Annotated in this window: 49 protein-coding genes (2 of these 49 cut by a window edge); 10 read left to right on the top strand and 39 right to left on the bottom strand. The window is 50.3% G+C overall.

The annotated features are described in order from the left end of the window. Window positions 1-816, bottom strand: partial view of a LysR family transcriptional regulator gene (locus tag M3630_RS18060; protein ID WP_251252971.1) — the 5' portion only. It extends 72 nt beyond the left edge of the window; 816 of the gene's 888 nt are visible here — the first part of the coding sequence; it begins with the start codon at window positions 814-816; its stop codon lies off the left edge, out of view. Between the two features lie 118 nt (window positions 817-934). Here M3630_RS18060 and M3630_RS18055 point away from each other — a divergent pair, with 118 nt between their 5' ends. After that, window positions 935-1,321: a rhodanese-like domain-containing protein gene (locus M3630_RS18055; RefSeq protein WP_251252970.1), complete on the top strand. Its 387-nt coding sequence runs from the start codon at window positions 935-937 to the stop codon at window positions 1,319-1,321. Between the two features lie 53 nt (window positions 1,322-1,374). On the opposite strand, the gene M3630_RS18050 is transcribed toward M3630_RS18055, so the two are convergent. The 5 genes from M3630_RS18050 to M3630_RS18030 form a co-directional block, all read right to left on the bottom strand. Then, on the bottom strand, window positions 1,375-1,788 hold the full coding sequence (locus M3630_RS18050) for a S1 RNA-binding domain-containing protein (RefSeq protein ID WP_173609935.1): 414 nt from the start codon (window positions 1,786-1,788) through the stop codon (window positions 1,375-1,377). A 127-nt stretch (window positions 1,789-1,915) separates the two neighbouring features. Continuing rightward, window positions 1,916-3,034 carry an acetate/propionate family kinase gene (locus tag M3630_RS18045; protein ID WP_353057245.1) on the bottom strand — a complete coding sequence of 373 codons (1,119 nt, stop codon included), beginning with the start codon at window positions 3,032-3,034 and terminating at the stop codon, window positions 1,916-1,918. Window positions 3,035-3,095: 61 nt separating this feature from the next. Next, window positions 3,096-3,599: a VanZ family protein gene (locus M3630_RS18040; RefSeq protein ID WP_251252969.1), complete on the bottom strand. Its 504-nt coding sequence runs from the start codon at window positions 3,597-3,599 to the stop codon at window positions 3,096-3,098. A gap of 110 nt (window positions 3,600-3,709) precedes the next feature. Then, entirely contained in the window at window positions 3,710-6,958 is a 3,249-nt protein-coding gene (locus M3630_RS18035) for an efflux RND transporter permease subunit (RefSeq protein WP_251252968.1), read from the bottom strand. Next, entirely contained in the window at window positions 6,951-8,198 is a 1,248-nt protein-coding gene (locus M3630_RS18030) for an efflux RND transporter periplasmic adaptor subunit (protein ID WP_251252967.1), read from the bottom strand. Before M3630_RS18030 ends, M3630_RS18035 begins: the two co-directional genes overlap by 8 nt. A gap of 264 nt (window positions 8,199-8,462) precedes the next feature. Here M3630_RS18030 and M3630_RS18025 point away from each other — a divergent pair, with 264 nt between their 5' ends. From M3630_RS18025 to M3630_RS18015, 3 genes are all read left to right on the top strand, one after another. Further along, on the top strand, window positions 8,463-9,155 hold the full coding sequence (locus tag M3630_RS18025) for a CoA transferase subunit A (RefSeq protein ID WP_015893185.1): 693 nt from the start codon (window positions 8,463-8,465) through the stop codon (window positions 9,153-9,155). Between the two features lie 46 nt (window positions 9,156-9,201). Beyond that, window positions 9,202-9,858: a CoA transferase subunit B gene (locus M3630_RS18020; protein WP_173609931.1), complete on the top strand. Its 657-nt coding sequence runs from the start codon at window positions 9,202-9,204 to the stop codon at window positions 9,856-9,858. A gap of 101 nt (window positions 9,859-9,959) precedes the next feature. After that, window positions 9,960-10,724: an alpha/beta hydrolase gene (locus M3630_RS18015; RefSeq protein ID WP_173609930.1), complete on the top strand. Its 765-nt coding sequence runs from the start codon at window positions 9,960-9,962 to the stop codon at window positions 10,722-10,724. Here M3630_RS18015 and M3630_RS18010 read toward each other — a convergent pair. Beyond that, window positions 10,702-11,916: an MFS transporter gene (locus M3630_RS18010; RefSeq protein WP_251252966.1), complete on the bottom strand. Its 1,215-nt coding sequence runs from the start codon at window positions 11,914-11,916 to the stop codon at window positions 10,702-10,704. The two genes, M3630_RS18015 and M3630_RS18010, sit on opposite strands and share 23 nt — an antisense overlap. Before the next feature lie 125 nt (window positions 11,917-12,041). On the opposite strand from M3630_RS18010, the gene M3630_RS18005 reads away from it, so the two are divergent. Beyond that, complete coding sequence (locus tag M3630_RS18005) at window positions 12,042-12,935, top strand: LysR family transcriptional regulator (RefSeq protein WP_251252965.1); 894 nt, start codon at window positions 12,042-12,044, stop codon at window positions 12,933-12,935. Between the two features lie 68 nt (window positions 12,936-13,003). Here the strand turns inward: M3630_RS18005 and purU are convergent, their stop codons facing one another. The 5 genes from purU to M3630_RS17980 all read right to left on the bottom strand — a co-directional run bounded on the left by purU (window position 13,004) and on the right by M3630_RS17980 (window position 17,791). Continuing rightward, window positions 13,004-13,900 carry a formyltetrahydrofolate deformylase gene (gene purU, locus M3630_RS18000; protein WP_173609927.1) on the bottom strand — a complete coding sequence of 299 codons (897 nt, stop codon included), beginning with the start codon at window positions 13,898-13,900 and terminating at the stop codon, window positions 13,004-13,006. Between the two features lie 111 nt (window positions 13,901-14,011). Beyond that, complete coding sequence (locus tag M3630_RS17995; RefSeq protein ID WP_016742878.1) at window positions 14,012-14,692, bottom strand: TetR/AcrR family transcriptional regulator; 681 nt, start codon at window positions 14,690-14,692, stop codon at window positions 14,012-14,014. A 17-nt stretch (window positions 14,693-14,709) separates the two neighbouring features. Further along, window positions 14,710-15,849 carry an ABC transporter permease gene (locus tag M3630_RS17990; RefSeq protein ID WP_173609926.1) on the bottom strand — a complete coding sequence of 380 codons (1,140 nt, stop codon included), beginning with the start codon at window positions 15,847-15,849 and terminating at the stop codon, window positions 14,710-14,712. Continuing rightward, window positions 15,846-16,604 (bottom strand): ABC transporter ATP-binding protein, encoded by a 759-nt coding sequence (locus M3630_RS17985; protein WP_251252964.1) that lies wholly within the window; start codon window positions 16,602-16,604, stop codon window positions 15,846-15,848. The genes M3630_RS17990 and M3630_RS17985 overlap by 4 nt, the downstream gene beginning before the upstream one ends. Continuing rightward, complete coding sequence (locus tag M3630_RS17980) at window positions 16,601-17,791, bottom strand: HlyD family secretion protein (RefSeq protein WP_251252963.1); 1,191 nt, start codon at window positions 17,789-17,791, stop codon at window positions 16,601-16,603. Before M3630_RS17980 ends, M3630_RS17985 begins: the two co-directional genes overlap by 4 nt. Window positions 17,792-18,120: 329 nt before the next feature. On the opposite strand from M3630_RS17980, the gene M3630_RS17975 reads away from it, so the two are divergent. Further along, on the top strand, window positions 18,121-18,498 hold the full coding sequence (locus tag M3630_RS17975; protein ID WP_251253147.1) for a VOC family protein: 378 nt from the start codon (window positions 18,121-18,123) through the stop codon (window positions 18,496-18,498). Between the two features lie 53 nt (window positions 18,499-18,551). Here the strand turns inward: M3630_RS17975 and M3630_RS17970 are convergent, their stop codons facing one another. Beyond that, window positions 18,552-20,750 carry a DNA topoisomerase III gene (locus M3630_RS17970; RefSeq protein ID WP_251252962.1) on the bottom strand — a complete coding sequence of 733 codons (2,199 nt, stop codon included), beginning with the start codon at window positions 20,748-20,750 and terminating at the stop codon, window positions 18,552-18,554. A gap of 243 nt (window positions 20,751-20,993) precedes the next feature. Here M3630_RS17970 and M3630_RS17965 point away from each other — a divergent pair, with 243 nt between their 5' ends. The 3 genes from M3630_RS17965 to M3630_RS17955 are packed head-to-tail and all read left to right on the top strand — an operon-like array spanning window position 20,994 to window position 23,480. Further along, window positions 20,994-21,503: a MerR family transcriptional regulator gene (locus M3630_RS17965; protein WP_251252961.1), complete on the top strand. Its 510-nt coding sequence runs from the start codon at window positions 20,994-20,996 to the stop codon at window positions 21,501-21,503. Continuing rightward, window positions 21,496-21,936, top strand: coding sequence for an SRPBCC family protein (locus tag M3630_RS17960; protein WP_232774065.1), 441 nt, complete (start codon window positions 21,496-21,498; stop codon window positions 21,934-21,936). The genes M3630_RS17965 and M3630_RS17960 overlap by 8 nt, the downstream gene beginning before the upstream one ends. Next, complete coding sequence (locus tag M3630_RS17955; protein WP_251252960.1) at window positions 21,933-23,480, top strand: MFS transporter; 1,548 nt, start codon at window positions 21,933-21,935, stop codon at window positions 23,478-23,480. The genes M3630_RS17960 and M3630_RS17955 overlap by 4 nt, the downstream gene beginning before the upstream one ends. Window positions 23,481-23,739: 259 nt before the next feature. Here the strand turns inward: M3630_RS17955 and M3630_RS17950 are convergent, their stop codons facing one another. From M3630_RS17950 to M3630_RS17915, 8 genes are all read right to left on the bottom strand, one after another. Next, entirely contained in the window at window positions 23,740-24,642 is a 903-nt protein-coding gene (locus tag M3630_RS17950; RefSeq protein ID WP_251252959.1) for an Ig-like domain-containing domain, read from the bottom strand. 198 nt (window positions 24,643-24,840) lie between these two features. Beyond that, window positions 24,841-25,359 (bottom strand): ribonuclease FAU-1 family protein, encoded by a 519-nt coding sequence (locus tag M3630_RS17945; RefSeq protein WP_251252958.1) that lies wholly within the window; start codon window positions 25,357-25,359, stop codon window positions 24,841-24,843. A 123-nt stretch (window positions 25,360-25,482) separates the two neighbouring features. After that, window positions 25,483-26,898 carry a branched-chain amino acid transporter BcaP gene (bcaP, locus tag M3630_RS17940; protein ID WP_285861385.1) on the bottom strand — a complete coding sequence of 472 codons (1,416 nt, stop codon included), beginning with the start codon at window positions 26,896-26,898 and terminating at the stop codon, window positions 25,483-25,485. Window positions 26,899-27,014: 116 nt separating this feature from the next. After that, window positions 27,015-27,482, bottom strand: a complete 468-nt coding sequence (locus tag M3630_RS17935; RefSeq protein ID WP_251252957.1) for a DinB family protein — start codon at window positions 27,480-27,482, stop codon at window positions 27,015-27,017. A gap of 564 nt (window positions 27,483-28,046) precedes the next feature. Beyond that, window positions 28,047-31,874, bottom strand: coding sequence for a helicase-exonuclease AddAB subunit AddA (gene addA, locus M3630_RS17930; RefSeq protein WP_251252956.1), 3,828 nt, complete (start codon window positions 31,872-31,874; stop codon window positions 28,047-28,049). Continuing rightward, on the bottom strand, window positions 31,843-35,340 hold the full coding sequence (gene addB, locus M3630_RS17925) for a helicase-exonuclease AddAB subunit AddB (RefSeq protein WP_251252955.1): 3,498 nt from the start codon (window positions 35,338-35,340) through the stop codon (window positions 31,843-31,845). Before addB ends, addA begins: the two co-directional genes overlap by 32 nt. A 15-nt stretch (window positions 35,341-35,355) precedes the next feature. Continuing rightward, the gene (locus M3630_RS17920) at window positions 35,356-39,006 is read right to left on the bottom strand and encodes an AAA family ATPase (protein WP_251252954.1); all 3,651 of its coding nucleotides are present in this window, start codon (window positions 39,004-39,006) and stop codon (window positions 35,356-35,358) included. After that, window positions 39,003-40,244: an exonuclease SbcCD subunit D gene (locus M3630_RS17915; RefSeq protein WP_251252953.1), complete on the bottom strand. Its 1,242-nt coding sequence runs from the start codon at window positions 40,242-40,244 to the stop codon at window positions 39,003-39,005. Before M3630_RS17915 ends, M3630_RS17920 begins: the two co-directional genes overlap by 4 nt. Before the next feature lie 172 nt (window positions 40,245-40,416). On the opposite strand from M3630_RS17915, the gene M3630_RS17910 reads away from it, so the two are divergent. Further along, window positions 40,417-41,166: a hypothetical protein gene (locus tag M3630_RS17910; protein ID WP_251252952.1), complete on the top strand. Its 750-nt coding sequence runs from the start codon at window positions 40,417-40,419 to the stop codon at window positions 41,164-41,166. A 230-nt stretch (window positions 41,167-41,396) separates the two neighbouring features. On the opposite strand, the gene M3630_RS17905 is transcribed toward M3630_RS17910, so the two are convergent. The 18 genes from M3630_RS17905 to M3630_RS17820 form a co-directional block, all read right to left on the bottom strand. Next, window positions 41,397-42,311, bottom strand: coding sequence for a COX15/CtaA family protein (locus M3630_RS17905; protein WP_221867819.1), 915 nt, complete (start codon window positions 42,309-42,311; stop codon window positions 41,397-41,399). Window positions 42,312-42,433: 122 nt separating this feature from the next. After that, entirely contained in the window at window positions 42,434-43,369 is a 936-nt protein-coding gene (gene cyoE, locus M3630_RS17900; RefSeq protein WP_251252951.1) for a heme o synthase, read from the bottom strand. Window positions 43,370-43,455: 86 nt separating this feature from the next. Then, window positions 43,456-43,914 carry a DUF420 domain-containing protein gene (locus tag M3630_RS17895; RefSeq protein ID WP_007728156.1) on the bottom strand — a complete coding sequence of 153 codons (459 nt, stop codon included), beginning with the start codon at window positions 43,912-43,914 and terminating at the stop codon, window positions 43,456-43,458. Window positions 43,915-43,957: 43 nt separating this feature from the next. Continuing rightward, window positions 43,958-44,830 (bottom strand): cytochrome c oxidase assembly protein, encoded by an 873-nt coding sequence (locus tag M3630_RS17890; RefSeq protein WP_251252950.1) that lies wholly within the window; start codon window positions 44,828-44,830, stop codon window positions 43,958-43,960. Window positions 44,831-45,382: 552 nt separating this feature from the next. Next, the gene (locus M3630_RS17885; RefSeq protein WP_251252949.1) at window positions 45,383-46,825 is read right to left on the bottom strand and encodes an NAD-dependent succinate-semialdehyde dehydrogenase; all 1,443 of its coding nucleotides are present in this window, start codon (window positions 46,823-46,825) and stop codon (window positions 45,383-45,385) included. Window positions 46,826-46,849: 24 nt separating this feature from the next. Beyond that, the gene (gene paaD / locus M3630_RS17880) at window positions 46,850-47,353 is read right to left on the bottom strand and encodes a 1,2-phenylacetyl-CoA epoxidase subunit PaaD (RefSeq protein ID WP_251252948.1); all 504 of its coding nucleotides are present in this window, start codon (window positions 47,351-47,353) and stop codon (window positions 46,850-46,852) included. Between the two features lie 17 nt (window positions 47,354-47,370). After that, window positions 47,371-48,204 carry a 1,2-phenylacetyl-CoA epoxidase subunit PaaC gene (paaC, locus tag M3630_RS17875; RefSeq protein ID WP_251252947.1) on the bottom strand — a complete coding sequence of 278 codons (834 nt, stop codon included), beginning with the start codon at window positions 48,202-48,204 and terminating at the stop codon, window positions 47,371-47,373. Between the two features lie 17 nt (window positions 48,205-48,221). Beyond that, window positions 48,222-48,554, bottom strand: a complete 333-nt coding sequence (gene paaB, locus M3630_RS17870; protein ID WP_015893218.1) for a 1,2-phenylacetyl-CoA epoxidase subunit PaaB — start codon at window positions 48,552-48,554, stop codon at window positions 48,222-48,224. Window positions 48,555-48,564: 10 nt separating this feature from the next. Then, window positions 48,565-49,533: a 1,2-phenylacetyl-CoA epoxidase subunit PaaA gene (gene paaA, locus M3630_RS17865; RefSeq protein ID WP_173609905.1), complete on the bottom strand. Its 969-nt coding sequence runs from the start codon at window positions 49,531-49,533 to the stop codon at window positions 48,565-48,567. A gap of 115 nt (window positions 49,534-49,648) precedes the next feature. After that, window positions 49,649-50,476, bottom strand: coding sequence for a methyl-accepting chemotaxis protein (locus tag M3630_RS17860; protein ID WP_221867815.1), 828 nt, complete (start codon window positions 50,474-50,476; stop codon window positions 49,649-49,651). 84 nt (window positions 50,477-50,560) lie between these two features. Beyond that, window positions 50,561-51,751 carry an ABC transporter substrate-binding protein gene (locus M3630_RS17855; protein ID WP_251252946.1) on the bottom strand — a complete coding sequence of 397 codons (1,191 nt, stop codon included), beginning with the start codon at window positions 51,749-51,751 and terminating at the stop codon, window positions 50,561-50,563. Window positions 51,752-51,802: 51 nt separating this feature from the next. Continuing rightward, window positions 51,803-52,546, bottom strand: a complete 744-nt coding sequence (locus tag M3630_RS17850) for an ABC transporter ATP-binding protein (protein ID WP_173610235.1) — start codon at window positions 52,544-52,546, stop codon at window positions 51,803-51,805. 22 nt (window positions 52,547-52,568) lie between these two features. Further along, the gene (locus M3630_RS17845) at window positions 52,569-53,330 is read right to left on the bottom strand and encodes an ABC transporter ATP-binding protein (RefSeq protein WP_173609902.1); all 762 of its coding nucleotides are present in this window, start codon (window positions 53,328-53,330) and stop codon (window positions 52,569-52,571) included. Next, window positions 53,327-54,358 (bottom strand): branched-chain amino acid ABC transporter permease, encoded by a 1,032-nt coding sequence (locus M3630_RS17840; protein ID WP_251252945.1) that lies wholly within the window; start codon window positions 54,356-54,358, stop codon window positions 53,327-53,329. The genes M3630_RS17845 and M3630_RS17840 overlap by 4 nt, the downstream gene beginning before the upstream one ends. After that, entirely contained in the window at window positions 54,355-55,233 is an 879-nt protein-coding gene (locus M3630_RS17835; protein ID WP_106656170.1) for a branched-chain amino acid ABC transporter permease, read from the bottom strand. The genes M3630_RS17840 and M3630_RS17835 overlap by 4 nt, the downstream gene beginning before the upstream one ends. Window positions 55,234-55,366: 133 nt before the next feature. After that, complete coding sequence (gene paaX / locus M3630_RS17830) at window positions 55,367-56,194, bottom strand: phenylacetic acid degradation operon negative regulatory protein PaaX (RefSeq protein ID WP_016741468.1); 828 nt, start codon at window positions 56,192-56,194, stop codon at window positions 55,367-55,369. A 169-nt stretch (window positions 56,195-56,363) separates the two neighbouring features. Next, window positions 56,364-56,789, bottom strand: a complete 426-nt coding sequence (locus tag M3630_RS17825; RefSeq protein WP_173609900.1) for a thioesterase family protein — start codon at window positions 56,787-56,789, stop codon at window positions 56,364-56,366. A gap of 29 nt (window positions 56,790-56,818) precedes the next feature. After that, window positions 56,819-57,671: the 3' portion of a thiolase family protein gene (locus M3630_RS17820; protein ID WP_251252944.1), read on the bottom strand. Its footprint extends 347 nt past the window's final position; the window shows 853 of its 1,200 coding nt (coding positions 348-1,200); its start codon lies off the right edge, out of view; it ends in the stop codon at window positions 56,819-56,821.

Genomic DNA, 57,671 nt, shown 5'->3' with positions numbered 1-57,671 from the left:
TTTATGATAAACAAGCTGAATGGAAAACGGCGCCTTATTTGACTGAAACGGGATAGCTCTGAGCACCCCTTCTGTTAGCTCTCTCTTGACCGCCATGAGCGGCAGCAATGCCACACCCAAACCACAGCGTACACACTGCTTGATCGCTTCCGGATTGCTGAATTGGCAGGCGATTCGTTGGGTCATCCCAACCTCACCAAAAGCCTCCAGCAGCATGCCCCGATACGTACAGCCTTCTTCGGTCAATACAAGCGACTCCCCGCTCAAGTCATGGACAGTGAGTACAGTGGCTGTTGTGAATCGATGAGCGGGTGGCATGACGATCACCAATTCTTCCTCACGAATGACGTGGGTGACTAACTCAGGGTCTGTACAAGGGCGATCGAAAATGATCCCGAAATCGAGATAACCATCCCTGATCTGTTGCACAATTTCTGCTTCGCCAGCCGTCCGCAATACTAAATCAACCTGAGGATATTGCTGGCAAAAAGCCTGTAAATACGGTGGCAGAAAAAACGCCGCCAGTGTATCAATCGTCCCAATGGCAATGGGGCCTGTCGTCTGTTGCTTGATCACTTCTTTAGATTCCCCATACAGACGAATCAATTCCCGTGCGTACGGCAGCAAGGCTTCTCCTGCTTGCGTCAGTCGCAGCTTGCGCCCGTATCGTTCAAATAGCGGGGCTCCATACGACTGCTCCAGCTTTTGCATTTGTGCCGTTACCGTTGGCTGAGCATAGCCCAGTTCTTCTGCTGCCCGTGTAAAACTCCCATACCGGGCTACTTCGCGAAAAGTATGTAAATAGACCAGCTCCATCCCGCTTCCTCCCATAGAAATCAGTAATGATCCTTATTGAATAGTATAGATAACTGTGATGATTACTTCAATGTTATGCTGTGTGCATCACCATCACATGTACCGAGGAGGATTGGATATGTCCCTTGTATTGCACACACCCGCCGCGTCACCTGAAGTAGCCCGCACTCATTTTCTCGACAAGCTGTCTCTTGAGACAGATGTCTCTGATGTATGGAATGACATCCAGAACCGCGTGGAAGGCTTTTACATCCTGGATGCTCGCAGCGAGAAAGCGTATCGGGATGGTCACGTTCCCGGTGCTTTGAATCTCCCTCATTCGTTTATTTCCGCTGAAACGACGGCTGCGCTGGACCCGACCAAGCTCCTGGTCGTCTATTGCTGGGGTCCCAACTGCAACGGTGCTGCAAAGGCTTGCGCGAAACTGTCCGCTCTCGGCTTTCGAGTAAAAGAGATGCTCGGCGGGATGGAATACTGGGAAAAGGAGGGGAATCCTCTCGAATAGGAAACGCAAAAAAGGACGGGAGCTGATCCCGTCCTTCTTAGTTATCGCAAGGCTTAGTAGCCGCGTTTTGCGTTCTTTTTGTTGATTGTCGCAAGGTTCTCTTCGCTGTGCTTCAACCATTTTTTCATTTTGTCTTCGAAAGAAGCTCCGCTTTCTCGTTTTGCATTCCCTCCGCGGTCGCCTCCACGATATCCACCACCACGGCGTTCTTCACGTTCCGGACGCTCAGGCGCTGGGAGTGCTGCGCGAACCGAAAGCGAGATTTTACCTGCATCATCAATGGAGAGTACTTTTACCTTTACTTGTGCCCCCACGGTAAAGTGATCATTGATATCCTTAACAAAACCGTTTGCTACTTGGGAAATGTGGACCAGCCCCTGCTCCGTTTCGCTGACTGCTACGAACATCCCAAACGGTTTAATCGCTGTCACTTTTCCTTCGATGATGCTTCCCACTTGTACTGCCATCCAGTTTGCACTCCTTTTATTTTTTCAGAAAAATGGTGAGAACCTCAAACCAGAAGCCTCATTCTCTTAGTATAGCAGAGAAATTCCAATACTGAAAAGCCTATTCTTTCTAGGTGCATACTCCAAGCTAGTTATGTCCCAGTTCGAATGCATCCATTGCCATAACAAGTTCTTCATTTGTTGGAATTACCATGACTTTTACCGGGGAGTATTTCGTGCTGATGAATGTCTCCCCTTTGCTGGTGCGGTTTACCTCGCGATCCAGGTTTACCCCGGCAAATTCCAGACCAGAGCACACCAATTCACGCACGGCAGCACTATTTTCTCCAACTCCTGCTGTAAAGATAATCCCGTCGACTCCATTCAGTCGAGCAAGGTACAGTCCCACATGCTTATGCAGGATAGTGGTGAACAATTCCAGCGCAAGCTTGCTGCGGAGATGCCCCTCTTCTGCTTTTTTCATAACGTCGCGCAAATCATTGGATACACCCGATACGCCCATGAGACCGCTCTTGTTATTCAGAATCTTAATAGCGCCAGCCGTGTCAGTCTTTTCAATTTCCTCAATGTAAGGGATGATACCTGGGTCAATGTTTCCGCTGCGCGTACCCATGGACAAACCTGCCAACGGTGTCATCCCCATCGACGTATCATAAGATTCACCATTTCGGATCGCTGTGATACTTACCCCGCTTCCGATGTGGCAGCTGATCAGACGAAGCTGCTCTTTCGGGCGACCCATCATTTCTGCTGCACGACCCATTACATAGCGGTGAGACGTTCCATGGAAACCGTATTTGCGAATACCGTATTGTTCGTAGTATTCATAAGGCAGTGCGTACAAATATGAGGATGGTGGCATCGTTTGGTGGAATGCTGTATCAAAAACAGCTACGTGAATCAAATCAGGAAACAGACTTTGAGCAACTTCAATCCCGGTTAGGTTAATGGGGTTATGAAGCGGGGCGAAACGGGACAGGTTACGAATTTCTTCTTTTACCTGGTCGTTGACAATAACAGACTGCTTAAATGCTTCTCCTCCGTGGACAACACGATGGGAAACGATATCTATCGAATATTGTTTGAGGGATTCAAACACTCCCCGAATAGTATCTTCATATTGGTCACGCTGGATTTGCTCCAAATAATCATGCGCGATCAATGTTTTGGAAGGCATTTCATAGAGCTTGTACTTCACCGAAGAACTTCCGCAGTTCAGTACAAGAACATTCTTTTTTTCTACCACGATCTAATCCACTCTCCAATCGTTCATCACAGCCTTCTCATCCATAGGATGGATAGGCTTCCTACATTTTATAACGATATGCTCTTCGTGAATACAGGTAATTGAGAGCAATTATCAACAACATCGTGACAGATCCAGATGCATCGAGCAATACATCCTGCACCATTCCGGTTCGATCCGGTGTAAACGTCTGGTGCCATTCATCCAAAACAGCCGTCATCACACTGCAAAAAGCGCTCCAGGGCAGTGCTTGCCCAAACGAGAGATGATGCGAAAACACGCGATACCAGCTAAAAGCCAAGAGGGCAAAAACAGTAAAATGTGTCCCTTTCCGTATCAAGAACTCTATAAAACCAGCGGCTCCCTTTTCTTCCAGGCTCACATCTTTGCCTCCGTAAGGAATGGATATGTCGCCTATACGGTTCTGCAAGCTCTGTTCGTCCACTAGCTTGTCTATCGTCCCCCGCATGTCTTGTTTGGCGTATGGCTGTGAAGAGGAAATAAACAACCCAAGCAGAATGGCAATCAAAAGCAAGTAATCCCATACTTTCCGATATCGACGCACGTGTTTGCTACCCCCTGCTTTCGATTCTCTTTCCTATCTTACCATGACGCATACCTGGTTAGTCGGTTACAGCTACGTGAACGATTGAAAAAGAAAAACGCCAACCTTTTTTAGCGGTTGGCGTCATGTGTAGAAGAAGAAAGAGGCAAGAAGTCCTCTTGTTTAGGGACATACTCCCGGGAATGGTGGTTCGAGGCTTCGGCTTGCCCTGTTTTTGGTGAGCGGGCTTGTTCCCGTTTTCTATCTTTGAAATCACGGCGACGTACCTGGTTGTTCTCCCACCAAATCCGGAAATGACGGGCGAGGATCGGCAAGGACATCTCAGAATGAGCAGCCTGTTTTTGCACTGCTGCATGTTGCATACCAGGAAGAAGTGCCATAGTGGCAAATGCCCCCATAAGTATGCCAAACAACAATACGCTGGCGAAGGACGCAAACGAATCATTCCCATTACCCAAGCCCCCAGCAAGTGGAAGGCTGGCTAACGCAATCGCCAAATATATCCCAGCTTGATTGACCATGGTGCGTTTGGCCCCCAGCTTGATACCGTCCCAAACTCGGTCCTGTTCGGCTTGGGCCTTGTACAGCTCATCCATCGTAAGAAGTGCCTGCAACACGATGACGGCAACGGCAGCTACCATACCGTAGAAGCTCATCACGTTCATGGGTCGATCCAACCACAGCAATCCCAGCGCAAAGCCTCCAGACAAGACTGGCAAGAGAACGAGGGCAAATAATCCATCGCGCGTTCTGCGTTGCAAAAGCAAGCTCATGATAAGTACGAGGGCAATCAGACTGCCAATCGTCAAGAACCTGCTGCTCCAATCAACCGTATTGAGCTTTTTCTCCTCCAATTTCTTCAACTCATCATCGTTATATACCGTGTAGCCTTCAGGTATCGTCATTTTTTCTTGCATGGAATATGGAATGATGTAAGACCACAGCTCAATTCGGCTTGGGTCTGAGACGGCACTGCTTACCTTGAAAACATACAGTCCGTCTTCCCGTTGATAAATGGGCGGTTCGCTGCCGATCGACCAATCTACCAGCTCAAATAATCGCACCGTACCTTGTGAGGTTCGAATCAAAATATTTTTCACCTGATCCGGATAGTCCATCCACCCATCAGGGAAACGGACGTGGATAGGTACCTGACGCTCGTTCCAATAGACACTGCCAGCTGTTTTTTCTCCCAAATAACTCTCCAGTTGTCTCTTGATCTCCTCTTGCGTAATCCGGTAGCGTGCCAGCATCTCTTGTTTTGGACGAATATCGATAAAGGTCCCCTCTGAACCTGAACCGATTCGTTCATCTGTTACAAGTTCTCGTCCCTCTCTATCCTTCGCACTCTGTTTTTCCATGAATGCCAATACTTCATTGGCAATGTTCTGCGTCGTTTGCAAGGATGGCCCCATGATCGTCAAGACGAGACGAGTTGCCTTATCTTTATTAATGACCAGCGCAAACGGATCTGTCTGAGGAATATCTCGCAGCTCTTTGTCCAGTACTTTTTCCAAGTCCGAAACCGATTGCGTCCAATCGTATTTGTCCACGAGCTTTAGCTGAAAGCTCAGATTTTCTTCGGAGGCAATCGTGTAGACATCCCGGACTTCGTCAATGGCGAGTAAACGCTCCTCAGCTATTTGTGCTGCCCGCATGGCCTCATCGATGCTGCTTCCCTGCACCATTGGCAAAGAAAGCGACTTGTCAGCATAATCAAGCTTGGCGTACGGATCTACCAAAATAAACGACTTGAGCAAAAAGACAAAGACAAGCGAGGCAACCAGTGTGATTCCATAAGGCAAATACCCTTGTTCCACCAGTCGTTCCCAGCGATTTTGAAAATAACTTGTCACTTTATTGGAAGCCCGTGGTGTTTTCTCCACTACTCGTTCGGAAGCTTCCAGCCACGTTCCTGTCAATACCGGCGTGATAAATCCATAGATAAGAATAAGAGCAAACGTCCCTAGCAAAAGAACGGGCCAAGCATCGTACAAGACAACCTTGTCTTCCGCCTTGAGGAAATCAGTAAAAACGACACCTGTCCAACAGGCTGCCACCACCACAACCGTGAGCAAAAACGGCTTCATCAACCCCCACGCCACTTGCAAACAACGAACAAACGAGTACGAGGGCAAACCTGAAAACTGATGAAACAACGCAGAACCTGCTCCTGTGAACAGTAGCGAAAACAACACGAGTGGGCCCAGCGTGGAGAGCGTCAATGGGATTCCCCATAACCACATGCCTCCAAGTACACTGCCGACCGCAAGTACGTTTGCCAAAAGCGCGAGTACAGCCCCTGCCCATTGTTTTCGGGTCAGATACAAAAAGAGCGAACAGATGACAGCGGCTAGAGCCGCCAATATTCCAAGCTGTCTCAATGCACTGGTGATTGTCTGCGCGTCGTCATGAAACAAATCGAGGCGGTATTTTCCGCCCGAAGCCTGATTCAACTCGCCAACCGCTTCCTTTACTTGCTTGCTGATTACAGGCAATTGACCGACATCTGCTGCGTACACTGTGATTCCTAATGCAAGCGAGCCACGATACATCCCGATTTGTTCGCCTTTGCTCCCACGTCGATCACGAATGTCAGCCAACGTATGTAATGGCACGTATCCTTTATCGGTGGAGATCAAGTGCTTGCCCAGATCTTGCAGCCCTTCCGATTTACTCGTCCATTGAATCATGGTTCGATCCTTATCAGCTCCAACAGAGCCTACCTCTTCCCCAACCACATCTGTCGGCAGTTGCGACAGAACATCAGCAGGTGTGAGCCCGTAGGCTAGCAGCATGGACGGTCGGAAAACGATATCTACCTGCTCCTTCAAGGCTTGCTTGTCCATTTCGATACGAGCGATTCCTGGCAGATTGATCAATTTGTCGTAGACAGTATTTCTGGCAACGTCAGACAAGGTCTGCAAGTCTGTCCCGTACAGGACATAAAAACCAATTTTGCTATCTGCCAGATTGCTTTGACTGACGCTCCACTCCTGCACAGGGAGCTGCTTCGTGATCTCTCCCAGCTTCTTTTCCAACCGTTCCTTGTAATCCGAACCGATTTGTTCCGATGTTTTAACAGTAGTAACCGCCGACCCTGTCCGAGATTCGGTAGCTATCGTAAGCACACTGCCTAATGAACGTACCGATTCCTCTACTTTTCTCGCGACCGATTCTTCTACTTCCGCAGAAGAGAGTTTGGGTGCCGAGAGACTGATTGTATATTCTGGCACAGACCGATCTGGAAACGTCTTGATATCCAGCCCGAACCAGGCTCCTGCCGCAAGTAGACAGCAAATGACCGCCAGAATGCGGGCAAAGGAGGGGACAGTCGCTAAAAATGTCTTGTTATTCATCCGCCACCTTCACCACCTCACCATCCACTACATACGACAAGCCTGCAGCGACAATCTGGTCACCAGGCGCGAGACCTTCCACTACCTCGTAGAAGGTTCCTTGCAAGGCCCCCACTTTGACAAACGTCTTTTCCACTGAGTGTTCATTGATTTTCATGACGTAATATTCTTCATCAGAGACACCGATGCTGCTAACAGGAACGAGCGCAACATTTGACGCTGGCAGCGGATACTGACAAGTGACAGTCATGCCACCCTTCCACGCTACATTCTTGCCGTCTACGGTCACCTCGACTGGATAAGACCCCAAGCCGGTATCCATAACAGGTGAGACAAATGTCACTTTTCCTTCTGCTTCACTGCCGTCCGAAGCTTTCACCTTTACCACTTTACCTGCCTGCCAATGGGCGACTTGCTCCCTTTCTACCTGTAGCTTGACAAGCCAGGAGCTCGTATCGACCATTCGAATGACTTCGGTCCCAGGTCCAGCTTGCTCCGACGCTGTCTTGGAGATCGCTGCAACCACTCCTGTAAACGGAGCTTTGATCACCGCATCAGCCGCTTCCTGCTTCGCGCGGCTCAATTGAACATTGGCCTGCTGGACACTTGCATTCGCTTCTTCGATATCCAGTGGATCGGCGCCCTTCAGCAGGTTGTTGTACGCCACTTGTTCTTCTTCCAGACTCAGCTCGGCCTGTCGCAGCGCCGACGTCAACTTGTCTTTTTCATCCTTCGAGATGGCTCCATTCGCATACAGAATCTCCGCTTTGGTGAGCTCGTCGCGAGCCTTTTGCATCTGTTCTCTCGCTTTTTCTACCTGCAGCTTCTTGGTCTGCACCTCATGGCTCTCCGGTCCCTTGGCAGCCTTTTCCCGCTTGATCGCAGCACTTGCTACCTGTCCCTGGGCTGCGTGAATTCCTTGCTGCAAGGCCGTACCATCTAACGTCGCCAACGTCTGCCCTGCCCTGACAGTGGCTCCTTTTTCCACGAGAATGCCTGAAATTTTGCCTGAGGCGCCAAATGATAATGCCAGCTCCTGACGCGGTGCCACCACACCTGCTACTTCCATCAGACGCTCACCCTTGCCATTCTCCACCGTATACGCACTTACCGTTTTCACCTTGATGACCGTTTCTTCTTTCGTCCGCTTCAGACTTGAAACATCCTCATTTAGCTTTTCGCACCCTACGAGCAGCAGGACCACAACCGTGAGACTTATCCATTTATTCGAATTTTTCATTCCTGCAACCCCACATTTCCACCTGAATCTTCCTATCCTGATCAAAAAACGACGAATATTGACAAAATATATTTTACAGAAAAAAATGGTATAGTTGTACTACTTTTCTGTCATTTTACATTATTTTTTATAATCCAAATGTCTCGTCACTTGTTTGTAACTCGTATCTAGTATGATAGAAGGGCAGGGAAACGGGGCAACTGCATCGCCCTATTGTTAGCGCTTACAAAAATCCTTTATTTCTTCATGGTGGGAGTGATCGTCATGGCCAAAATTTATACTTCTTACACGGACATCGTGGCTGATATTCACGATGGTGCCACTTTATTAGTGGGCGGCTTCGGACTGGTAGGAATTCCCGAGAATCTGATTATCGCCCTGCGGGACAAAGCAGTGAAAAACTTGACCGTTGTCTCAAATAACTGTGGGGTCGATGATTGGGGACTCGGTCTCCTTTTACGAGAAAAGCAAATCAAAAAAATGGTCTCCTCTTATGTGGGAGAAAATAAGGAATTCGAACGTCAATTTTTGTCCGGTGAGCTCGAAGTCGAGTTGACGCCACAAGGGACGCTGGCGGAGAGAATTCGTGCAGGCGGAGCTGGCATTCCGGCATTCTATACCCCGGCTGGAGTCGGCACACCTATCGCTGAAGGACGGGAAACGCGCGATTTCGCAGGGAAAGAGTACCTGCTTGAATATGGCATCACAGGTGATTTCGCACTGATCAAGGCGTGGAAGGCTGACAAGATGGGCAATCTCGTCTTCCGCAAAACAGCCCAAAACTTCAATCCGATGATGGCAGCAGCGGGAAAAATCACTATCGTCGAAGTGGAAGAAATCGTAGAGACAGGTGAACTGGACCCTGAGCATATTCACACACCAAGCGTCTATGTACAACGTGTGATACAGGCACCTTCGTTCGAGAAACGCATCGAACGGCGCACTGTCCGCTCATAGAGAGCAAAAGAGAGAACCGGATTACATTCAAGGGAGGAAAACACAGATGTCACTTACACGTGAGCAAATCGCCACTCGTGCCGCCGGGGAAATAGAAGATGGCTTTTACGTAAACTTGGGGATTGGAATGCCCACGCTCGTCGCCAACTACATCCCGGAAGGAAAAACGGTCGTTCTGCAATCGGAAAACGGCTTGCTCGGAATTGGCCCTTACCCGACAGAGGAAAACCTCGATCCTGATCTCATCAACGCCGGAAAAGAAACCGTGACGGCTATTCCAGGTGCGGCCTACTTCTCCAGTGCTGAATCGTTTGCGATGATTCGCGGCGGCCATATCGACCTCGCTATTTTGGGGGCGATGGAGGTTTCTGCTGCGGGTGATCTCGCCAACTGGATGATTCCTGGAAAAATGGTCAAGGGCATGGGCGGTGCCATGGATCTCGTCCACGGCGCGAAAAAAATCGTCGTCATTATGGATCATGTCAACAAACATGGTGAGACAAAAATCTTGAATGAATGTGCCCTGCCTCTTACCGGAAAGAAGGTTGTCAACCGGATCATTACGGACAGAGCTGTCATTGATGTGACACCAGACGGGCTCGTCCTCGTCGAAGTAGCAGAAGGTTATACAGCGGAAGATATCCAAGCCTGCACGCAGCCTACGCTCCTTATCTCTCCAGAACTAAAAACGATTGGGTTGTAACCTATTTTTCAGGTACAGAACCCCTGTTAGTAAATAGCCGACTTCATCGCAGCCGCGTGAAGTCGCTTTTTCTTTCCTTTTTTTGCTTGATGTGGGCACACTTGCGCGGTCGCCTCCTTCTGACCTTTTCGTATATAATATGGATGATCCATCAAATTTCCCAATATCTGAGAGGAAGAGATTCCATGTCAGGAACAGTCGGTTGCTTACTCATCCATGGATTTGCCGGAGACATCAACGATATACTCCCACTCGCCAAAAAGCTTCGCGAGGCTGGCTATCAGGTGGAATGCCCTACCTTGGAGGGACATGGGACCACTCGTCGTCACATGGCAAAAAGCACCCGCCACGACTGGCTCCGCTCGGCAGAAGAAGGCTACAAGCGACTGTCCATGCGCGCTGACACCATCGTGGTTATCGGATTTTCCATGGGGGGACTGCTCGCCTTTCACTTGACGACGAAATACCCCGTCGCCCTGCTGATTACCATCAACACCCCTTATAAATATTGGGATGTCAAAGAGGCGATGCATTATTTGCGGGAGGATTTCTCTACCCACTCCAAACGCTACATACATGGCATCGGCCGAATCCCTATTAGCAGTATGCTGCAATTTCGCAGGCTGTTGGCAGAAACGAAGCCGCTTTTGCCTCAAATTACAACCCCTTACGTCCTGCTGCAAGCAAGGCGAGACGATACTGTACACGCCGTAAGCGCCCAAATACTCGCAACCAGTGTAGACGAATCTGCCTCCCCGCAAATCACCTGGTACGAGCATTCGAACCATATGCTGCTCCACGGTCCGGACAAGGAGGCAGCCATTGCTCACGTCATGACAACAATTAAGAAGCGCTTTCCATCTTGATCAGCTTTGGTCGGCCCAACCATACCAGGCCGACCAGAAGCAAGATGATCGCTATTCCGGTGTACATTGGACCCAAACCAACCTGTTCATCCAGCCAGAAGGCCAAGAGCGGACCCAGAGCCGCGCCCAGGTCACTTACAACTGAGTATTGTGTCATTACTGCCTGGCTGTTGGCCTGTCTCGCAGCTTCATCTGCTGCAAGAGTATCCATGACGGTCGTGATAATCGTCGCGCTCAGCTGGATGGCGAATAAAATCGCAAACCATAGCACAAGCGAAGACGTTGCCTGCAACGAGCCAAACAGAACAGAAGCGACTAGCAACGTCCCGATAAATAGATTCGTCCGGCCATGCCTGTCCGACAATTTGCCTACCAATGGGGCAGCCCACGGCTCCCACCCCCAGCGAATGCCTTGGATCACACTCGCAATCACCGCTGCCCCCAACACGACTTCCCCAATCATGATAAGCGGTTCTCGCATTTCGATCACTCTGCTTAACGTGGAGGTAAACACTCCCTGGTACACCATCGTGACGAGCAATCCCGTCATCAGCGTCAACAGTACCTGCGCCTGACTCCACAAGCGTTTCCCTGTATCCATCTGCTTCATGTCATTCGGATGCTGACTGGTAAAGGAAGGACGTATATAGCGAAAAACAAGAATGAATGCAAACAATGAAGGTACCGCAAGTGCAATAGAGGTAACAGAAAGCCCGTACCAAGTGGCAAGCAGCGCTCCGACCAGCATGCCGCCCAGACTGCCCAATCGATACAATCCGTTGTACAAGCCCATGAGTTGCCCGCGATTATGCCCTTCGGAAACATTTACGATCAAGGAATACGCACCTAGCCTTAAAAATGTCCAAGCGACTCCCCATAAGCATCGCATCAGAAGCCACAGCCAAAAGCCTTCCAAGCTGTACGAAAGTGTCGTTAGAAAAGCCAGCACCACTGCCACAATCAAACCTGTGCGTCCACCCGAGCGTTCATACCATTTTCCAACAAGAGGGCCGATTGGTACACGGATGAAGCGGTTCACCGCAAGCAATACCCCCACTTCCCACAGCGATGTTAATCCTGCCTCCTTCCAGAAAAGAGGAAGCACTACATACAGCATCGAATCTCCTATCATGCATAATGCTGTCACCAGTGCGACTGCCACGACTTGTGTCTTTCCACTGACTTCTCTCATCTCCTGATCCTTCTCTCTGCTTGTTTTTACGTCTTTCTGAGCTATACCTTACGCGCAATCACTCATCATTTCTAATACATCTTTATCTATCACTCATAAACAAAAGTTATGAATCGAGGTACAGGATGAACTTACATGCTCTCCGCATTTTCGTAGAAGTAGCGTCACGAGGCAGTGTCACCGAAGCAGCAATCGCACTCTCGATCAGCCAGCCTGCCGTAAGTGCCCAAATCCGCAGGCTTGAAAGTGAATTGGGCATGACCTTGCTCATCCCGGATGGTCGCGGCATTGCTCTCACCTATGAGGGGCGCTTTCTCTTTGAAAAGTCACGCCGCATTTACGACTGGGAACGCGAAATCGAATCACATCTGACAGAAATCAAACAAGGGAAGAAAGGACGACTAAGGATATCTTCTACCTATCTCCCCTCCCATTATCTCGTGCCACAGTGGCTGGCTCAGTACAAGCGCGATTATGAAGGGGTTGAGGTGGAAATTCGCACGCGTAATTCCATGCAATCGATTGAACTGCTTCTTGGCTGTGAGGTCGATGTGGCCGTTATTATCAAGGAATCGTGGGATGAGCTGCCTATCAATCGGCATCATCTGATGGACGTACCCTATTGGTTTATTTTGCCCGCCCATCATCCGCTTGCAGGAAAAGAGATCCGTATGGAGCAGCTCGTGGAGGAACCATTTTTGTTGCGGGAGCAAGGCAGCTCTACCCGCGATTGGCTTTTTACCCTCTGTCGCGAGCATGGTGTGAAACGTCCGCAGATCGGTATGCAGTATCACGGACTGGTCGAATCTATCCACTCCGTTCGTGCGGGATATGGGACAATGTTGGCTCCTGCTCTGGCCGTTAGGGAAATGGTAGATCGTGGCGAGGTCGGGCGCGTAACCGTTCCAGGAGTAGAGATCAAGCGACCCTTGTATGTCTGCACGCGTGACGATGAGACAGAGCAGCGGCCTGTTGTTGCTCAGTTTCTGGAGTTGGTAAAGCGTGAAAGTCTGACTTGAAAATAAGAGAATCAAAACGAAAAAAGAGGCTTTTCCGCAAAGGAATAGCCTCTTCTTATATGCACCGCTTATGGGAACACAATCGTCTTGTTGCCGTACACCAGCACCCGATCCTCCAGATGCCAACGAACTGCACGTGCCAGCACTGTACGCTCTACCTGACGTCCAAGCTGTTTCAGTGCCTCAACGTCTTCCTGATGCGATACACGTTGAACGTCTTGCTCGATAATCGGCCCTGCGTCCAGCTCTTCCGTGACGTAATGCGCAGTCGCTCCGATCAGCTTCACGCCGCGACGATACGCCTGCTCGTAAGGCTTCGCACCGACAAAGGCTGGGAGGAAGGAATGGTGGATATTGATAATCCGCATCGCATAATCCTCCAAAAAGCGCGGGGACAAGATTTGCATGTAGCGAGCCAGAACGATCAGATCAACGCCCTCTGCTGCTGCAATCTGCTCTTCTTCTGCCTGCGGCTTGTTATCCTTTGTGACTGGGATGCAACGATATGGAATACCAAAGGACTCGACAGTCTCCTGCATGTCAGGATGATTGCTGACCACAACCGCGATATCTGCGAACAGCTCCCCGGACTTCCAGCGCCACAAGAGCTCCAAAAGACAGTGATCTTCTTTGGAAACAAACAACGCAACCTTTTTGCGCTTGTTCGCTTCGACCAACGACCATTCCATCCCAAAGCTCTCGGCTACTGGGGTGAATGCTTGCTTGATCTCTTCACAGCGCTCCTCCAGATTGATGAGATCGAATTCAATGCGCATGAAAAAACGGCCTGTTTCCGGATCAGTCGTGTACTGGTCAGACTGAACGATGTTGGCTCCTTGTTGGAACAAGAAGTTCGACACAGCCGCGACGATACCCGCGCGGTCCGGGCAAGAAATCAGCATGCGCGCACGATCTTTGTTTTTCTCCCGATACGCGAGCCATTCTCTCTCTGATAACAATTGCATGGTTTACTCTCCTCCAAAAAACAGCAAAAAGTTGTTTGCAATTATACCATTCCCAGAAGAGATTTCTATACCCAATTAGAGAGAAAAATGTTCACTTATCGATAAAAAATTTTAGATAGAGTGATTTCCAATCCCATTTAGCAAAATATCTACGGTCAGTGCGATTTGCTCGTCGTCGCTGAACTGCGTAAATTCATCGGTATCCAAGACTTGTCGGAACAGGACGAGCCCGATCATCGAGGACAGGATCGCCCGAAAGACAGCCTGTGTCGGGAGCGGACGCAATTCGCCTACCTCTACCTTTGCCTCGATCAGCTTGTTTGCCATCTCCTTCACACCCGTGAAAACCGTAGCAATCAGCGCTTCCCTGATTTCGTCATGGAAAAAAGCTTCTTGCAGCAAAATCCGAATATGCTTTTCATTCGCCAGCACCAGGTCGATCCGGTTTCGGTACAGCTCTGTCACGATTTGGGAGAATGTTTTATGATTCTGCTCTTTAAAAATCTCACGGACATCTTTCAAGATAAACGGAGCCGCGAATTTGACCAATACAGGTGCAACGACGGCGAGTAAAATATCCTTTTTCGATTTGTAGTGGCGAAAAATCGTTCCCTCTGCCACACCCGCTTCTTTGGCAATTTCAGAGGTGGAGCTGGCATGGAAGCCTTTTTCAGCGAACAGCTTCACTGATGCACGCAAAATATTGCGCTGCTTCTCTGTCATCTCACTCTCATCTTTCAACTCTTCTACATATTGCAACAGGCCTTCTACAAATGTTGGCGGCTTGTTCATCACCCATTACGCTCCTCTTATTCGATCTTCTTGCGGAATCGCAGGATAGCGACGGTCAGGATCAAGAGACAAAAGCTGCTCATTCCGACGACATCCTTCCAGAGCGCATCGATGCCCACGCCCTTTAAGAAAATTCCCCGCAGGATTTCCAGAAAATAGGTCAACGGGACGAGCCCGCCTAACCATTGTATCACGAGCGGCATCGAATCGCGCGGGAACATAAAGCCGGAGAGAAGCACGCTAGGCAGGATAAAGGCGAATGCCATTTGCATCGCTTGAAGCTGGGTCTTTGCCACCGTCGAAATGAAAATGCCCAAGAGAAGCGTCGTCACCAAAAACAAGACAGACAATGTCACCAAAAGCGAAATGCTGCCTTTGACGGGGACTCCAAACCAATACGTTCCAACCAATAGCACCAGACAAAACGAGAAGAGACCTACACCTACATAGGGGGTAATTTTGCCGAGCATCAGCTCCAATGGGCGTATCGGCGTCACGATTAACTGCTCCATCGTTCCCCGCTCCTTCTCACGTACGAGGGAAAACGCCGTCAGAATCATCGTGACGTTTTGCATAATCAAGCCGATCAAGCCGGGAATATTGAAGACGATGCTCTCCATATTGGGGTTAAACAACACGCGTGTATCCAAGCCGAGTGGCTGTTCCAGCTCCCCCAAGCCTTGTTTTTGCAGCTTTATTTCCTGCAACGTGATCGCTTGATGCTGAATGATCAACTGAGCTTGAGAGGTCGCAGTCCGGGCGATATTCGGATCAGAGCCATTAATGAGCATTTGCACGTCTACCGGCTCGTTGCGATCACGCTTGCGGGTGTAGTCTGGCCCGATAATGAGCGCTACATTTACGGAGCCATCGTCTAACATGGCTTCGATCTCCTTGTAGCTACTTACATGTGCTGCCACCTCGAATACACGCGTGTTGACGAATTGATCTACCAGCTCTCGACTGGCAGCAGAAGGACTTTGATTCCAGACTGCCATCTGGATGTCATTCACGTCTGTATTGACAGCATATCCGAACAAAAACAACAGCATCAGCGGCATGACCAGTGCGATCGCCAAACTGGGACGATCCCGTTTGATTTGGATGATTTCCTTCTTCACGACAGACCAGTAACGCTCCCAGACAAAGTGCCTCATCGGACTCCCTCCTCCGCCGCCTGTCTGGCTTCTTCCTGCCTAACCAGCTCGATGAAGACATCCTCCAGATTGCCTGCTCCCATACGATCGATCAACTCTTGTGGAGTGCCTTCCGCCAGCAGATTGCCGAAAAAGATAAAGCCGATCCAATCGCATGTCTGCGCCTCATCCATGTAGTGTGTGGTCACCAGCACGGTGATCCCCTTTCCCGCCAGCTCATGAATCACGTCCCAAAAAATTCGGCGGGAAACAGGATCGACCCCTGCTGTCGGTTCATCCAAAATCAACAGCTCCGGCTTGTGCAAAAGAGCGCAGGAGAGCGCAAGGCGTTGCTTCCATCCCCCTGACAGCGATCCGGCAAGCTGCTTTTCCCTGCCTGTCAGACCTGCCATCTCAATTAGCTCTGCTTTCCGCTCCTTGCGTTCTGCTGCCCCTAGTCGATAAACCCCAGCATAAAAATCGAGATTCTCTTCCACTGTCAAATCTTCATACAGACTGAACTTTTGCGACATATACCCGATCCGTTGCTTGATTTCCTCGCTCTGTGTCATGACATCGAAGCCAAGTACCGTCCCCTTTCCTGTCGTCGGGGCCAGCAAACCGCAAAGCATTCGGATTGTGGTCGATTTCCCTGAGCCATTCGGACCCAAAAAACCGTAAATCGAACCTCGCGGAACTGTGAGTGTCAAGCTGTTCACGGCTACTCGATCTCCAAAACGCTTCGTCAACTGCTCGCATTGGATAGCGGCGTTCATTGACCTCCCTCCCCGTCTGCCAACAGGACATCGGCAGGCATACCTGGTTTGATTTTGTCGAGTCCATCTGTGATGTGTATCGTAACAGCGAACACAAGCTTGGTGCGTTCATCTGGCGTCTGTACATTCTTCGGCGTGAATTCTGCTTTTTCCGAGATGCGACTGATCGTTCCTGTAAACGTCTCTTCCGGATAGGCATCCACCTTGATGCCAACCTCTTGCCCTTTTTTCACCCGATTCAATTGTGCTTCCGGAATGTACACGACGAGCTCAAGCTGATCTGGCTTCATCATCGTAAACAAAGTGGCACCTGTTTTTGCTACTTCCCCCTGTTCAATAGAGGAGCGCAAGAGAGTACCGTCGTAGGTTGCCGTAATCTTTGCCTTTTCTAACTGCAATAAGGCTTGATCCAGTTTCGCTTTCGCCTGCTGCTGGGCGGCGAGCAGTGCCCGAATCGCGTAATCAGTACTTCCTTCCTTTACCTGGTCGAGATCTGCCTGCGCTGCGGCTTGCGCGGCTTGTGCTGTACCGATTTGGGCCACAGTAGCGGCGATGTCTTCTTGTGCAGAATGGTACTGTGCCTGTGTCTGCGCCACTTGTGCCGCCCATTGATCTGCCTGCGTTTTTGCCTGATTCACTGCTTCTTTTTGCGTGTCGAGGTCTTTGGCAGAGATCGCTCCTTTTTCGAAGAGCGCTGTTGCTTCCTCGAGTCTTTTTTGTTGATACAAAAGAGTCTGCTGCGCCCCCTGCCATTGCGATTCTGCCTGCGTCATCTGTTCAGCAGCACGTGCTTTTCCTGCTTCCGCCTGATTTTTTCTCGCTTGTGCCAGTTGGATATTCGCATTTGCTTGCTGGACATTGGCTATGCTTCTTTGGATCGTCGTGTCGCGTGATCCAGCCCTCGCCTCTTCTAGTTTGGCTGTCGCTTGATCCAATGCTGCCTGTGCTTCTGCCACAGTCATTTGGTAGCTTCGTTTATCGATTTGAGCCAGCACTTGTCCTTTTTTTACTGCATCTCCCTCTTCTGCCGTAACGTTTGTCACCAATCCGCCTACTTCAGCTACGATCGGCAACTCAATGGCCTCGATTGTGCCGGACAGTGACGAATGATTTTCAGATGTCCAATTGCAGCCCGACAAAGCCAGTAAGAGTCCCCCGATACAAATGGAGCGAACAACTGGTTTCATAACGCTTCCCCCTACCTACGTAATGAAGTGAGTAATCACTTTCTTTTTATGAGTAAAAAAAGCAAGCCTCAGAATCAGGCTCGAGATGAGCTTTTTAGGTTAGCGAGTGATTACTCACTTTTAATTGTGAGTATATGCTCCTCTTTTACGAAATGCAATTCCTTTTTCTAAAATGCGCAATTGAAAAGAAATCCTGTCTGATTATTCATGCTATGATGAAGACAAGCTAGACCACGTCCGTTGGCATCGGGTATCAGATACCGTCGGGATGGAAAGGATTAGAATCGTCGGGTTATAAACTACCATGTAGGGAGTGGAACATGTCCATGATGATTAGCAAAGTTGGTCAAATCATGTTGTATGTCAATAACCAGGATCAAGCAGTGAGCTTTTGGACCGAAAAGCTAGGGTTTCGCGTGGTTTCAGAAGAGAAGAACGGTGAAATGAGATGGATTGAAATTGCACCCGCACAAGGGGCTGAAACAAGCATCGTTCTGCACAATAAGGAATTCGTTGCGAAAATGTCGCCCGGAATGAATCTTGGCACGCCTTCGCTCCTGTTCTTTTCGGAAAATATCGAGGAATTGCGAAACGACCTCAAGAATAAAAATGTGAAGGTTGGAGACATTGTCACGATGCCTTCGGGCCGTGTCTTTAACTTCGCAGACGATGAAGAAAATTACTTTGCTATTCTGGAGAAAAAGTAAATAGAAGGAGGCGGCAGACTTGAATGGTCGGCCGCCTTTTGTTTCATGCCTATTTAGTCGAACTTTAATTTGGACAGTGCGTCTTTCAATGCTGAGTTGATTCCTTCGTCCTGCTCCTTGTCTTGCCCCTTCAAATACTTGGCTACTTCTTTCTTCGAAACCTTGCTGCCCTTTTCCTTATCGCGACGTTCCTGGAAGGTCTTCAGTTTTTCCTTGTGCCCACAAGCGCAGACAAAGGTTTGTCCTTCCCCTTCTCCGCGCAGCTCCAATCTCTTATGGCATTTTGGACATCTGGCATTGGTTTGCTTGGCAATGCTTTTGCGATAACCGCATTCCCGATCCTGGCACACCTGCATTTTGCCACGCTTTCCGTTTACCTCCAGCAAAAACTTGTTGCACTCCGGGCATCTGCTTCTGGTCACGTTGTCGTGCCGGAAAGTCTGATCGCTGTTCTTGATCTGTTGGACGACTTCTTTGGCGTACGTTTTCATCTCTTCGATAAACGCTCGCTTGTTCAAGCTTCCCTTGGCGATGGCACCGAGCTTTTGCTCCCACTGGGCCGTCAAGGTCGGCGACTGCATTTCATCTGGGACGAGCTCTAGCAATTGCTTCGCTTTTGCGGTGACAAAAATATGCTTGCCACGCTTCTCTAGCAAAAAGCTGTTGAACAGCTTTTCGATCACATCCGCGCGGGTGGCTACCGTACCTAGTCCGCCTGTTTCCCCAATCCTTTTGATCAAATCCTTGCTCTCGTTTGCCATGTATTTCGCCGGGTTTTCCATCGCGGACAGCAGACTCGCTTCTGTGAAAGGCTCTGGCGGCTTCGTCTCGCCCTTGGTCTGGGATATCGACTGGATTTGCAAGCGATCTCCTTTGGCAAGAGAAGGCAGGATTTGTTCCTTTACGCCGTCCTTCGCATCGTCTTCTTCTACATCGTGGTCGTACGCCTCTCTCCAGCCTTGGGAGAGCACGGTCTTTCCTTTTGCCAGGAAGGTTTCATTCCCGATTTTCGCCTGGATGGTTGTTTGCTCATATTCGAAGGCAGGCAGTAGAACGGCCAGGAAGCGCTTCACGATGAGGTCAAAAATTTTGCGTTCCTTATCACTCAAATCACCGAGAAAAACAGCTTGCTCCGTCGGGATGATCGCATGGTGATCCGATACTTTACTGTCATCCACGAACGATTTGTTCGCTTTGATTGGCGAACGCAGAATTCTGGCGGCGAGGGGCGCATATGGCTTCATTTGGACAGCCTTGATTCGATCCGGCAGCGTCTCGACGATATCGGCAGAGAGATAACGAGAGTCGGTTCGTGGGTACGTCACTGCCTTGTGATGCTCATACAGCCCTTGCATGATGGACAGTGTCTGTTTTGGTGAATAGCCAAACATCCGGTTGGCATCCCGTTGCAGCTCCGTCAAATCGTACAGCTGTGGAGCATACGTCTTTTTGTGTGCACGAGTAACCTCGATGACTTCTGCGTTTTTCTCCTGTTTGAGAACGGCTATTAGCTGATCCGCTTTTTCCTTGGAAAATGTTTTGAAATCCTTCGTTTGCTGATCTTGCCATTGGAGCTGAATCGGACCTTGGGCCACCGCAGACAGTCCGTAAAATGGCTTGGGTGTAAAGCGGCGAATCTCCTCTTCTCGCGTTGCCACAATAGCAAGTGTTGGCGTCTGGACGCGACCGCATGAGAGCTGGGCGTTATGCTTGCACGTCAAGGCGCGTGTGGCATTGATTCCAACGAGCCAGTCGGCTTCTGCACGAGCAGCTGCGGAGGCAAACAAGTTTTCATAGTTTTTGCCGTCCTTCAAATTACGGAAGCCTTCCCGGATTGCCTTATCTGTCACGGAGGAAATCCACAGACGCTTGATTGGCTTATTCACGTGAACCAGCTCGAGAATCCACCGGGCAACGAGCTCTCCTTCACGTCCTGCATCCGTCGCTATGACGATCTGCCCGACATCGTTGCGTCTCAATTGTTGCTTGACGACCTGGAATTGCCTGTTGCTTTCCTTGATCACGACCAAGCGCAATGGGGACGGCATAATCGGCAAATCCTCGATTCGCCACGAGCTGAATTGCTGACCGTACGCTTCAGGGTCTGCGAGAGTGACCAAATGCCCGAGCGCCCACGTCACGATATATTTATCTCCCTCAAAAAAGCCGTTTCCTTTTTTGTGACACTGCAATACTTTGGCAATGTCGCGTCCAACCGAAGGCTTTTCTGCCAGTACAACTGTTTTACTCATGTACGACATCCTTTCAAACCAATTCAACAATCTGTATCCATTGTAAACAAAAAAGCAGGAAGAAGGGGCTTCGAAATGTTTCGAGAAAATAAAGTTTTAAATTCTTAGGGTTATGAAACGCTAACGGGCAAGCTCACTTTCGGTATTGGGAAAAACTTCAAAAGCCTCCTTGACCATTACGTAACGTAACGGTTTATAGTGAAGTTACCGGTGAAACGCTAGCGATCAAGAAAGGGGCTGATCATGAAACAACATTGGAAAGTCGGAGAACTTGCGAAAATGGCGGGAATTACGATACGAACTTTACGTTTTTACGATCAGATAGGCTTGTTTTCTCCATCCGGCTATTCGCCATCCGGATACAGACTCTACACCGAAAAGGACATTTCACGCCTACAGCAAATTTTGTCCTTAAAGGAGTTGGGACTATCGCTGGAGCAGATTAAAGCCGTTATGGCTGGAGACCAGCTCAGCCTGTCAGACATTGTTACCATCCAAATAGACAGCCTGAAAGAAAGTATCCGCATGCAGCAGAAACTCTTGCATGAGCTTGAGAATGTTTCGAGTCGGATGCAAAGGAACGAACCGTTTACTGTTGAGCATTTCATGAACATCATACGAACGATGAGAATGAAGCATGAGAAATTTTTCGCCGAGAGAAAATCGAGTATGGATCGCCATCTCGACCGACTTGGTGAATATTTAGATGAGCATCCGGAAGAACCCGGACAAGGAGGTTTCGACTATGAGTGACAGATCTGCCAAACATTCCACATTTGTCATCGAAAAGAACTATAAGCATTCCCCAGCTCGTGTATTCGCTGCATGGGCGGGTCAAGCAGCCAAAGCTAGTTGGTTTCCTAAAGCCGACGAGTTCGACTTCCGTGTCGGCGGCCGCGAATTCAATCGCGGTGGTCCACCAGAGGGACCCGTTTACACATTCGATGCCTGCTATCAGGAAATCGTTCAGAATAGACGCATTGTATACTCATACACGCTGGACATGGAAGACAAGCGGATGTCTGTCTCTGTAACGACGGTGGAATTCGATTCCGTGGACGGCGGCACACGCTTGATCTATACCGAGCAGGGCGTTTTTCTGGACGGTCTCGATACGCCTGAACAGCGTGAGCACGGAACAAACGTGATGTTGGACCGGCTCGGAGAGGTTCTGGACGCCCAATGAAAGATGCTGCGATTGAATCGAATACCGGGGCCAGTTTGAACGAATGGATTGGACTTGCCGTGCTTTCATTGCCTGCACTGCTCGTTTCGATAGACTTGTCCGTAATGATTCTCGCACTTCCTCACATAAGCGTCTCTATCGGCGCTGACAGTACAGAGCAGCTCTGGATCATGGACATATACGGCTTCATGCTCTCGGGATTTCTGATCACGATGGGCTCGCTCGGAGATCGGTTCGGCCGCCGTAAGCTGCTGATGTTCGGCGCAGCGGCATTCGGTTCGGCTTCGCTGTTGGCCGCTTACTCCAGCACCTCTGGAATGCTGATTGCAGCACGGGCGCTGCTCGGCATAGCCGGGGCGACGGTAGCGCCTTCTTCCCTGGCATTGATCAGCAATATGTTCCGTGATCATAAGCAGCGCTCCCTCGCTATAGGCATATGGTTCATGTGCTCCATGGGAGGCATGGCGCTTGGCCCAGTAGTCGGCGGGATGATGCTGGAGCATTTTTCATGGGGTTCGATCTTTCTACTCGGCGTTCCCGTCATGGCGCTGCTGTTGCTGACTGCGTCCCATCTTCTGCCCGAATATCGGGATCCCGCACCTGGTCATTTGGATTTGACTAGCGTCGTGTTGTCGATGTGCACCATTCTACCAGCCATATACGGCCTAAAGGAAATAGCTAAGGAAGGTCTACAGACTCTGCCGCTCATTGCCATCGCGGCTGGAGTTGTTTTTGGGGCGTTATTCGTAAGACGGCAGCAACGGTTGGACAGTCCGCTAATAGACTTGCGCCTATTTGCAAACCCCGCTTTCAGCACAGCACTAGGCGGCTTGTTCGGTATCACTTTGACAGGCGCTTCCATGCTCTTTATCGCACAGCATCTTCAGTTCGTGGAAGGACTATCACCTCTTGCGGCAGCGATGTGCATGCTCCCGGGAGTGGTTGCGTCGATGGCAGGCATGTTGTTGTCGCCGATCATCGCTCGGCGGGTCCGACCGTCGCACCTTATCGGGGCTGGCCTTGCCGTCTCGGCGACTGGTTGTATCCTACTCTCCCAGGTAGAGGCGGGGGCCGGACTCTCTACCCTGATCGTCGGTTATATCTTTTTTAATGTGGGAGTGGCCCCGTTTGCGAGCTTGTCCAGCGACCTAATTATCGGGTCGGCACCGCCAGAAAAAGCGGGGTCGGCAGCGTCCTTGCTGCAGACGAGCGGTGAATTCGCATTTGCACTGGGTATCGCTGTATTAGGGAGCATCGGAACATACGTGTACCGGACTCAAATTGCCAGCTTCATACCAAGAGATGTTACGACGTTAACATCCGCAGCCTCCCGCGAAAGTCTTGCTGGGGCAGTCTCGGCGGCCAAAGCTTTACCCGAACCTATTGCTTCAACACTTCTTCATGGCGCCCAGATAGCATTTACCGACGGCATGCATGCTGTTGTGGGCGTGAGCGGCGGGCTCATGATCGCTATCGCCATACTCACCGTGATCAAGCTTCGGCATATCCCCCCCATCGGGCAGAAAACGCCAGGTGAGATGTAATGATCCGTGGCAGTCTAGGACTTTATTTTCCCGTCCCAGACTGCCGCTGTCTCATGTATGCGAGACATCCTTTCAAACCTAGTCAAACATCCCTGTAACGATTGTAAACAAAGAAGTCGTAGGAGGGATTCAGGAATGAATGAAAAAAGGGCCGTCTCTGGAATAGAGACAACCCTTCTATCTTTAACATTTCACCCTATACACTTGTTGCCCTTTCCAGTAACAGCCGCAACAGAGGTGTCAGAAGAAGATGCTTTTTCTACTCAACCTCTGTTGAAAGGTCACCAAATTCTAGATCATCCCATCCACCAGATGGGGTGCCTGTTGAAAACACGGAAAAATATTGATAGCTTTCATTCCCTGATGTATCCTTTACTGCTCCTTGGGCTACATCTATGTAGTACTCTACATTATTTTTTAAAGGCGCTTTCGGTTGGATCGTTACAGTGTCATTACTGACAGTAAAAGTTGCAGGAACCTTCGCACCATTGTCATTCATTAATAGGAATTTCTTTGTTCCACTTATCACTTTGCGATCATACTTAATTGTAATAACCGCATCTACATCCACTTTTGTTTCCTCTCCATACGGCTTTACATCGATTACTATAGGCGCTTCGTTGTTGCTGGTCACAAACTGTAATAAATACTTATCGATCGATTTAGTAGAATCAATGGTGCTTACAATTGCTCCTTTGTCAATCTCGATCGCATATTTCGTATTGGATTCCAAAGTCTTGTCAGGACGAATATAGAGTGTGTTATTTCTAATCTCCAATTTTCCGCTGACTGGTGATTTTCCTTCAACCTTATAGAGCGATACTACTGTTGACGGATCATTGTCAAAAGTAATTGGCACCGGGAATGTTAGCGCAGGTCGAATGTTTGTAGGAACATCTGTCTGCGCAATAATAGGATTAGAAACTGATACGAACACATCCCCAGGCTTTGGATAACTGATTAGGTCGTCGGAAATATACGTGCTATCAAGTTGGTATTCACTTTTGAATTTCGCGTCATTTTCCTCTAGCTGCTCATCATCAAGGAACTGATTCGGTACACCAAGCTCTTCTTTCTCCGATTTTGCTGATACGCTGTTGCTGCTTAGCGTTAAACTGAACATGAGTGTTACTGCGAGTAAGGCTTGAAATAAACTCTTCATACTTCTCCTCCAAAATAGTTTGTGTGTTCATAAAAATCGTATTTGATTTTTTAGGCGTAACATACAGTTTTTTACACGAAATAAAAATATGGTTATTTTGGACTAGGACAAGCTCCGAGCCTCCGACTCCACTCCAAAATGCGGTACGTCGACCAAAAAAAGAACGAAAGCGACAACCGCCTTCGTTCTTCCATACGTTTATGCAAAAAAATTCGGAAAATCAAAGTCATCCCGTTTGTCCGCCAAAATATTTCGTAATAAAAGATCAGCGGTCTCGGAGGCAAACTGGTGATCCTCGCTCGTGATAACGCCTTTTTTCAATGCCTCATCGAGCTCATCCTGATCAAGCAAGTATATTTCTCCTGTCGGCAATACCACGATGTCGAGGTACAGATCATCATACCAGATATGTCCGTTCTCATCCTTGCCATGTCCCCGGCAAATATCAATATACCATTGCACGGTATTCCCTAACTCATCCATCATTTTCGTAACGGCATAAGCTTGACCATGTGGAAAATACTGCAAATACACATATCCTCGATCGCCCACACATAACGTTTGATCCCCGACATGCATGTAGGCAGGCTCACTTACTTCATCCAGAGTCAGGCGGACAGCGTATCCAGAGAAAGATAAAGATTCTACCCATTTTTGCTGGTAGCCCAATCGTTTCACACGTCTCCAACCAGGTCGATCTGCTCTTTTTCGCTTCATAGCCTGCCCTCCCTCGTCGTTTTGGTTGTTTTTACTCTACCATGAATGGGTCGCTTTGTCAGATAGCAAACAAAGACATGCTCACGTAGAACATGCCTAAACGGATGAACCTGCCTTTTATGTTTAGGAGGAGTCGTCTTTTGTTGCCAATCGACTGTGTTTTCGCCCATATAGAAAATAGACGATCGCCCCTACCGACAACCAACCGAGAAAACCGATCTTTGTCAGCGTAGGCAGGTTGAAAACGAGATATCCGCAAAAAAGAACCGAGAGCAAGGGAACAAGCGGAACAAATGGGACCCGAAACGCTCGTGGTATTTGGGGATGAGTGCGACGTAATACAACCAGTCCAACCGAGACCAAAATAAAGGCAAACAGCGTGCCGATGTTAGTGAGCTGAGCCAAACTGGAGAGGGGCAATAATCCGCCGAAGGTTGCTACTAATGCAGCCACGACTAGCGTGCTCTTTTGTGGTACCTGTGTGCGGGGATGTACGTGCGAGAAGAACTCAGGAAGCAAGCCATCTCGGCTCATCGCAAAAAACATCCGGGCTTGTCCATACATCATGACTAACAAAACAGTCGTGATTCCGACGATGGCTCCCAACGAAATGAAGCCTGCTACCCAGTCCTGGTTGACATAGTTGAGGGCAAACGCGACAGGATTTTTGACATTTAACAAATGGTACGGAACAATCCCTGTTAATGTCAGTGAGACAGCAATGTACAAAATTGTGCACACGAGTAAGGACGAGATGATCCCGATTGGCATGTCGCGCTGGGGATTGCGCACTTCTTCGGCCGCAGAAGACACCGCATCAAATCCGATAAAAGCAAAAAACACCGTTGCGGCACCAGTTGCTACTCCTGCAAAACCAAACGGCATGAATGGACTCCAGTTTTCCGGCTTGACATACATGACCCCAACGACGAGGAACAGGACAACTACCGCTACTTTTACTAACACCATGATGGTATTCAAACTCGCTGACTCTTTCGTCCCTTTCATCAATAAAGCTGTAATGATGACAATGATGAGGACCGCAGGTAAATCAATGATCGTTCCTTTCGATACATCAAACGCACTTGTGAGCGCATGCGGCAGGTGAATATTAAACCCGGCTAGCAATCCCTGGGCATACCCCGACCATCCACTTGCCACCGCAGCACAAGCCACTCCGTATTCGAGAATCAAATCCCACCCGATCATCCAGGCGACAAATTCGCCAAATGCCGCATAGCTGTATGTATATGCGCTTCCCGACACGGGAACAGTCGAAGCAAATTCTGCATAGCAGAGCGCGGCAAACACACAGGCAAGTGCCGCAATAACAAAGGACAAAACAAGTGCAGGTCCAGCGTGCAAGGCAGCGGCAACGCCCGTTAACACAAAAATCCCTGTTCCCAAGATCGCGCCGATGCCCAGCATTGTCAGGTCAAAAGCACCTAATGACTTTTTGAGAGAGCTTTCATTTTTATCCACCTGCTCCAGCATTTGTGCAACTGACTTTTTCCTCAGCAATTGATTTTTCCATGACATCATGTGCGACCTCCCAAGCGGGTCATTCACTTCCAACCGTGATAGAAATCAGTTGGAGTATGATCCGTTTGGAGGAAAGTTATGCACATGTGCAGCTAGGATCGCGTTTGTCAGGGCTAGCTACCCGTTAATCCGCGCCCAATGACATTGGCGGAAACGGGAGTAATCCCGAGCTCTCTTGCCCAAATGGACAACTGCCCCATGTGATGAATCTCGTGGGCGATGACATGACGAAGCAGCTCGCCCTTCGTGTGAATCTCATTGTCCCACTCCACCTTTACAGGCTCGTTCTCCCTCTCGTCTGACCACTTCTCGATGAAATCACGCAATTCTGGGCGCCAGGCATCTGATAGCTCTTTTACTTTTTCCAGCGTCTTGTACGCTTCGAATGTCACCTGAACATCCGGCCTTCCTTGCACGCCCCGAAGCCAGCTATACTCGACGTCAGCAATATGAAACAAGGTGTACAAAATCGTGCCAGCCCCACCTGTACGCTCGCGCAACAATTCTTCTGGCGGAAGCTGCTTGCACCATTCCATCCATTCGTCCCGTACCTGCCAGTTATACTGGAAAAGCATCTTCATCGAGTTCACCCTTTATTTGATGATTATGTATAGTAAGAAAATTACAATTGATTATAGCACGTATGTTCGCGTGTTTTGTAAAATTCTCAGTTGATTTCTAACGGTAGTGGTCGGGAGAAGCCCTGCCACATGTTTTCCAGTCGCCTGTATCCTCTCTTCGTTCGGGCGGTCTCCTTCCAAACATGTGACAGTGCTTTCGTATGGCTTTGATCCCTTACCGCTTTAGATCATAATGGAAGGCCAGTTCAAAGTAGCTTCCTTGAACCTACTTTCAAGTAGTTAACCAAAAGCTGCGCAGGAAGAAGCGCATTTCCAGTCCAAGCGCCTCTGGAGCCCATCCTAGCTGCGAAATGAATGGCGGGGAATTTCAGCTTCACCTATGAAATTCTTCATCGAAACTTCTACGTTTGAAGCGCTCCCGCCATTCATTTCGCAGCGGACAGTCATTCCCCCCTTGCGGGGCGTAGGCCGAAGCGCAGACTGGAAATGCGCTTCTTCCCCCACCACAGCAGCTCTAATAAACAAAAAGACCGCCAGAGCTATTAACCCTGACGGTCCAACATACTAATCTATGCTTTCATCCGAAAACGATAGTGAGAATCCACCTGAAAGCAAATAAAGATAACTAGACACGTTCCCTTTTGGCTTGAGAATCTGCTTGATCGCTCGGACGTATAGCCTGATCTGTCCTTCGTATCTTCTTTTCATCTCTTCGATAGCTACGGCAGTCGCCTCTTTTGCCATCCAATCTGTCTTGAAGTCGATCAGGACGAGGCTTCCATCCTGCTCCTCCAAGAGGCAATCAATGACCCCTTGGACGACAACCTGCTCGTCACTCTCTTCACCCAACTCCGCTTCTACTTCATATGCAGGAAGCACGAGGGTAAATGGCAATTCACGATGAACGACCGCCGCAGCCTTCATTCGCTGCCCCAAAGGATCTGCGAAGAATCGGGCAATCTGGGAAACATCTACTGCTTGTACCTGCTCGTCAGTCAAAAAGCGGCGTGCCGCTAGTTCCATCACCTGCTCCCGAATATCCGCTTCATCCAGCGGACGCTTTAAATCGAGATGCTGGAACACTAAGTGAGTGATTGTCCCTTTTTCTGCTGCTGTCAGCCGATTGGATTTTTGCTCAGATAAAAACCTTGGCTTTTCCGTAATGGACGGCAGCGTGAGTGGCTGTCCGCCTTTGCTGACTTTGGCATGTCGCTTGAGTTCGCTGACACTCCATTTCGCAGCTACACGTGGCGCGATTGGATGCGGGTCCTGCCATCCTAATCTCTTGTCGACAATCTCACGTAACGTGTCATCAGACGGTCGTTCCGCGATCGCCTCTCGTCTGGTCATGCGCTCCCACAGAGATACCTCGTCGTTGGTTGACTCTCCTTGGGCACGGAGCTCATCTGCCTGATAGAAGTGAAACGACCAAACCGAATCATCCGGCACACTTCTGACTCTCACGACGTCTCCTGAGCCTTGTTGCTCTGGATATGCCCGCAGCAATCCTGCCCCAGGATGTCGCAGCATCGCACGCCCCACCCAGTCCAGGTATCCCTTTGCCTGAATCAAGTCTTCGTCACTGAGCCGCTCGCTGTCATCCTGTCTGCCCCAATCTGTCACACTTTTTGCGAGATCCTTGGATGAACCGACAAGAATGAGCTTCTCTCGTGCACGCGTCAAAGCCACATAAAGCACACGCATTTCCTCTGCCAGCATATCCCGACGCAGCTTTTGCCGGATGCCCAGCGCAGCCAGACTCGGATAGCGCAATTGCATGGAGGGCTCAACAGCCATCGGGCCAAAGCCCAGATCTTTATGCAGCAAAAACTGGCTTTTCAAATCCATCGTATTAAACTGCTTGCCCATGCCCGCCACAAATACAACCGGGAACTCCAGCCCTTTACTTTTGTGGATCGTCATGATGCGTACGACATCCTCGTTTTCCCCGATGGTTCTGGCTTCGCCCATATCATTGCCCGCTTCTTGCAGACGGTCGACAAAGCGCAAAAAGCGGAACAAGCCACGATAGGAGCCTGCTTCGTATTGTCTCGCACGATCATAGAGCGCACGCAAGTTGGCCTGTCGCTGCTGGCCGTTTTCCAGAGCCGCCACATAATCGAGATAACCTGTCTCCCGGTAAAGCATCGTCAACAGCTCCGATAAAGCACCTCTGCGAGCCTCTGTCCGCCAAAGATCCAATCGGCCAAAAAACTGTCGGAGCCTTTTCTCCCACGGCTCTTGAGCTGGGCGTTCCTCTGCATATTGGAGAACAGCTTGATGAAACGGCCCTGTCGCGTAGTGAATGCGGATTTGAGCAAGTTGCTCCTCACGCAAGCCGACGATAGGAGATCGCAATACGGCTGCCAATGGAATGTCTTGGAGCGGATTGTCAATGACACGCAGCAAAGAGAGCATCGTTTCTACCTCTGTCGCCGCGAAATAACCCGCAGTCTGCTCCGCATACACAGGAATTCCTGCCGCGTGCAACTCCTCTTGCATCGTCTGCCCCCAGCCTGAGGTCGCACGAAGCAAAATAACGATATCGCGATAGGCGAGCGGGCGCATTCCCCCAGCCTTTTTATCGAAAACGAGCAGTGGCTCTTCTCCCTCGCCCGGCTCCATCCAGCGACGAATACGGCTGGCGATTAGTCGAGCTTCCAGCTGCGCTACGCTCGCTTCCTCTGCCGACTCTCCCTCGGGAATACCTGCTTCGCCCTCATCTGTCCCCTCTGCAACTACCGCCTGACCTTCTTCTGCTATCGCTGTATTACGATCGATCAGATGCATCTCTGCCTGCAAACGGTTAGGCTGTGCTTCAGGATAAGATGCACGGTTGATCAGCTCCGCCGAAGGATCATAGCCAATCTCACCTACCCCGTGAGACATGATCTGGCGAAACAAAAAGTTAACGGCATCTACAACTTCCCTTCTACTGCGGAAGTTCGCCGCCAGATCGATACGCCGACCGATGCAAGCTTCATGGGCATCACCATCTTTTTGATAGGTCACATATTTTTCGAGAAACAGCTTCGGCTCTGCCAAGCGGAACCGATAAATACTCTGCTTCACATCCCCTACCATGAAGCGATTCGCTGGCTGACCATTCGCTCCGTCTCGGGAAACCATTTGCAAGATTGTCTCTTGCACGAGGTTGATATCCTGGTATTCGTCTACGAGTACTTCAGCGAACTGTTCGCGCAATTGAGTGGAGATTGACGAAGGAACAGTCTCCCCGGACTCATTCGTTTCGGTTAGAACGCGCAGAGCCAGATGCTCCAAGTCGCCAAAGTCGACCAACCCACGCGAGCGCTTCTCCAATTGAAAAGCATCCGAAAATGCTGTCACCAGCCTGGCCAATGTCTGCATGTGAGGAGCAATCCGCTGCAAATCCGCAACGTACTGCTCGGCTGTCGTAGAAAAGTATTGCTCGATTTGTTCGGCCAGTTCCTTCTTCACACTGTTTCGCAGGTCCTGCACCTGTTCTTTCAAAAGCGGATCTGTCCCTTTCACTGGAGGCAGCTTGGCAAATACAACTCCTCGAACAGCTTCGACGGTAGCTTCCCAGCCATCTCTGCAAGCCGCTCCTGCACGTTGCAGGGCAGCCGCTTCCGCCTCAAGCAAAGGCAAATAGCCAGCAGGCCCTTCCGGTGAGCCGGCCAGAAGAACTGCCCTGCGCATCTTGGCGGTCATTCCACCGAGTGCCAGCTCCACAGAACGCAGCACGCTTCTGGTCCACTCCAGCCCGTCCAGACCGTTTTTATCGTGAACCGCAAACATTCCAGCCGCTTCCCCGAGCCATTGTTCTGGTGCCGGATGACTTCGCGAAAACTCATACAGCCTGAGTAGTAGTATGGTGAGGGCATGATCGTCCTGACCATCCAGCATCACATCAGCTAATGCGTGAAAATCCGCGTCATTTTCGTACCAGCTCTCCAGCTGTTCCTCCAAGACATCCTGCCGCAAAAGCTCCCCTTCCATCTGATCGGCAATGCGAAAATCAGGATCGAGATCAATCAGATAGTAATACTGGCGCAAAATCCCCAAGCAAAACGAATGAAGTGTCGTAATCGTCGCCCGCTGGAGCAGTGCCAGTTGTCGACGCAGATGAGAGGAGTGCGGGTCATCTTTCAAGGCTTTTCGCAAGGCATCGCCAATCCGGTGACGCATCTCTGCCGCAGCCGCATTGGTAAAGGTCACCACCAACAGCTGATCGACGCCAACCGGGTCCTTCTCGTCCATGATGCGTCGGATAATCCGCTCAACCAGGACTGAGGTTTTCCCGGAGCCTGCCGCAGCGGCCACCAGGAGATTGTTCCCGCGCTGGACAATCGCTTGCCATTGCTCGTCCGTCCATTGTTCAGGCTTGGCCTGCAACTGTTGATCCGCCATCGGTCATTCCTCCTTCTCCTGCCATCTGCTGCTCTGCCAGCATGCTCCATATTTGCTTGTTGTTCCACTTGGCAAGCTGACGGTGCTCATTCCCGCCTGCATCTCCGTCGAACTTGCATACCGGCCTGTATGAACAGTAATCGCAAGCGGTCATCGTCCCGTTTGTGTACGGTTCGATTTGGATTTCCCCATTAGTCATACGCGTACTGATTTGCTTCACAGTATCGCGAACATAAGAAGTCAAGGCTTGGAACTGCTCGGCTGTTGCCACAGATGATCGCGACGAAAGCGTACCATCCTTTTTGATTTCAAATGGCACCAGCTCTGACGCCCCTTGCTCTACATAGCCATCCATCATTCTAGCCAGCTCTGGGTCTGCGAGCATCAAGCCTTTCATGCGCAAGCGCTTTGCCCGCTCCTTTGCCGCTTCGTCAGCCGTTAGCAAGCGTTTTGCCGTTACAAAAGGATCCGCTACCTGATAGTAGAAAACTCCTCCCATTTCGGCTTTTTTCCCCAGCCATTCCTCCGCATTTGCCACGACGACATCGAGATAGACGAGCAATTGCAAATTCAGGCCATTCCAAACGTCGGAGAGAGACAGCTGCTTGGGACTGGACTTGTAGTCAATCACGCGCAAATACGGGACCTCACTATCCAGTGATTGGTCTACGCGGTCAATTCGTCCGATTAACTGAAGCTCCACGCCATTTTCAAGCGTTAAAGCCAATCCCGGCAAATCTGAATTCGGCCCAAAGGAAACCTCCAGTCCTACCGGGGCAAAACGGCTGCGCTTCGCATGCTCCCCAAGTACGTAAATCGCGCGGCCAACTGCTCGCTTCAGCTTGCCGGACAAATAACGATACCGGGCTGTCCGCGTCAAAATGCTGCTGCGAGTCGCAGGAACCAGTTCTTCTACAACCACGTTTGCAAGCTGCATGCTATTGTCTTCCGTCAGCTTGCTCCACTCCAGATTGTCTTCGTTCATTTTTTCAACGGCTCGCTTGAGTGAAGCGTGGAACAGTTCTCCCACATCGAAACGCTCCAGCTTGTACATCGTTCTCTCCGCCAATCTGAGGCCGTGAGAAGAGAAATGCGAGAACGGACATGACTGGAACCGCTCCAGACGAGACACGCTCATTTTCAGTTGTTTGCCGTACAACGTCGTGCTCGTTTCCAAATCCAGCTCCTGCGGTCGATTGAAGTAACGCAAGCCGGACAACAGCCACTGCTCCCGTTTGACATCGGGAGAAGAGCGAATATACCAGTCGTATACCTCCCACCAGAAGTCTGGCAGCTCACCTGTTTTCTTCATCGATCGTAATAGCGTCAAAAGATGGCGGAACACACGTCTCGGATGTCCGAGCAGGAATACGTCTGTCTCGTGCTGCCCCGTCGGTTCATTGTAGAACACCTGATGCGGGATATCCGGCAGTACTTCCCGAATGCGGGTAAACACCGAGGAAGGCAACAGGGCCTTGCCCTCTTCATCTGCCAACGCACAGCTCAGGATCAGCCTCTCCGACGGTCTCGTCATCGCCTGGTACAGCAGATAAGGCTCTGCCATCAGCCGTTGCTTCGCACTGGGTGCCAGAGACATGCCCATTTCAGCCAGTCGCTCTCGTTCCGCCTCATCCAGAATTCCTTCTTCTTTTGGACGCAACGGAATAATGCCTTCGTTTACACCAAGCAAAAACAGAGCTTTGACATCCGGTTGACGGGAGCGTTCCATCGCCCCGATCAACACCTGATCCAACGCCGGGGGAACGAGTCCCAGTTCAATCGTCTCCAGACCGCTGTCGAGCACACGGGCAAATGTCGCCAGGTCCATGCTCTCGTCGCCCATGACCTCTACGACCTGATCCATCAGCTCGATCAATCCTGTCCATACTTGTCCATGCACCTGTGCTGCATCGAGATCGCCGTCATTTTCTGCCTTTCGCTGCCAATACTCCAGCTTGTTAGGTACATCCAGCGCGATCAGAAGGTTGTACAAGGAAAGGGTCATTTCCTGTACGTTTTGACCCGCTGCTTGCTTCATCTCTTTTTCAAAGGACAGGAGCGGCGCTGCGTATTTGCGTCTCAGCTCATCGATTTGCGCGTCTTCCTCGGCGCCTGTCTGCCCGCGGAAATGCCAAGCAGATTCTTCTGCCCATTGATAACCAAAGACACCATGAGCCAGCACGTAGTTTTCCAGTCGATCGATTTCCTTCCGGGCTGTATGCTCATCGGTGATATCCAAAAGGAGCAGGTCTGTTTTCAAGCAGCGGAAAACAGCGTCGTACCGCCACCTCGTAACAATAACCTCCAAAGCCGAGCGCACCAGCTCCACCAAGGGATGGTGCATGACGGAGCGCTTCTGGTCCAAGAAGTGCGGAATGCCGTATTCGGTAAATACAGCGGAAATCTCATCGGCGTACGTCCCGATTTCCCGAAGCAAAATCGCCATGTCCTTCCAGCGATACCCCTCCTCTCTCGACAGAGTCAGGAGCTTCAACGCCACAGCCTCTACCTCTGCGCGCCTGTTCACCGCTGAGAGCATCGTCACTTCGTCCGCTCGTCCAGGCTGATCCGGAATTGGCGGGTCTCCCCATTGGAAATACACTTGTTCGACCTGACGCAACCACGGACTGCTCTTGAAGCGCTTTGCCTCGGTCAATAAAAGCGGCTTGGCGATTGATACACCCGATTCACGCGCCATCAGTGTCAGGGCTTGGTATGTTCGCAGTGTAGGGTGGAACAGCCCCAGTTCATCCACAGAAGCGTCACGTTCATTCGGGTCAAGCGTCAGCGCAATCGTCACCTGCTTGGCGTGCTGCATCAACTGATCGATCAAGCGCAGCTCTTGATTCGTAAATCCGGTAAATCCATCGATAAATATTTCAGCCTGCTTGATGTAGGTGGAATCACGCACCATCGTGGCCACTCGGTTCAGGATGTCGTCCGCATCACAATATCCCTCTGACAAGTAGGCCTCGTACGCATTCATAATCAAGCGGAGGTCATGTATTTTTTGATTGAGATTGGCTCCTCCCCATTCCAGATTCTCGGAATGGGTGAAGGATACCCCATACGATTTGCACTCACTAATCAAGCGACCGAGCTGAGCAGCAAACCCAGGCTGTGTCGCCGAGCGCCCGAATACGTTCAACTCTTCCTTATGCCGCTCCAAAAGCATGCGCAAAACCATATGCTTACCCAGATCGTCAACAGGCACGGTAGTCAGATCGCCCAGCTCCTGCATGAGCCTGTGTGCCAATCGACCGAAGCTGAGCACCTGCGTCCCCATCACACCGCCCAGCTCTGGCAGTGTAGCGAGCGCATACTCTTCCTGAAAGCTGGCCTGTTCCGGCACGAGCAGAATCATAGGCGAACCCAACGGCTTTTCCCGCAGTCGGGCTTGCATCTGCCGATGGATCGATTCTGTCTTCCCCGTTCCTGCCCGTCCCAGTATAAATTGGACTGCCATGATTTTTCCCCTTCCCTACTCCATTTCCAGATGCAGCATGCTTCCTTTTCCCATCGGTTCTGCTGGTGTCACGACCAGACGACGCGGCATGCGCACACGTATTTCCGGGACGTGGCTAATGACCCCAATGGTAAAATCGTCCATGCGAAGTCGCTCAAGCGCATCCATAACGACCTCCAAAAGCTCCGGATCGAGTGTCCCAAAGCCTTCGTCCAGGAAGAAAAACTCCAAGCGCCCGCCACGCATTTGAATCTCCATCGACAGGGCTAGAGCCAGCGACAAGGAGGTCAGGAATGTTTCCCCGCCAGACAATGTGCTTACTGGGCGGCGCATTCCTCCAGCTCCCTCATCCCGCAAAACAAATTCGCCCTCGTCGCCGATTTCCAGCCCGTAGCGGTTGGCGGTCATTCGCTTGAGGTGATAGGAAGCGTCTCTTGCGATTGATACCAGTTTTTCCTCCGCAATGAACTGGACAAACGCCTTGGCTTCGAACAATTTTTTCAACTCTTCCAAGCGGCTCTGCTCATCCTGCTGCTGTACCATCTCTTTATGGAGTTCTTGCCATTTGTCATGATTTTTTTCCATGCGATCCACATGCTCTTTGGCGACAGCGACTTGCTTTTGCGCCTCCTGGAAGGCTTGCTCCCATTGATCCCACGCCTCTTTTGCGATGGTGAGTTCTTCTTGTGTAAACGAACGGCCTGCTATTGCTTGTTGAAGCCTTTCTTCCTCATAACGAAGCTGCCCAGCGATTCGCGTGTAAGCCTCGACTTGCTCCTGTGCCTGAGGCAATTGCTCTCGCTCTGCATACCGCTCTCGTACATAATCGACAGTACCGAGACCTGTTTTCTGTAAGTCCTGGTACAAAGTCTCATGAGCTTCCGTGCGTTGCCGTGTGAGGATCGCGAGCGTCTCCGAATACTTGACCAGATTGTTTTGCACCGTTTCCCGCGCTTCGGCAGTTTCTTTGCGCTTTGTCTCTGCCAGCGTAACTGCCTGACGTAAACGGAGTAGAGTATCCTCTACCTGCATCAGACACTCCTGCGCAGTAAGTCCACCCGTGCGTTCCAGCCATTGAGCATGCTTTTGTTCCCACATGCGCTTTCTATCTTCCAGCTTTTCCTTCAGCGCTGCTTCCCGTGATTTGCCCTCTACCTTGCGCGACTTGGCGGCTTCTACCTGCATCATCAGCTTCCCGCGCTGGGTTTCTTTCTCTGATCGCACCTGTTGGAGTTCCGCCAATCGGCGATCTGATTTTCCGATTTCCTCGTACCGCTGTTCGATTTCCTCGATGGGAAGTTCATTGCGCTTCGTGTCCAGCTCTTCTCTGGATTGCTTTTCTTGTGTGAAAGCAGCGTCCAGGCGAACTTTATTCTCATCGATTGCCTTCTGTGCCTGCTCGAGCAACAGCGCGCTCCGCTCCATCAAGCGTTTCTTTTCCGCCTCTTCCTCACGCAAGACCTCCAACTGCTGCTGCAATTGCTCACGCTCTGCTTTTAGCCGCTCTCTTTCCGCTTGCTTGGCAATCAGTTCCTTTTCCTCACGCTGATAGACGGCGAGAAGCTCTTCAAAAGAATCCACGATCCAAGGCTGTCCATACCCGTGGCACTCTGCCTTGATCGCGTCCAAGCGCGCTTCCAGCTGTTCCTGTTCAGCCTTTACACTTGCTAGGCGCTCATCAAAAGCAGCAAGCGCTCCCTTTGCTGCCAACCAGGCTTCCTTGGTCTTGCCTGCTTCTTGTTCAGCCGCACGCAAAGCCTCCTCTGACGCTTTGATTCGAGCACGCAGGGCATCACCCTCCGTTCCCGCTTCAGACGCTTTTATATGCTTCTGGTGGCCGTGTGGATGGTGTTCGGAACCACATACCGGACACTCCTTTCCTTCCTCTAAACGTTCACGCAAAAATCGCGCCATATTTTCCTGCTGCCATCTTTCCCATTCCTGTCGCAGCTCATCTCGTTGGGTCAGTTGACTTTTCACAAGCGCTTCGCTTGCCTCTACTTCCCGAGTCAGCTCCTGATTCCGCTCATCCAACTGTTTGCGCTCCTGGATGATGTGCTGAGACTTTTCCTGCCATGATGAGAAAGCCTGCAATGCTTCCCGCCACTGGCGACCTACCTGCTTCATGTCTGCCAGTACATTTCTTGCTTTCTCCCATTCCGCTTCGCTCATCAAAGCCGAGTCGGATGGTGCTGCCAGCTCTTCTCTTTTTTGTGCCAAGCGATTCGCACACGCTTCCCAGCTACGCTTGTGCTCATCAGCTGTATGGGCTGCCGCCTGAATCTGCTGCTGAGCTGCGAGTTGTTCTTTTTCCAGCTCACGTACCTTGGCATGGTCACGCTCCCACTGCTGCTTCGCTTCTCTGGCTGCCGCTATTTGTGCTCGCCATTCAGGAGAGATCGTGACCTGCTTCATCTGTTCTTGCAGGTCCGCCCACGCAAGCTCCCAGTTTTTTAAGTCGGCTTCATCCTTTTCCAGCTGCTGCTCTATGTTGGTCAAGGCAACTGACACTTGGTTCCATTCACGTTCCAGACCTGTCCACTCTTCCCGGATCGCCTTTAGCTCCTCTTCCCACTCCTGTGCCTGTACCAGCCTGCCCTTTTGCTGAATCAGTAACGGCTCTTGTACAGCCAACTCGGCATGGACCTTCTGATACGCTTGCTCTGCCTCATCTACAGCTAAACGAGCACTCTCCTGTTGTTCGCGGCTGCGTTCCAATGCCGCACCGGTCGCATGCCATTCCTGATCCAAGCGCTCATATTGCTGGAGTAATGGCCACAGCCGAATACTTGACTCCCACTCGCGAATCTTTGCCGTTAGAGCTGCTATTTCCGCTTCATTTGCTTCCTGCTGCTGTAGTTGCGCCTGGACATGCAATAGCTCCTGATGCCACTGGTTAAGCTGCTCCAGCTCCTTGAGCTTCCCTGCCAGCTCCTGTTTTTGCTGGGTGAATTCCTGCTCTTTTTGCGCAGCTTCCTCCCACGTTTGTCTCGCCAGCTCCAAGGCTTCCGGACCTGCGTCACCCAGAGCTGCACTTGCCAGTTGCAAACGATGCATCTGTTCCTTGACCTGCTCCAACGCGTGCCGTACGCGCTCACTCAGCTTTTCCCCATAAATATGTAGGCGGAACATCCGTTGCAGCATTTCATTGCGTTCACTGCCCTTCAGCGTCAAAAAGCGGGAAAATTGACCCTGTGGCAAAACAACCGCCCGGGTAAAGTCCTGCAAAGTGAGACCAATCAGTGCCTCAATCGCGGCTGTCGCGGACGTGGCTTTGGACTCCAATACGACATCCGGCTCTCCGGTCAAGGCGCCCGACTGAATCAGCCTCACTTCCGGCTGTCGCTTGTTCCCCTTTTTATCCAAGCCAAATTCCCGTTCCACCGTATATTGCTTGCGCTCATCGCCAGTCCCCAGCTCAAAGGTAAAGGAAACGAAAACACGCTGCTCGAGCTGATTCAGCACTTCTTTTGGATGGTTTCCCCCGCCCAGCCGGACGACCTGCCCGTACAACGCGAGCGTGATCGCGTCCAAAATCGTCGATTTCCCGCTTCCAGTCGGGCCAAATATCCCAAACAGTCCAGCCTGACAAAGCATTTCGAAATCGACCTCTTGCATTTCTCGGTAGCTGTGCATCCCTGCCAGCTTCAATCGTATCGGTCTCACTCTTCTTCCCCCTCTCCTCCGGTTTCTGCCAATAGACGCTGGAACAAGGCCACGAGCTGCTCATCCGGCTCTGCTCCCCTCTTTCGTTCATAGAAGCGTTTGAACAATTGATCGGAGGTCAGCTCTGTCAACTCGACACGCTGTTCCTCTTCTTCCTCACGCTCTTCTCTCACGACAACACGCTGTATTTTCAAGAAATCATCCGAAAGCTTGCGGACACGCTGAAATTCTGCCGGGTCGATCACGCCAGACACATGCAACTCCAAGTCAATCCACGCCCCTGCATCGCGTCCCTCTTCCAACCAGCGCTCGACTTGCTCGATTCCCTCTGTCGCCTTCCAACGTGCCAATGGCCGTGCGCTCGTCAAATAAATAATCTCCTCACGAACTTCTTGTCCCGGCTCCACCTCGACCAGTACGACTGCCTTGCTCTGACCTGCTTCAGAAAAGCTGTACGAAATCGGTGAGCCGCTGTAACGCACCAACGGCTTGTCACCGAGCTTTTGCAGTCGATGGAGATGGCCGAGCGCCACATAATCAGCGTTCTTCGGAAAAGCCTGCGGCGATACAGTCAACGCTCCCCCAATTTGAATCGGTCGCTCGGAATCTGTTTCCTTACCGCCCATAACAAACAAGTGACTCGTGACCAGGTTGACCGTATCCTCGCGAAAATGAACAGACAGATCAGCAAGCAATTGCGCAATACGCTCGGAAAAAGCAAGCTGCATCTGCTCTTGGGTAAAGCTTTCGCTCAACAGCTCCTTTAATCGCGATTCAGAAGGATAGGGCAATGCCAAAATGACCGCATTCGCGGCGCAGCCAGGAATCTTCATTTCCAGCCAAGAAGGGCCTCCCTGCACAATTTGCACGCGATCAGGCGAGGCTTCCTGTGTCAGCAATGGCGCTTCCTTCGGCAACCCCAACAAAACGATCCCGTGCTTTGTGGCAAGCGGCGCTGCTGCCCGCACCCGCTCAGGCTGGTCATGGTTCCCCGCGATCACGACTACACCTCGCCTGCCTTCCGAAGACAAGCGCTCCAATGCATCATAAAAAAGCTCTTCCGCCCAAGCAGGCGGATTGACCGAGTCGTACACATCCCCAGCAATGAGCACCAGGTCCACTTCCCGCTCATCAGCTATGTGACAGAGCTCGTCCACAAATGCCACTTGCTCAATGCGGCGGTCCCGCCCTTCCAGTTGCCGCCCGAAATGCCAATCGGCTGTATGTAAAATCCGCATAGCTACTATCACTCTCCACGATCATGTGTTTGCTTTTCATTGTAACAAAAGACAGCGCTGTTCGCGGTTGAAATTTACTCCACTTTTCCGTAACTTTTGCTCCTGACTGCTCGTCTTCCAACTGAAAGGATCGTGCTTAATCGGTCTCTTCCCGGAAAGGAGCTCGTTACCGTTGCGTAATTCCCACCTGTTGCTCAACCTGACAGTAGGACTTGCCGCCTCCAGTCTCGTCCTCACTGCCCCCTCTTCTCTTGCCTCCAAGGAGCCTACCAAGACCCAAGTAATAGAATGGATTAACAAGCAAACCAAAGATCCAGTTGTTTCCGACTACTTTGATTTTCAACTCGTCAATCTGGATGATGACCCAAAACCAGAAATTGTCGCCAAGCATAACGGCAGCGTACATATCGGAAATTTCTACATCTTGGATCAAAAGCCAGATCGTACGTATGCCCTCATCGCGGAAGAGCAATGGAATCCACCGCACCTGCAATTGGATCATTGGGACTATACGCGTGAAGTGAATCACTCCGAGATCGACAAAAACGACGACGCTGAACCACGTTTGCTCGCAGAAAAACGAGTATTTGAAACCATCCACCATACAGGCGGCTCCGGCATATGTATCTACGAGGCGAATCTGTGGTATTTGGACAAAGGGCGTCTAGTCAAAGCATGGGAAGGGCTGCTGCGGGAAACGGTTTCCATGCCGGGTGGTCAACTTTTCCAAACTGTTGGCAGTTATCAAATCCTTCATGACGACACAGAAAAACCCTTGCTCTACTACTGGCAAACGCAACAGGAGCTAAACCCGGATACAGGTGAACCACTTCCGGGCAAACCTGAGACTACTTTGCAAATGTATCGTTGGGAAAATGGTGTTTTTGTTCCATTGAATGTTGAAAAACCGTCTGGGCAATAGCCTGACGGTTCGGTTTTTAAATGCGTTGTCTTCTATCCGTTGTAGTAGGAAGAAGTGCATTTCCAGTCCAAGCGCCTCTCATGCCCTACCCAGCTATGAAATAAATGGCGGGGAGTTTCAGCCCCTTGTGGGACGGAGGCCGAAGCGTAGACTGGAAATGCACTTCTTCCCCCGCCGCAGCCCTTATAAAAAAAGCTGCCCTCCACGAATTAGGAGCGCAGCTTTTCCTCTTATCTTCTCAGCTTTTCATTTGTCGGTGACTTCAATGTCTGCAAACACATGTAGCTGATGATCCCAAACAAGATCGTGATAATCATCGAGTGAGTCAGCGTAGCGTACAGGTGAAGCTTGTAAATAATCACGAAGCCGCCGCTGAACACCTGCGCAACGCAAAGAATAAAGCTCAGGATACTTGCACCGTACAAGTCACGCCGTTTTTCCTTGAAATGACGTATACAGTAAATCATTGTCCCCAACAGCAAGAATCCCAACACCATCGCAGCGATTCTGTGGGCAAAATGAATACCGGTCTGTCCGTACAACTCCGGGATGACCTGTCCCTGACACAGAGGCCAGTCACTGCATGCCAAACTTGAACCCGTATGTCTGACATACGCTCCGAGATAAACGACAGCGTACGTATAAATAGCGACGAACCACATCCAGTTGCGGAAGCCTTTTGAGACGGTCGTTTTCACCAGACTTTGCGTTTTTTCTCGCTGATAAACAAACATACTCAACAGGAACACGCCTGAATAAGCAAGCAAGGAGAATCCGAAGTGCAGAGCCAAAACAGATGAGGACTGTGGCCAAATGACGGCAGAAGCACCGAGAATGGACTCCACTACGATGAAAAACAAACCAAAAATAGCGAGATTGCGAACTTCTTGGTTGTCTTTGTAATAACGCCAGCAAAGTACAGAAAAAATCGCGACAACAATACCGGCAACACCTGTAATCAGGCGATGAGAATATTCAATAATGGATGCCAACGTGTATTCAGGAACCCATTTACCGTTGCACAGCGGCCAGTCATTTCCACAGCCGAGTGCTGAATCTGTCTTTGTAACAAGCGAACCGGCTACCATCACGATAAACATGATCAAGGTAGCAAGAAAAGCTAATGGCTTCAGCCATTTTCCCATAGTAAGTCACCCTGTTTCTTGTGAGGATCAAACAACACCTCGTTCTATGTCCTCTTTTACGATAATGAAACATCCCCTGCTAAGCAAGGGATGTTCCGTGAACATTTAGTGAGTGTTTCGTGTCAATAATAGTTGACCATGGTACTGATGACGATCGCTGCACAAAACACTGTCAAATAAAGGATGGAATACCCGAACAGTTTGCGTGCCCATGCAAGATCATCCTTGGTTTTGAACCCTTGGAAAAGCAAAACCATGTACACAATCCCCATCACACCCATGACGAGCAAATACACATAGCCTAGACTAGCATGGACAAACAGCAGCAAAGAAGCCGGGAGCAACACCGAACCCCATAGCACCATCTGTCGCTTGGTCTCGGCAAAGCCTTTTACTACCGGTAGCATCGGCAGATTACCTGCACGGTATTCTTCTGTTTTCAGCATGGCCAACGCCAAAAAATGGGGAGGCTGCCACAAGAACAAAACCAGGAATAACAGCCATGCAGTCATGTCCATGGTCTCTGTTACTGCTACCCACCCAATTACCGGAGGAGCTGCACCTGAAATACCGCCAATCACCGTATTGAGAGTTGTCACTCGTTTCAACGGCGTGTAAATCAGCACGTAAAAAATGTGACCGATCAATCCCCAAACCGCCGCCAAAGGATTCGCATATACAGCCAGCACAGTAACCCCTGCCAACAGCAGACCAATTCCCAAGAGGATCGCGCTACGTGCAGAAATTCTTCCGGTTGCTACCGCCCGATGTTGCGTCCGCTTCATTTTTTTGTCCAGATCTCGGTCGTAGAAATTATTTAAAGCCGCCCCCGACATAATGACCAAAGCGGTTCCCAGCATGGTGAAAAAAGCCAGTTTCCAGTTCGGATAACCGTAGGACGCTAACCATAAAGCAGCAAAAGTGGTCATCAAGTTTGACAGGGTAATGCCGGGCTTCGTCAGTTGTACGTAATCCCGAAAGGTAGTTGGCCCTACCGGCTGTGTCTGCAAAGAAGCATCGGCATCAAGCGATTCCTGCACGGTTATTTGCTGGTCCACGTTTTGTACCTCCTGTTTCCTTCTATCTGAACATCCGAATCATGACTGGATAAACTACCTACATTGTATCCAAACTACTAAAACGATCACTTACCAAAAATTACATCCAGCACGCCAGAGGTCTCGCCACCTGGATAAATCCAGTACAGCAGCAGATAAACCGCAGCTCCTGTAATCGAAGTGACAAACCAGACAATGGACGTCCAAGGACCGATCTTCCGATGAGAAGCATAGTTTTTCGTGTAAGCGTACCTGAGTGTAATCAGACCCATCACACCACCGACTGTTGCCAGGACGATGTGGAAGAACAAGAACGTCTGATAGATTGGCTTGATGCTGTCAGGTCCGCCAAAATGCGTGTTTCCGATAAACGCCGTTCTGGAAACATAAGTGATAAAGAAGATCGTGGCACAAATCGCAGCCCATTTCATAATCTTCATATGCTTTTCTACTTGCTTTTTCGCAATGGCGTACCAGCCAATCGCAACGAGAATTCCGCTAATGACGATAAAAGCCGTACTTACTGTAGGCAATATAAGCCCCATTTTTTCACCTCATTCAACAAACGTTTCTGCTGTTCGCACATATTTAAAAAGTCGGCTTTTCAGCGCCGAAAGATTGATCCATCGGCAGGTCGTCCTGCTTCTCTGCCTTGTACCACTGGTAGAAGACATAGGCCAGCACACAGCCGTAAACAAGCTCCTGTACCAGCTTCATAATGATCCCGCCAAGACGCTGATCATTAAACGCGTCAAGGCTCTGGAATAGTTGTGGAGCAGCTATATACGTAGCGTACAGCGGTTCCGAGGCAAAAATAATCAGCGCGCAGGCTGGCGTGATCAAGACACCGTTTGCAAAAACGTACGACAGTTTTTTCAATCCGGCCAGTTGTCGCTTGTTATCAGACAACGGACTGACAATTGGCCACCACATTGCAAATGCGGCAATCACGAGAATGACATGATAAAACGTCATCCACTCATGGTTGATCGCGACGGCATCAAAAATAAACGGAACATGGTAAAACGAAAACAGGGAGTTGAACAAAAGCGCTGCCACTAACGGATGTGTCAAAGAGTTTAGGATGAGCTTCAGCGCTTTCGGACGGAAAATCTTGGCCAAAAGCCATTCAGGCATTGCCAGAAGCATGAGTGGTGGCAGAGCAAAGTACAAGATCGATTGTTGGAGCATGTGTAAACTAAACATGTAATGATGGCCGTAATAACTGATAGGGCTTCCTTGTGCAATGTAAAACAACACGATTGCCAACACAAAAAGCAATCTTTGCTTGCCAGTCGACGGTGTAGCGTTTTCAAAACGTTTATGCATAGGACCTGTTACGAGAAAGTAGACAGTAGTCACGAGCAACGATAAAAGCATCACATCCGGACTCCATAAATCCGAAAAGGTTGCTGATCCGGTAGTCGGTGACATCTCGTGCATTTGATGTGCATTTCCCAAGTTTATATCCTCCCTTCCGAATGTGAAATCTTGGACGATACCACTCTCACTTGGCGTCGTCATATGTACATTTTGTGCCAATATGAAATACCAATTTTTATCTATTAAATATTGCCCTTGATCCAATCTCCATTATACCGTTTATTCCCTTTTTCTTTGAAGATAAAAATGAACAAAGTGTTGAACAATACAATTCACAAAATTTACACAAAAAACTTCTTATGAGTGGGGTCAACATAGTGGAGGAGAAGAAAAAGCACAGTTCTCTTCGACTCTGACACGCCCGCAAGGGGGATTCACTGGCCGTCTCCACTTAAAAAAGGTGACCGTCGAGCCAAAGCCACCCTACGGGCGGACGTTTCTCAAGGAAGAAGTGTTCGACAAGCGTGGTCCCCTTTTTTAAGTTCCGACTGGGGAGGCTTTGTCAAGGTCTACGAGCCCAGTGCTTTTTCTTCTCACCAGCTTTGTTTGTTCATCGGTACGGTTTAAAATCTTCCCTATATGAAAATAAAGAAGAGTCCAGATTTTGTCTGAACTCTTCCCTTTCCAATCTTACAGTCCAAAGGAAACGAACTTGGTTTCCAAATACTCATCCATTCCGTAGCGGCCACCCTCACGGCCGATTCCGCTTTCCTTGAAACCGCCAAACGGCGCTTGTGTTTGAGTTGGCGATCCGTCATTGATCCCAACGATTCCGTATTCGAGGAGCTCAGCCATGCGGAAGCAACGTTGATTATCGCGCGTGTACACATAAGCAGCCAAGCCATAGCGCGTATCATTTGCCATTTTCACGACATCCGCTTCCTCTGTGAAACGAATGAGCGGAACAACAGGACCAAATGTTTCTTCATAGGATATTTTCATTTCGGCTGTCACGCCTGAAATCAAAGTCGGTTCACAATAGAAGCCCTTTGCATAATCACCTTCAACCAAACGATTTCCGCCGTAAACCACTTGCCCGCCTTTGTCTTTGGCGTCTTCGATATGCTCGAGAACCTTGTTCAAGGCACGCTCATTCACCAATGGACCGATCTCCGTCTCTTTCTGGCGGCCATCCCCTACCTTTGCACGCTTCAGACGTTCTACCAGCTTTTCTGTAAACGCATCTGCGACATCCTCATGGACATACAGGCGGTTCGTGCAAATGCACATTTGACCGGAGTTGCGGAACTTGCTCTCAAACAGACCTTTTACGGCTGCATCCAGATCAGCATCCGGGAATACGATGAACGGTGCGTGACCACCAAGCTCCATGCTGACGCGCTTCACTTGCTTCGCCGCGCCCTCCATCAGCAGCTTGCCGACACGAGTGGAGCCTGTAAATCCGATTTTGGAGAGCTTCGGATTGTCGATGAACTCCTTCCCAATCGATTCCGGATTTCCAATGACGAGATTTACGACGCCTTTTGGAAAGCCAGCCTGCTCAATCAGCTCAAACATGCGAATCGCAGACAGCGGTGTGCTTTCTGCTGGCTTTAAAACCACCGTGCAGCCCGCAGCCAAAGCCGGAGCGATCTTGCGTGCAACCATGTTCACAGGGAAGTTCCATGGGGTAATCGCCCCTACTACCCCTACAGGCTGACGCAGCACCATGATACGCTTGTTCGGAACCGAGGATGGGATCGTTTCTCCGTTGACACGCTTGGCCTCTTCTGCGTACCAGACAAAGTTATCTGCGGCTCCCAGCACTTCGCCTTTTGCCTCGCCCAAAGGCTTGCCCATTTCAGCAGAAATGATGCCCGCCAGTTCATCCCGATTGTTTTTCACCAGTTCGGACAAGTTGTACAAATATTTGGCGCGCTCGCGAGCAGTCAGTCGAGACCAGCTGGCAAACGCCTGATGAGCGGCGTCAATGGCCTTGTTGGCATCGCGACCATCCCCGAAGGTTACAGTTCCAACTGTTTCACCTGTAGCAGGATTCGTAATCTGAATGGACTCGCCACTCTCAGCATTCACCCATTCTCCATTAATAAACATTTGCTTGTACTCTCCCATGACTTTCGCTCCTCTCAATCTCTCTCAATAGATTGGTTTTAGGGCCTCAAACGGATTTTTGCAGTGCCGGCAATACAAAATACTTCGACAAGCAGCAGGACCAAACAAATTTTCTATTTGTGTATAGGGGGAATCACAGTAGGGACAGGCTACTTCCCACGTGTCTCCCGGTTTGAAGTCAACCGGTGGCGGCGCGATGCCAAAGCTTTTCAACTTATCGCGAGCATCCAAGGCGATACGATCAGATGTCCAGGCTGGATCATAGACAAACACGACCTGAACCTGATTGATTCCTTCTGCCTCCACCAGCTTTTCTGTGATGTTCTTCTTCATGATCTCGAGTGCCGGACAGCCGACAAAGGTAGGGAGCACCTCGACGTGTACGACGTCTGCCTCGACGCGCACTTTGTGAATCATCCCCATCTCCACCATGCTGACCACCGGAATTTCGGGATCCGTTACTTGCTGCAGCAGTTCCCAGCATGTCGCTTCAAGCCCTTCATGCAGTTGCAGTTCTTCTTGCGCCATGAGAGAATCACTCCTTTTTACCAGCCTGCAGCCGGATCAATGCGATACACTTCAGACAAGGTAGCCAAAGCCTGCACGAGATCAGCAGTGTGTTCACCGTGACGGCCTCGCTCTTGTGGCATTCCTGGCTCACCCGGCCAGTGGAGTCCTGCTTTTTCGAAAATGTCTTTGGTCAGCGTCAGCCATTTTTGTTTCAGTTGCTCTTCATCTGCAATAAGACCAAATTGAACGATATCACCCTGGTTTGGTCCAAGATGAGGCAGCTCCCCGGTATCCTTCCAAACTTTTGCAATGGCTGCCTCCAGCCTCTGACGGGCATCAGCCGTACTGTTCGCCAATTGCTTCAACCAAACTTGCCAGTGCATCAGATGATAGCGATGCTCTGTCATCATTTTGCGACTGACCAGCGCGAGTGGTGCGTATGACGACTGCATTAGTGCCTCCAAGCGAACCTGCTTGTATAAGCCATAAACATAGCTGCGAACAATTGCATAAGCCCAATCGTAATGCGGATGATCGTTGTATTCGCCGTCGCCGTTTTTACGCTCTACCAAGATCGCATTGGAAAATGCCTTCGCCTCGCGCAGCTGTGCGAGATCGTCAGCTTTGCCTACCCCTAGCTGCTCAAGCATTTCATAAAACATCACGGCATGGCCCATCATGTCCTGAGACATCGATGAAAAGGCCACATCTTCTTCAATATGCGGAGCCAGCCCAAGCCATTCCGATCCACGATAAGCCAATATAAAATCGTCATCAGCAAGCTGGAACAACAGGTCGGTCAAGGCTTTTGCGAATGCCGGGTTTTGTTTTGCTGCTTCCACTGTTTCTACATGTAAACGGTCGCCCATGATTGTATCCCTCCTGCTTAACTGCCGTTGCCTGCATGCTTCTGTTTTTCTTCGTACTGCTCGCGATGGTGGCGCCATCTCGACTGCAAGTCGCCGTATCCTTTGGTCTCCCGATAGCTCTTGTTGTCGAGTCTTTCCAGGAAAGGACGCTCCTCTGGCGGCAGTCCAAAAATGTCGTCGCGCTTGACTACCCACAAATTAAAACAAGGCTCGCGGCGCAGGAAGTTCTCCCTCGCCATGCTCAAGGCAACTTCTTTATTGGGTGCTAACAAACTGAACTGTTGGACGAACGGAGCATTTACGCTTTTTTGGCTGAATACTTCGTATATGAAAAAGTTTTCATTGCTCATCCACATTCACCTACCCTACTTGTCGGCCGTACGACATAATCGCATCGCGCACCCATTTGGTTTCCTCATAAGACATTACCCGAAGATTCAGACGGTGAGCGGAGCGAGGTCCGTTCCCCTTGACGATTTGCTTGAACTCTTCCCAGTCAGGCTGTTGGTAGACCCATTTGTCTTCTGCCTCGTCGAAGTAAATCGTATCGTCTGGCACTGTGAAGCCAAGGTGGAAAATACGCGGCAAATACTTTTTCAGGAACACTTGGCGCAATTCTTCATTGGTCTGTGTACGAATCTTGTAACGCATATTGGCTTCCTGATTGCTCGTAATGTTGCCGTTTTCCGGCGGTCCGAAAAACATCAAGAGCGCTGGCCACCAACGATGGATAGCATCTTGCAGCATTTGACGCTGTTCATCGGTGCCTTCCGCCAACTCCAAGACGATGCTCTCCCCGTGCTGGGCGTGGAACTTTTCCTCCGCACAGATCCGATGCAGAGCGCGGGCGTAAGGTGCATAAGATGTATCGAGGGACATCGATTGCGTAATGATAGCCGCTCCGTCAACCAGCCAGCCAATCACACCAGCGTCAGCCCAGGTAGGCGCTTCCATGTGAAATACATTGTGAAATTTCAGTCTTTTTGTAAACAAATCATTCATGATGTCCTCGCGCGTCTTTCCCAATGGCTCAAGCAAGTCTTCTGCGACGCGAAGCAGCAATTGACCATGCCCCATCTCGTCCTGGACCTTCGCCATAATCGCCAGCTTTCTGCGCAGTGTCGGCGCCTTTGGTACCCATTCTTTTTCCGGCAAGGCACCCATGATCTCACTGATGCCATGCATCGAAATCAGCTTGATCAACTGGTTGCGATAATCGTCTGGCATCCAATCGTCTGCCTCTATTTTTTCCCCGCGATCGATTCTCGCTAAAAACGCTTCCAACTTTTCGTTTTCAGTCAGATCGGTATGTTCGAGCCTCATTTGCATGGAGAACGCCCTCCTTTTATCAGGTATGCATTATGATAAAATTATAATACGTTTTTATAACGCAATAATAACATAACGTCATACGTTTTTGCAATACGCTCACATAGGGACTCTCCTATTCCCCGCGCCCAGTTATTTCTGCTGTCTTTTTCAACTGCTCGGCCATATGCCGCAGCTCTTGCATGACTGCATCCAGCTCCTGTATTCGCGTCGACTGCTGTACGCTGTGATTCATCGTCTTCTCCATTTCGCCAGTAACCGTTCCGACGAGTGCATTCATTTCATCCAATAGTTGGAAAATACCCTTCGCTGAAGTAGCCGTCGTCTGAGAAAGCTGACGGATTTCCTCTGCGACCACGGAAAAGCCGCGACCAGCAGCCCCTGCACGTGCCGCTTCGAGGACGGCATTCAAGCCGAGTACATTGGAGCGCGTCGAGATATTCCGGATCAATTCGTTGATCTGGGTCGTTTCTGCAATTTTCATCCCTAATTGACCGGCTGCATCACTCAGCGTGTGACTCGCTTGAGCCAAATGGTCTGCGTCCTTTGCCAGACTTTCTGTGTGCGAAGCGATATTTTCCAGCGCGTCCGTCAAGTTTTGAGCCAAGCCATGCAAGCGATCCTCTTGATCAGTCGTCACGCCTGTCGCCAAGCAACCGACCACTTGCCCGTTTTCCACAAGCGGATAACCGACTGCGATATAAGGGATGCCGTACAGCTCTTTGGAAATCTTCTTCACAACCCGCTTGCCCTCTTTTACCGCCGTCGCATTGATACTCCCCGGGCGCAATTCGTCTCCTACGCGAATCCCCAGGTTCAAGCCCTGTGCCGGATAATAAGCGAGAAACTTCTCTTTGTCCGTGACTCCTACCATACATTCGGACAAAAATGCCTTTTGTAAAATCGGTGCGACCATTAAGACGCTATTCAGCAATTGAGACATGCATGATCCTCCTACCCTTGTGATGAAAACAACGATTCCCCCCGCATTCTTTTTCACAACGCGGAGGGAACGAACTTTTTTCACTTATTTAACGAGCTGGAATTTTCCATCCTTCACTTCAACCATGATCATGCTGTCTTCTGTCAGACCGTTATGATCATCAGCCGTGAACTTGAATTCTCCGGTTACCCCCACGTATTTCACCTTTTCCAATACTTCGCCCAGTTTGGATGTGTCGCCGCCTGCCTGCTTCAAGCCTTCCACGAGCAGATTCAAGCCGTCGTAACCGTATCCCGCGAATCCGTCTGGCTGTGTATTGTAAGCAGCTTGATAGCCATCCACGAATTTTTTGATGATGGCAGATTGCGGATCGTCCGCCGCTACTTGTTCAGGAATGAGCAGTTTTCCAGCTACCATCAGGACACCCTCGCCCGCGTCTCCAATCAGTTCAAGGAATTTGCTGTTCGCAGAGCCATGGCTGCTAATGATCGGAATAGTGAGGTTCAGTTGCTTGGCTTCCTTCACAATCGTAGCGGGTCCAGGGTTCGTACCTGCCACAATCAGAGCCTGCGCATCAGTCCCTTTGATCTTGGTCAATTGGGAGCTCATGGACGGGTCTTTTGTGCCGTACTTTTCTTCAGCTACAATCGTGATGCCGTATTCAGGCGCATATTTTTGCAATTGCGTCGTCCAGCCACTTCCGTATGGATTGCTGTCATTGAGCGTAGCAATTTTCGTTATGCCTTTTTCCTTCAAATATTTGAAGATGCGCTTCGTTCCGTGTACGTCCGTGTGCGGTGTTTTGTAGATGCCAGCACGAACGGGATTGGTGATTTGGTCTGCCGCTGCCATTGAGATCAGCGGGAGCTTTTCTGCTGCAGCATACTCAGCCATCCCGAGAGACGGACCACTGCCTGAGGAGCCGAGTACAGCTACGACCTTTTCTTTCGAAGCGAGTTTTTTGATCGCTTTTACCGCTTCTGTATTGTCGGACTTGTCGTCTTCAAAAATAACTTCCAACGGTCGACCATCTACTCCGCCTGCGCCGTTGATTTCTTTTACCAACAGCTCTACCGCTTGCTTCTCCGGTACGCCGAGCGGACTGTTCGGACCCGTTAGTGAGAAAATAGCGCCGACCTTGATCGGGTCCTTGCTGGTGCCACCACCAGTGCCCGACTCTGCTGCTGGCGTGGCGCCGCCTCCACAGGCACTTAAGAAAACAAGTGAAGCGACTGCTGCTGGTAATAACCAATTCTTGAATGATCGTTTTTTCATGGGTGTACCCCCTCATGTATGTGGTTGATCTTGATCAAACTGCTATGTTGGCTACACTGCTTCGTGGGAGCTACCCAAATAAGCAGATTGTACACGCGGGTCATTGCTAATCTCGTCTGCCTTCCCTTCCAGCATGACGGTTCCCGTACTGAGTACATATGCCCGGTCGGAAATTGCGAGGGCTGCGCGAGCATTTTGCTCGACCAACAGCACTGTGGTGCCCCACTCCGAGCGAATCTCCTGCACAATCGTCAGGATTTCTTTGGCAATCAATGGAGCCAATCCTAGCGAAGGCTCGTCCAACAAGAGGAGCTGCGGTCGAGACAAGAGCGCTCTGCCAATGGCAAGCATCTGCTGCTGCCCTCCGGAAAGCGTTCCTCCGAGCTGCCATTTGCGCTCTGCCAAAATGGGGAAACGTTCATACACCGTCTCCATTTCTTTGGCAATTTCCTTTTTGCTCGTCTTGGGCATCCGATGCGAGGCACCTAGCCACAAATTGTCCTCCACGGTCAGCGTGGAAAAAATTTGTCTGCGCTCCGGTACATGCGCCATGCCCCGAGGTACCACCAGCTCCGCAGGGACACGCGTAATGTCCGCGTCTCGAAACCAAATCTTGCCTTCCTTGTCGCCGTGCAGACCGCAGATACAGTTCAAAAGCGTCGTTTTGCCCGCCCCATTTGCGCCTAACAGGGAGACGATTTCTCCCTCATTCACCTGCAGGTTAATGCCGTGCAGCACTTCCACCGGGCCATAGCGAGCCGTGATGTTGTCTACTGTAAGGACTATCTTCCCCATCATGTTCCACCTCTTTCGCGCTTCATTCTGCACCCAGATACGCCGCAATCACTCGCGGGTTCTCCTGAATCTCACGCGGGGTTCCTTCTGCGATTTTTGATCCTTGATCCAATACAACGATGCGGTCTGCAATCGTCATGATCATGTCCATGTCATGCTCCACTAGCAAAATAGCCGTTCCGTTGTCGCGAATCTCGCAAAACATACGGCTCATCTCCGCCGTCTCGGTATGATTCAGACCCGCAGCAGGCTCGTCCAACAAGAGCAGCCGTGGTTTGGCTACCATCGCGCGGGCAATCTCCATCAACCGCAGCTTCCCGTATGGCAAGCTCCCAGCCAAAGAGGTCGCTTCCTCTGCCAGACCTACATTCTCTATCCACGTCTGTGCCTGCTCCTGCATCATCTTCTCTTCCTTGCGGGATTTTGCCAGATTCATGCCGCAGGAAAAGAGACTCGCGCTTGTCTTGGTATGCATGCCGACCATCACGTTTTCCAAGACGGTCATATCGTCAAAGGTCTGGAGGTTTTGAAAGGTTCGCGTGATACCCAATCCGGCATATTCATAGCCTTGCACACGTGTAAGCGGCTGGCTGCTAAAGCGAATCTCTCCTTCCGAAGGCGGGATCACACCTGACACCATGTTGAGCACCGTGCTTTTTCCAGCGCCATTCGGACCGATCAGCGCGAGAATCTCTCCTTCCCGCACCTGAAAATCTACTTGATTCACTGCCCGTACGCCGCCAAAATCACGAGAAAGCTTTTGCACATCCAAAAGTGTTGTCATGTTGCAGCCTTCCTTTCCGCCTGCTGCTTTCGCTGTGCTTCGTCAGCCATGGCCTTCGCCTTTTTGGCCTGCCCTTTTTCGAAAGCAGTCCGGATGCGCGGAACCAATCCTTCTGGCATGAACATGATGAACAGCACGAGAATCGCACCGAAAACAATCGTGTCCACATCCCCCTGCAAGCCTGGCACTACTTCACTCAAGAGAACCAGCGCTTCACTGATAAAACCAATCAGGATCGTCCCGATCAACGCGCCCCAGATGCTTGTCATCCCGCCGATGACGACCATCGTCAGAAACTTGATCGACTCGTGCAGTCCAAACGGCTGCGGATCGAGAATTCCCATGTAATGGGCGTACAGGCCGCCGGAAATACCCGCGAACATGCCGCTTACCACAAAGGCATTCAGCTTGAACTTGCGGACATCAATTCCCATGGAGGTCGCGGCAATCTCACTTTTGTGAATCGCCCGAAACGCTCTGCCGACACGTGAATTCAAGAGATTAAGTGAGAAGAGCAGCACACAAGTGACGACTCCCCAAATCAAAAAGTACATGGATAGCTCGCTTCCACCAAAGAAAGTCATTTGCGGAATGCTGATCATCCCATTTGCTCCCCCTGTGACCGGCTCCCACTCCGTAATCCCGATCTGGACGATGTAGCCAAATGCGAGTGTCGCCATCGCAAGGTAGTAACCTTGCAGCCCCGCTATCGCCCGCCCAAGGATAAAGGCGAATAACCCTGGAACAATCGCAGCAGCTATCAGGCCGATAATTGGGGGTAGACCGTACTTCGTCGTCAATACTGCGGAGGTATAGGCGCCTATCCCCCAAAATGCTGCTTGTCCCAGCGAAATTTGTCCCGCGAGCCCCATCACGAGACATAGCCCGATGGTTACAATTGCTTGAAGACCGATAATAATTCCGACTGAACGATAGTATTCATCTGGCATCACGAATGGAAAAAGAATCATCAAAAACAGGTAGATTCCTATGCTTTTGCCCCACTTATCGATGATCTGCTTCATCATAGCCCTCCTTTTCCAACGCTGCGTTCTCCAAAGATGCCGGATGGCTTAATCAACAGCATGCCGATCAACACCAGAAAAGCGATCGCGTCCTTCATACCAGAGCTTATATAACCAGCCCCCAGCGACTCGACGATCCCGAGTAAAAAGGCGGCTACGGCTGCACCCAATGGATTTCCCAGTCCGCCAAGAATGGCTGCGGAAAAGCCTTTGATTCCAAGCAACACGCCAATATCATAGGACGTTACGGAAAGCGGCGCGATCACGATTCCCGCTATCGCTCCTGTCGCTCCACTGATGGCAAAGGCCAGCATACTCATCTTTGTCGGGCTAATCCCCATCAAGCGAGCTGCCATCGGGTTTACCGAACAGGCGTTGATTTTTTTGCCGAGAATCGTCTTGTCCATCAAGTACCACAGTAAAAAAAGAATGATAAGAACAGCGGCCAAAATCCAGATACTTTGTTGTGCAATCATCACGCCCCCGATTGAGATCGGTTCATTGCTCGTAATCGGTTCGAGTGCAAACGCATCTTTTCCCCAAATGAAGCTGGCAATGCCACGAATCAGTGTGGAGATTCCTATCGTCAAAATAATCAAACTAATCGGATTAGCCTTTTTGACGTAAGCGATTACATATTTCTGCATCAAAACACCGATCAAGGTGACCATGAGGATCGCGAGCAATGCCGCCAAGCCATACGGGAGATTCATGCCAATCAAGGCGACTGTAACCATCCCGCCCAGCATCAAAAATTCACCCTGCGCCAGATTGATCACCTTGCTTACGTTGTAAATCGTGATGAAACCAACCGCTACGATCGCGTAAATCCCGCCACTGACGAGGCCGTTTGCAACGTACTGCAGCAATTCCGTCATATTCGTGCTGTACCCCCTTTGTTTCGCGTCCACCAAACTACACCCAAGTAAAACACTTACATTTTAAATAATGGAAAAGTATTTATGAAAAAAGACCCTAGACGTGCTAGGGCCTTTCCTTCGCAGCTTTCGCCTATGCGGATGGCGCAGCTTCATACACGGTCTCGAAGAATCGTACTGCCCCTGGATTCAATAGCTGGTAGTAATTTTGGAACAACTGATCCGCCTCTTTGCCCAACCACAGCTCTGGCAACAATTCCTGCGGCAAATCAGGATCGATGAACAAGAACTTGCGGTATTGGTGGACGAGCTTTGTCTTTTCCACGAAGCAATGGCTGTCTGGAACCTCTTCTCCATTGCTCAGTTTTGCTGAAAGCTGCTCATATTCTTCTCGGTAGGCATCGATGAAGGCCTTGTACTTCTCATTGATTTCATCGATATCCCAGCATTTCTGCACGAGCTGCTTCGGATTGCTCCAGCCCATATGCTCGGATGTAAAAATCTCCACATACTCTGTAATCTCGTGCGCTTCCGTCAGGTCCTTCACACGATCACTGAGATTATTCGGGCTGATCCATGTGCTGGTCGTCAGCATCCCGAAGCCCATCCAGCCCAGCTCCTTGCGCAATTGATCACGCAGCGCTCGACGCTCCTCGGGGATATTGTAGCTGGCAATGCACCATTTGCCGTCCCACACATCTGTCTCGACCTTATAAATACGTGCCGCTGCCTCTTCCAGCCGCTTTTTGCCGCGCTCAGATACCGAGTAGAAGCTGCGGTTCCCTACTTTTCGCGATTCCAGCCAGCCTTGGCGAAGCATCCGGGAGATCGCTGCACGAACAGCCGGCTCCGAGAGTCCGAATTCCCCCATCAGCTTGGTTAGACTACCAATCCAGATTTCGCTTCCATAATGGCGGACGTATTCACCGTAAATTGTAAAAAGCATGGATTGTGGCTTCACGTTTCTTCTACCCCCAAATCGATTCATACCTATATGCTGTGTGAAATTGTACCATATTCTGTAGGAAGTGCGTGAATCGATCGAGAGTATATGACGATAAAATCATATAACGTTATTTAAACGTAATTATAGTAAAACATTTTAAAAAAGTCAATTTATTCTGTCAAATTTATGATTTTCCATGTACTTCCTCGTTGATCTCAGCTTGCAAGGCCTCAAAACGCCGCTTGATCTCATCCTTTTTGAAGATAGCCTGGACGAACGTCCCGAGCCCTACACGATTGCGCGTAGTGTCCGCCGTAACCTCGCACACTACGCGTTTTTCGGTAACCTGCACACAGGTAGCCCGGAACGTGACCTCCTGACCAATCACAGCTGGTCCGACATGCTTGATGTCGACAGCAAATCCCGAGCCCTCTTCATCAGCTTCCAGGTACGGCAAAATGACGCGCCTTCCCGCCCATTCCATGTAATAAATCATACTGACTGTCGACATCACAGGGTGCACCACTTGGCCTTCAAAAACAGGCAGCATGTCCTTTGTCACTGTGACAGTAAATTCTTCCGTCGTACCCGGCTGCAGTCTATCTATCAAGAGTATCTGCCTCCCTATCTGCGCCCAATCTACACACGCTCGATAATCGTCGCAATCCCCTGCCCAACTCCAATGCACATCGCAGCCAACCCGTAACGGGCATCCCGACGCTCCATTTCATACAAAAGAGTAGTAAGGATGCGCGCTCCGCTACACCCGAGCGGATGCCCCAAAGCAATCGCACCGCCGTTTACGTTGACCAGATCAGGGTTGACCCCCAGCTCGCGTACGCTTGCCACTGCCTGCGCCGCAAAAGCCTCGTTGAATTCGAACAGATCAATCTGCGTAAGTGACAAGCCTGCCTGCTTCAGTACTTTTCGCGTAGCAGGTACTGGCCCAATTCCCATCACGGATGGATCAACACCTGCTACTGCGGAGGCAACGATTCTTGCACGAGGCTTCAAGCCAGCCGCAAGAGCCGCTTCCTGTTCCATGATGAGCAGAGCGCAGGCTCCATCGTTTAGACCACTGGAGTTGCCTGCTGTGACGCTACCATCTGTTTGGAATGCTGGTTTCAGCTTTTGCAACTGTTCGATAGTCGTATCTGGACGTGCATGCTCATCCTGAGCAAACAGCGTGACCTCGCCTTTGCGCCCTTTCAGCTCTACCGGAACGATCTCGGCATCCCACTTTCCTTCTGCCAAGGCCCGTGCGTAATTTTGCTGACTGCGCAAAGCAAACTCATCCTGCGCTTCGCGGCTTATGCCGTATTGCTCCGCTACCTTCTCCGCTGTTTCTCCCAGACTGATCGGCGGATACATCTCTTTCATTTTTTCGTTAACCAATCGCCAGCCCAACGTCGTATCGACTAACTGCTGATTACCGCGCTGAAAAGCCGTGCCAGGCTTCATCATCACCAGCGGAGAGCGTGTCATGCTCTCT

This window comes from Brevibacillus sp. MER 51 (genome assembly GCF_023714195.1).
GTDB lineage: Bacteria > Bacillota > Bacilli > Brevibacillales > Brevibacillaceae > Brevibacillus.
The sequence above is the reverse complement of the archived record's forward strand: the minus strand, read 5'-3'. Positions and strand labels throughout refer to the sequence as shown.

What these genes read in the sequence shown, in the direction of transcription:
- M3630_RS18055 (WP_251252970.1), top strand. Translation starts at nt 935, where the DNA reads ATGTCCCTTGTATTGCACACACCCGCCGCGTCACCTGAAGTAGCCCGC.
- M3630_RS18050 (WP_173609935.1), bottom strand. Translation starts at nt 1,788, where the DNA reads ATGGCAGTACAAGTGGGAAGCATCATCGAAGGAAAAGTGACAGCGATT.
- M3630_RS18035 (WP_251252968.1), bottom strand. Translation starts at nt 6,958, where the DNA reads ATGAATAACAAGACATTTTTAGCGACTGTCCCCTCCTTTGCCCGCATT.
- M3630_RS18030 (WP_251252967.1), bottom strand. Translation starts at nt 8,198, where the DNA reads ATGAAAAATTCGAATAAATGGATAAGTCTCACGGTTGTGGTCCTGCTG.
- M3630_RS18025 (WP_015893185.1), top strand. Translation starts at nt 8,463, where the DNA reads ATGGCCAAAATTTATACTTCTTACACGGACATCGTGGCTGATATTCAC.
- M3630_RS18020 (WP_173609931.1), top strand. Translation starts at nt 9,202, where the DNA reads ATGTCACTTACACGTGAGCAAATCGCCACTCGTGCCGCCGGGGAAATA.
- M3630_RS18010 (WP_251252966.1), bottom strand. Translation starts at nt 11,916, where the DNA reads ATGAGAGAAGTCAGTGGAAAGACACAAGTCGTGGCAGTCGCACTGGTG.
- M3630_RS18005 (WP_251252965.1), top strand. Translation starts at nt 12,042, where the DNA reads ATGAACTTACATGCTCTCCGCATTTTCGTAGAAGTAGCGTCACGAGGC.
- purU (WP_173609927.1), bottom strand. Translation starts at nt 13,900, where the DNA reads ATGCAATTGTTATCAGAGAGAGAATGGCTCGCGTATCGGGAGAAAAAC.
- M3630_RS17995 (WP_016742878.1), bottom strand. Translation starts at nt 14,692, where the DNA reads ATGAACAAGCCGCCAACATTTGTAGAAGGCCTGTTGCAATATGTAGAA.
- M3630_RS17990 (WP_173609926.1), bottom strand. Translation starts at nt 15,849, where the DNA reads ATGAGGCACTTTGTCTGGGAGCGTTACTGGTCTGTCGTGAAGAAGGAA.
- M3630_RS17985 (WP_251252964.1), bottom strand. Translation starts at nt 16,604, where the DNA reads ATGAACGCCGCTATCCAATGCGAGCAGTTGACGAAGCGTTTTGGAGAT.
- M3630_RS17980 (WP_251252963.1), bottom strand. Translation starts at nt 17,791, where the DNA reads ATGAAACCAGTTGTTCGCTCCATTTGTATCGGGGGACTCTTACTGGCT.
- M3630_RS17975 (WP_251253147.1), top strand. Translation starts at nt 18,121, where the DNA reads ATGATTAGCAAAGTTGGTCAAATCATGTTGTATGTCAATAACCAGGAT.
- M3630_RS17970 (WP_251252962.1), bottom strand. Translation starts at nt 20,750, where the DNA reads ATGAGTAAAACAGTTGTACTGGCAGAAAAGCCTTCGGTTGGACGCGAC.
- M3630_RS17965 (WP_251252961.1), top strand. Translation starts at nt 20,994, where the DNA reads ATGAAACAACATTGGAAAGTCGGAGAACTTGCGAAAATGGCGGGAATT.
- M3630_RS17960 (WP_232774065.1), top strand. Translation starts at nt 21,496, where the DNA reads ATGAGTGACAGATCTGCCAAACATTCCACATTTGTCATCGAAAAGAAC.
- M3630_RS17955 (WP_251252960.1), top strand. Translation starts at nt 21,933, where the DNA reads ATGAAAGATGCTGCGATTGAATCGAATACCGGGGCCAGTTTGAACGAA.
- M3630_RS17950 (WP_251252959.1), bottom strand. Translation starts at nt 24,642, where the DNA reads ATGAAGAGTTTATTTCAAGCCTTACTCGCAGTAACACTCATGTTCAGT.
- M3630_RS17945 (WP_251252958.1), bottom strand. Translation starts at nt 25,359, where the DNA reads ATGAAGCGAAAAAGAGCAGATCGACCTGGTTGGAGACGTGTGAAACGA.
- bcaP (WP_285861385.1), bottom strand. Translation starts at nt 26,898, where the DNA reads ATGTCATGGAAAAATCAATTGCTGAGGAAAAAGTCAGTTGCACAAATG.
- M3630_RS17935 (WP_251252957.1), bottom strand. Translation starts at nt 27,482, where the DNA reads ATGAAGATGCTTTTCCAGTATAACTGGCAGGTACGGGACGAATGGATG.
- addA (WP_251252956.1), bottom strand. Translation starts at nt 31,874, where the DNA reads ATGGCGGATCAACAGTTGCAGGCCAAGCCTGAACAATGGACGGACGAG.
- addB (WP_251252955.1), bottom strand. Translation starts at nt 35,340, where the DNA reads ATGGCAGTCCAATTTATACTGGGACGGGCAGGAACGGGGAAGACAGAA.
- M3630_RS17915 (WP_251252953.1), bottom strand. Translation starts at nt 40,244, where the DNA reads ATGCGGATTTTACATACAGCCGATTGGCATTTCGGGCGGCAACTGGAA.
- M3630_RS17905 (WP_221867819.1), bottom strand. Translation starts at nt 42,311, where the DNA reads ATGGGAAAATGGCTGAAGCCATTAGCTTTTCTTGCTACCTTGATCATG.
- M3630_RS17895 (WP_007728156.1), bottom strand. Translation starts at nt 43,914, where the DNA reads ATGGGGCTTATATTGCCTACAGTAAGTACGGCTTTTATCGTCATTAGC.
- M3630_RS17885 (WP_251252949.1), bottom strand. Translation starts at nt 46,825, where the DNA reads ATGGGAGAGTACAAGCAAATGTTTATTAATGGAGAATGGGTGAATGCT.
- paaD (WP_251252948.1), bottom strand. Translation starts at nt 47,353, where the DNA reads ATGGCGCAAGAAGAACTGCAACTGCATGAAGGGCTTGAAGCGACATGC.
- paaC (WP_251252947.1), bottom strand. Translation starts at nt 48,204, where the DNA reads ATGGGCGACCGTTTACATGTAGAAACAGTGGAAGCAGCAAAACAAAAC.
- paaB (WP_015893218.1), bottom strand. Translation starts at nt 48,554, where the DNA reads ATGAGCAATGAAAACTTTTTCATATACGAAGTATTCAGCCAAAAAAGC.
- paaA (WP_173609905.1), bottom strand. Translation starts at nt 49,533, where the DNA reads ATGCAAATGAGGCTCGAACATACCGATCTGACTGAAAACGAAAAGTTG.
- M3630_RS17860 (WP_221867815.1), bottom strand. Translation starts at nt 50,476, where the DNA reads ATGTCTCAATTGCTGAATAGCGTCTTAATGGTCGCACCGATTTTACAA.
- M3630_RS17855 (WP_251252946.1), bottom strand. Translation starts at nt 51,751, where the DNA reads ATGAAAAAACGATCATTCAAGAATTGGTTATTACCAGCAGCAGTCGCT.
- M3630_RS17850 (WP_173610235.1), bottom strand. Translation starts at nt 52,546, where the DNA reads ATGGGGAAGATAGTCCTTACAGTAGACAACATCACGGCTCGCTATGGC.
- M3630_RS17845 (WP_173609902.1), bottom strand. Translation starts at nt 53,330, where the DNA reads ATGACAACACTTTTGGATGTGCAAAAGCTTTCTCGTGATTTTGGCGGC.
- M3630_RS17840 (WP_251252945.1), bottom strand. Translation starts at nt 54,358, where the DNA reads ATGATGAAGCAGATCATCGATAAGTGGGGCAAAAGCATAGGAATCTAC.
- M3630_RS17835 (WP_106656170.1), bottom strand. Translation starts at nt 55,233, where the DNA reads ATGACGGAATTGCTGCAGTACGTTGCAAACGGCCTCGTCAGTGGCGGG.